The 57,315-nt window shown below is 66.7% G+C and carries 41 protein-coding genes and 1 tRNA gene; 28 read left to right on the top strand and 14 right to left on the bottom strand.

Annotated features, from left to right (window positions below; translation table 11 throughout):
* Positions 1-449: 449 nt before the first annotated feature.
* Together ABQJ54_RS16225 and ABQJ54_RS16220 are read left to right on the top strand one after the other, a co-directional pair.
* A complete protein-coding gene (locus ABQJ54_RS16225; RefSeq protein ID WP_367855347.1) occupies positions 450-7,667 on the top strand; it encodes a hypothetical protein in 7,218 nt (2,405 codons plus the stop codon).
* 45 nt (positions 7,668-7,712) lie between these two features.
* Positions 7,713-8,501 (top strand): OmpH/Skp family outer membrane protein, encoded by a 789-nt coding sequence (locus ABQJ54_RS16220; RefSeq protein WP_367855346.1) that lies wholly within the window; start codon positions 7,713-7,715, stop codon positions 8,499-8,501.
* 490 nt (positions 8,502-8,991) lie between these two features.
* Here ABQJ54_RS16220 and ABQJ54_RS16215 read toward each other — a convergent pair whose 3' ends face one another.
* On the bottom strand, positions 8,992-10,041 hold the full coding sequence (locus ABQJ54_RS16215; RefSeq protein WP_367855345.1) for a hypothetical protein: 1,050 nt from the start codon (positions 10,039-10,041) through the stop codon (positions 8,992-8,994).
* A gap of 331 nt (positions 10,042-10,372) precedes the next feature.
* On the opposite strand from ABQJ54_RS16215, the gene ABQJ54_RS16210 reads away from it, so the two are divergent.
* The gene (locus ABQJ54_RS16210) at positions 10,373-10,822 is read left to right on the top strand and encodes a CopD family protein (RefSeq protein ID WP_367855344.1); all 450 of its coding nucleotides are present in this window, start codon (positions 10,373-10,375) and stop codon (positions 10,820-10,822) included.
* A 106-nt stretch (positions 10,823-10,928) separates the two neighbouring features.
* On the opposite strand, the gene ABQJ54_RS16205 is transcribed toward ABQJ54_RS16210, so the two are convergent.
* The gene (locus ABQJ54_RS16205; protein WP_367855343.1) at positions 10,929-11,936 is read right to left on the bottom strand and encodes an NAD-dependent epimerase; all 1,008 of its coding nucleotides are present in this window, start codon (positions 11,934-11,936) and stop codon (positions 10,929-10,931) included.
* A gap of 306 nt (positions 11,937-12,242) precedes the next feature.
* Between ABQJ54_RS16205 and thrS the strand changes: the two genes are divergently transcribed.
* The 10 genes from thrS (at position 12,243) to ABQJ54_RS16155 (ending at position 20,646) form a co-directional block, all read left to right on the top strand.
* On the top strand, positions 12,243-14,144 hold the full coding sequence (gene thrS, locus ABQJ54_RS16200; protein WP_367855342.1) for a threonine--tRNA ligase: 1,902 nt from the start codon (positions 12,243-12,245) through the stop codon (positions 14,142-14,144).
* Positions 14,145-14,189: 45 nt separating this feature from the next.
* Entirely contained in the window at positions 14,190-14,717 is a 528-nt protein-coding gene (gene infC / locus ABQJ54_RS16195; RefSeq protein WP_367855365.1) for a translation initiation factor IF-3, read from the top strand.
* A 235-nt stretch (positions 14,718-14,952) separates the two neighbouring features.
* Positions 14,953-15,150: a 50S ribosomal protein L35 gene (gene rpmI, locus ABQJ54_RS16190; protein WP_019467379.1), complete on the top strand. Its 198-nt coding sequence runs from the start codon at positions 14,953-14,955 to the stop codon at positions 15,148-15,150.
* A 17-nt stretch (positions 15,151-15,167) separates the two neighbouring features.
* Entirely contained in the window at positions 15,168-15,527 is a 360-nt protein-coding gene (gene rplT, locus ABQJ54_RS16185; protein ID WP_128898432.1) for a 50S ribosomal protein L20, read from the top strand.
* A 305-nt stretch (positions 15,528-15,832) separates the two neighbouring features.
* On the top strand, positions 15,833-16,828 hold the full coding sequence (gene pheS, locus ABQJ54_RS16180) for a phenylalanine--tRNA ligase subunit alpha (RefSeq protein ID WP_367855341.1): 996 nt from the start codon (positions 15,833-15,835) through the stop codon (positions 16,826-16,828).
* A gap of 21 nt (positions 16,829-16,849) precedes the next feature.
* Positions 16,850-19,228 carry a phenylalanine--tRNA ligase subunit beta gene (gene pheT / locus ABQJ54_RS16175; protein ID WP_367855340.1) on the top strand — a complete coding sequence of 793 codons (2,379 nt, stop codon included), beginning with the start codon at positions 16,850-16,852 and terminating at the stop codon, positions 19,226-19,228.
* Position 19,229: 1 nt separating this feature from the next.
* Complete coding sequence (gene ihfA / locus ABQJ54_RS16170) at positions 19,230-19,529, top strand: integration host factor subunit alpha (RefSeq protein WP_077481444.1); 300 nt, start codon at positions 19,230-19,232, stop codon at positions 19,527-19,529.
* Positions 19,510-19,866 (top strand): MerR family transcriptional regulator, encoded by a 357-nt coding sequence (locus tag ABQJ54_RS16165; RefSeq protein WP_181301494.1) that lies wholly within the window; start codon positions 19,510-19,512, stop codon positions 19,864-19,866. Before ihfA ends, ABQJ54_RS16165 begins: the two co-directional genes overlap by 20 nt.
* Before the next feature lie 88 nt (positions 19,867-19,954).
* Positions 19,955-20,031, top strand: a tRNA-Pro gene (locus ABQJ54_RS16160).
* Positions 20,032-20,334: 303 nt separating this feature from the next.
* Positions 20,335-20,646 carry a hypothetical protein gene (locus ABQJ54_RS16155; RefSeq protein WP_367855339.1) on the top strand — a complete coding sequence of 104 codons (312 nt, stop codon included), beginning with the start codon at positions 20,335-20,337 and terminating at the stop codon, positions 20,644-20,646.
* 366 nt (positions 20,647-21,012) lie between these two features.
* Here the strand turns inward: ABQJ54_RS16155 and ABQJ54_RS16150 are convergent, their stop codons facing one another.
* On the bottom strand, positions 21,013-21,681 hold the full coding sequence (locus tag ABQJ54_RS16150) for a hypothetical protein (protein WP_367855338.1): 669 nt from the start codon (positions 21,679-21,681) through the stop codon (positions 21,013-21,015).
* Positions 21,682-21,771: 90 nt separating this feature from the next.
* Positions 21,772-24,549 (bottom strand): DUF5107 domain-containing protein, encoded by a 2,778-nt coding sequence (locus tag ABQJ54_RS16145; protein WP_367855337.1) that lies wholly within the window; start codon positions 24,547-24,549, stop codon positions 21,772-21,774.
* 463 nt (positions 24,550-25,012) lie between these two features.
* Here ABQJ54_RS16145 and ABQJ54_RS16140 point away from each other — a divergent pair, with 463 nt between their 5' ends.
* A complete protein-coding gene (locus ABQJ54_RS16140) occupies positions 25,013-25,750 on the top strand; it encodes a hypothetical protein (protein ID WP_367855336.1) in 738 nt (245 codons plus the stop codon).
* Positions 25,751-25,790: 40 nt separating this feature from the next.
* Here the strand turns inward: ABQJ54_RS16140 and pbpC are convergent, their stop codons facing one another.
* From pbpC to serA, 3 genes are all read right to left on the bottom strand, one after another.
* Positions 25,791-28,172: a penicillin-binding protein 1C gene (gene pbpC / locus ABQJ54_RS16135; RefSeq protein ID WP_437343366.1), complete on the bottom strand. Its 2,382-nt coding sequence runs from the start codon at positions 28,170-28,172 to the stop codon at positions 25,791-25,793.
* 53 nt (positions 28,173-28,225) lie between these two features.
* Positions 28,226-33,211 carry an alpha-2-macroglobulin family protein gene (locus ABQJ54_RS16130; RefSeq protein WP_367855334.1) on the bottom strand — a complete coding sequence of 1,662 codons (4,986 nt, stop codon included), beginning with the start codon at positions 33,209-33,211 and terminating at the stop codon, positions 28,226-28,228.
* A gap of 232 nt (positions 33,212-33,443) precedes the next feature.
* Positions 33,444-34,676, bottom strand: a complete 1,233-nt coding sequence (gene serA, locus ABQJ54_RS16125; protein ID WP_367855333.1) for a phosphoglycerate dehydrogenase — start codon at positions 34,674-34,676, stop codon at positions 33,444-33,446.
* Between the two features lie 110 nt (positions 34,677-34,786).
* On the opposite strand from serA, the gene ABQJ54_RS16120 reads away from it, so the two are divergent.
* The gene (locus tag ABQJ54_RS16120) at positions 34,787-36,175 is read left to right on the top strand and encodes a D-2-hydroxyglutarate dehydrogenase (protein ID WP_367855332.1); all 1,389 of its coding nucleotides are present in this window, start codon (positions 34,787-34,789) and stop codon (positions 36,173-36,175) included.
* A 12-nt stretch (positions 36,176-36,187) separates the two neighbouring features.
* Here ABQJ54_RS16120 and bla read toward each other — a convergent pair whose 3' ends face one another.
* Positions 36,188-37,201, bottom strand: a complete 1,014-nt coding sequence (bla, locus tag ABQJ54_RS16115) for a class A beta-lactamase (RefSeq protein WP_367855331.1) — start codon at positions 37,199-37,201, stop codon at positions 36,188-36,190.
* A 266-nt stretch (positions 37,202-37,467) separates the two neighbouring features.
* On the opposite strand from bla, the gene pip reads away from it, so the two are divergent.
* Positions 37,468-38,424, top strand: coding sequence for a prolyl aminopeptidase (gene pip / locus ABQJ54_RS16110; protein ID WP_367855330.1), 957 nt, complete (start codon positions 37,468-37,470; stop codon positions 38,422-38,424).
* Between the two features lie 66 nt (positions 38,425-38,490).
* On the opposite strand, the gene upp is transcribed toward pip, so the two are convergent.
* The 3 genes from upp to ABQJ54_RS16095 form a co-directional block, all read right to left on the bottom strand.
* Positions 38,491-39,123 (bottom strand): uracil phosphoribosyltransferase, encoded by a 633-nt coding sequence (gene upp, locus ABQJ54_RS16105; protein WP_367855329.1) that lies wholly within the window; start codon positions 39,121-39,123, stop codon positions 38,491-38,493.
* A 171-nt stretch (positions 39,124-39,294) separates the two neighbouring features.
* On the bottom strand, positions 39,295-39,645 hold the full coding sequence (locus ABQJ54_RS16100) for a PsiF family protein (RefSeq protein WP_367855328.1): 351 nt from the start codon (positions 39,643-39,645) through the stop codon (positions 39,295-39,297).
* A gap of 188 nt (positions 39,646-39,833) precedes the next feature.
* Positions 39,834-41,330: an aminotransferase class III-fold pyridoxal phosphate-dependent enzyme gene (locus ABQJ54_RS16095; protein WP_367855327.1), complete on the bottom strand. Its 1,497-nt coding sequence runs from the start codon at positions 41,328-41,330 to the stop codon at positions 39,834-39,836.
* 346 nt (positions 41,331-41,676) lie between these two features.
* Between ABQJ54_RS16095 and ABQJ54_RS16090 the strand changes: the two genes are divergently transcribed.
* From ABQJ54_RS16090 to ABQJ54_RS16070, 5 genes are read left to right on the top strand one after another with little or no spacing between them, the layout of a single operon-like run.
* Positions 41,677-42,585 carry an ABC transporter ATP-binding protein gene (locus tag ABQJ54_RS16090; RefSeq protein ID WP_367855326.1) on the top strand — a complete coding sequence of 303 codons (909 nt, stop codon included), beginning with the start codon at positions 41,677-41,679 and terminating at the stop codon, positions 42,583-42,585.
* Positions 42,585-43,379, top strand: coding sequence for an ABC transporter permease (locus ABQJ54_RS16085; protein ID WP_367855325.1), 795 nt, complete (start codon positions 42,585-42,587; stop codon positions 43,377-43,379). The genes ABQJ54_RS16090 and ABQJ54_RS16085 overlap by 1 nt, the downstream gene beginning before the upstream one ends.
* A gap of 19 nt (positions 43,380-43,398) precedes the next feature.
* The gene (locus ABQJ54_RS16080; protein WP_367855324.1) at positions 43,399-44,616 is read left to right on the top strand and encodes a sensor histidine kinase; all 1,218 of its coding nucleotides are present in this window, start codon (positions 43,399-43,401) and stop codon (positions 44,614-44,616) included.
* On the top strand, positions 44,613-45,821 hold the full coding sequence (locus tag ABQJ54_RS16075; RefSeq protein WP_367855323.1) for a sensor histidine kinase: 1,209 nt from the start codon (positions 44,613-44,615) through the stop codon (positions 45,819-45,821). The genes ABQJ54_RS16080 and ABQJ54_RS16075 overlap by 4 nt, the downstream gene beginning before the upstream one ends.
* Complete coding sequence (locus ABQJ54_RS16070) at positions 45,818-46,420, top strand: response regulator transcription factor (RefSeq protein WP_367855322.1); 603 nt, start codon at positions 45,818-45,820, stop codon at positions 46,418-46,420. The genes ABQJ54_RS16075 and ABQJ54_RS16070 overlap by 4 nt, the downstream gene beginning before the upstream one ends.
* Here ABQJ54_RS16070 and ABQJ54_RS16065 read toward each other — a convergent pair.
* Positions 46,417-46,968, bottom strand: a complete 552-nt coding sequence (locus ABQJ54_RS16065) for a PH domain-containing protein (RefSeq protein WP_367855321.1) — start codon at positions 46,966-46,968, stop codon at positions 46,417-46,419. The genes ABQJ54_RS16070 and ABQJ54_RS16065 overlap by 4 nt on opposite strands.
* A gap of 112 nt (positions 46,969-47,080) precedes the next feature.
* Between ABQJ54_RS16065 and queA the strand changes: the two genes are divergently transcribed.
* From queA to secF, 5 genes are all read left to right on the top strand, one after another.
* The gene (queA, locus tag ABQJ54_RS16060; protein WP_367855320.1) at positions 47,081-48,112 is read left to right on the top strand and encodes a tRNA preQ1(34) S-adenosylmethionine ribosyltransferase-isomerase QueA; all 1,032 of its coding nucleotides are present in this window, start codon (positions 47,081-47,083) and stop codon (positions 48,110-48,112) included.
* Positions 48,113-48,341: 229 nt separating this feature from the next.
* Positions 48,342-49,475 carry a tRNA guanosine(34) transglycosylase Tgt gene (gene tgt, locus ABQJ54_RS16055; RefSeq protein WP_367855319.1) on the top strand — a complete coding sequence of 378 codons (1,134 nt, stop codon included), beginning with the start codon at positions 48,342-48,344 and terminating at the stop codon, positions 49,473-49,475.
* Positions 49,476-49,686: 211 nt separating this feature from the next.
* Positions 49,687-50,013, top strand: a complete 327-nt coding sequence (gene yajC, locus ABQJ54_RS16050; protein ID WP_367855318.1) for a preprotein translocase subunit YajC — start codon at positions 49,687-49,689, stop codon at positions 50,011-50,013.
* A 165-nt stretch (positions 50,014-50,178) separates the two neighbouring features.
* Positions 50,179-52,065: a protein translocase subunit SecD gene (gene secD, locus ABQJ54_RS16045; protein WP_367855317.1), complete on the top strand. Its 1,887-nt coding sequence runs from the start codon at positions 50,179-50,181 to the stop codon at positions 52,063-52,065.
* A 15-nt stretch (positions 52,066-52,080) separates the two neighbouring features.
* The gene (secF, locus tag ABQJ54_RS16040) at positions 52,081-53,037 is read left to right on the top strand and encodes a protein translocase subunit SecF (RefSeq protein ID WP_367855316.1); all 957 of its coding nucleotides are present in this window, start codon (positions 52,081-52,083) and stop codon (positions 53,035-53,037) included.
* A 128-nt stretch (positions 53,038-53,165) separates the two neighbouring features.
* On the opposite strand, the gene ABQJ54_RS16035 is transcribed toward secF, so the two are convergent.
* On the bottom strand, positions 53,166-54,059 hold the full coding sequence (locus tag ABQJ54_RS16035) for a LysR family transcriptional regulator (RefSeq protein WP_367855315.1): 894 nt from the start codon (positions 54,057-54,059) through the stop codon (positions 53,166-53,168).
* A gap of 87 nt (positions 54,060-54,146) precedes the next feature.
* On the opposite strand from ABQJ54_RS16035, the gene ABQJ54_RS16030 reads away from it, so the two are divergent.
* Both ABQJ54_RS16030 and ABQJ54_RS16025 read left to right on the top strand, forming a co-directional pair.
* Positions 54,147-55,142 (top strand): aldo/keto reductase, encoded by a 996-nt coding sequence (locus ABQJ54_RS16030; protein ID WP_367855314.1) that lies wholly within the window; start codon positions 54,147-54,149, stop codon positions 55,140-55,142.
* Positions 55,143-55,327: 185 nt separating this feature from the next.
* The gene (locus ABQJ54_RS16025) at positions 55,328-56,449 is read left to right on the top strand and encodes a sterol desaturase family protein (RefSeq protein WP_367855313.1); all 1,122 of its coding nucleotides are present in this window, start codon (positions 55,328-55,330) and stop codon (positions 56,447-56,449) included.
* Here ABQJ54_RS16025 and murU read toward each other — a convergent pair.
* Positions 56,422-57,126 (bottom strand): N-acetylmuramate alpha-1-phosphate uridylyltransferase MurU, encoded by a 705-nt coding sequence (gene murU, locus ABQJ54_RS16020; protein WP_367855312.1) that lies wholly within the window; start codon positions 57,124-57,126, stop codon positions 56,422-56,424. The two genes, ABQJ54_RS16025 and murU, sit on opposite strands and share 28 nt — an antisense overlap.
* Positions 57,127-57,315: the final 189 nt, after the last annotated feature.

Here is a 57,315-nt window from a genome sequence, read left to right as displayed (position 1 = left end):
CTCGACCGATACATACGAAAACATGCCAAGCTGCTGGACGTCGGGGCTGCGCATCGGATCAGGCGGTCAGTGATTGAGAGCGTCTATGACCGCGGCGGCGCGCTGAGGTTTCTCGACAGCCTGCTAGTGCATCGGTCCTGTGCGGTGCGACCGGCGGCAATGGCGGCAATGGCGGTAACAGCAAGACTGGCTGGGCTGCCGGAGCAGGCGGAGCAGGCACCGCGGCCGCAGGCGCCTATGGCAATGCGGGCGGCACCGCCGGCACCAAGTACGGCAGCGGCTCGCCGGGGCAGGGTGCCAATGGCAGCGGCGGTGCCGGTGGCGCCGCCAACCTCTCTGGCGGCGCAGGAGCTGGCGGCTCGGCAGCCACTCATGGTTACGGTGGTGGCGGCGGCGGCGGCGGCTCATTCGATTTGTGGGGTGGTGGTGGTGGTGGTGGCGGCGGTGGCGTGGGCCAGATCGTCACCGGTGGCAGCTTCGCCAATTCTGGGATCACTTACGGCGGCAACGGCGGCAACGGCGGCAATGGGCCGACCTACGGCGGTAGCGCCGGCTTTAGTGGCGGTGGCGGTGGCGGGGGCGCCGGTGTTTACGCAACGGCGGGAAGCACGGTCACGAACGGTGATGGCACCGTCATAGTCGGTGGCTACGGAGGTAACGGTGGCGGCGGTTTCACCGCAGCGGATGGTGGCGGTGGCGGTGCGGGTATAGCCGGCTCGGGCTTTACGCTCATCAACAGCTATCTCATCGAGGGCGGCACCGGAGGTAACGGTGGCGGGCCACTGGGCAACAGTGGCCAAGGTGGTGCCGGTGGCGCTGGCGGCGCTGGCGTGGATGGCGCTTCGCTGACCATCACCAACATGGAATGGATCTTCGGCGGCGAGGGTGGTGCCGGCGGCACCAGCTACGGCGGGAGCGGCGGCGCCGGCGGGGCTGGCGGCGTCGGGGTGATGGCTACGGGTAATTCGAGCATCGTCAACAGCTATGTGATCGAGGGCGGCAGCGGCGGTCAGGGTGGCGCAGGTAGTTATCAAAACGGCAGTCCTGCTGCAGGCGGAGTGGGCGGCGCCGGCGGTGTGGGCGTCGCAGGTTCCGGTTTCACCTTGACCAACCAGAATGACGTCATGGGCGGCATCGGTGGCGCCGGAGGCACTGGTGGCGCCGGTGAGGCTGGCAATTACGCTGGCGCGGCCGGCGGTAGTGGCGGCAACGGCGGCGTCGGCCTAAACGGCACCTCGTTTACTTTGAACAATACTGCCGATGCCTGGATTCTAGGTGGCCAGGGTGGTGACGGTGGCGCGGGCGGTACTGGCGGCGATGGTGTTTATTTGGACAGTGTCACCAGCGCGGGAGCGGCGGGCGGTACTGGAGGGAGTGCCGGAGCTGGCGGTGCTGGTATCAGCGGCTCAAACCTCACCCTCACCAATGCCGCCATGGTCTACGGCGGGGATGGTGGTAATGGCGGCACTGGTGGCGCTGGGGGAGAGGGTGCATCACCTGTCGATGCCGGCGATGCCGGCAATGGTGGCGCTGGCGGCAATGGTGGATCGGGCGGTGCGGGTGGCGCAGGCGGCGCGGGCATCAATGGCAGCACGTTCACACTCACGAACACGGGTTCCGTTGTGGGCGGTATCGGTGGAGCCGGCGGGACTGGCGGGGCCGGCGGGGCCGGGGGTAGTGCGGGTAGCGGCGGTCCGACGTCGGTCGGCTATGCGGGCCAAGGTGGCGCGGGCGGCGCGGGTGGTACCGGCGGTACGGGTATTGCCGGTACGAATTTCACCATCACTAGCAACAGTATTGCCGGGCCGAATTACACCATCACCAGCAGCGGCACGGTCTATGGGGGCCGCGGTGGTAATGGCGGCGGCGGTGGCGCCGGCGCATCGACGGGCAGCTCCTATCAGGCGACCGGCGTGACTGGTGGCGCAGGTGGTCAAGCTGGCGCCGGCGGTGCAGGTGGCGCAGGTGTCGTCGCTTACGCATCGACATCCACCTTCAACAACGACGATCGCATCGGTGGCGGTGCTGGCGGCAATGGTGGTGCAGGCGGGGCGGGAGGTTATGGCGGCGGCGTTGGCGGCCCCGCTGGACCGGCCGGCGGCAATGGCGGTACAGGCGGTGATGGTGGTGCTGGTGGTGATGGTGGTGCCGGTGTTGTCGCCGCCAACGGGTTCACGCTCAACAATGCAAGCGGAGCGGTCGTTGTAGGGGGCCAAGGCGGCAATGGCGGATCGGGCGGTGCAGGTGGCGCCGGAGATGCGTCGTTGGGTGGCGCCGGTGCAATGGGTGATGGTGGTGCGGGTGGCACGGGTGGTGCGGGCGTCACCGGCTCAGGCTTCGTGGTGGTCAATGCCGGCGAGATTGACGGTGGTATTGGCGGCTACGGTGGTGCGGGCGACGTGCAGGGCAATGCCGGTCGCGGCGGAGCGGGTATCAGCGGCGCGGACTTTACGCTGACCAACTCGGGCACCGTCAGCGGAGGTACGGGCGGAGTCGGCGTGGTATCGACCGGCGGCTCAACTATCACCAATAGCGGCACCATTAGCGGTGGCGACATTTTGGGTGGCCCGTCGATCGATGCGATCGACCTGAGCGGCGGCGGCAACACGCTCGTGCTGGAAGCCGGCTCAACGATCAACGGCGATGTGGTCAGCAGCAGCGGTACGACCGACGGCGGCGACACGCTGGACCTGGGCGGTGACGCCAATGCCACGTTCAGCGGATCGATCGGCAGTGACGGGAGCGGCGCGCAATACCAGGGCTTTGCCAACTACGAAAAGACCGGCACCAGCACCTGGACCTTGGCTAGTGCATTGAATCTGGACGCGGCTTGGTCGGTGCGGGGCGGTGAGTTGGATCTGGCCGGTAGCGGTAGCGCGTTTACCGGCGGCTTCGTCATGTCGTCAGGAACCACCCTTGGGGTGGGCGCATCGATGTTGGTGGCCGGTGCGAACGGCGTCAATGGCAGCGATGGTGCGTACGGTGCCGCCGGTACCGCGGGTAGTGCCGGCGGCGCCGCGGTCAGCGGCACCGGCTTTACGCTGAACAACCAGAGCCAGGTCTTGGGCGGAAGCGGCGGCACGGGCGGCAATGGTGCGAATGGCGCCAGCGCAGGCGGCTATGGTCCGGGTTCGGGCTACACGACCCTACCGTCAGGCGGGGGCGGCGGCGCGGGCGGCGCCGGTGGCGTGGGTGGTACGGCGGTGACCGGATCGGGCATTACGCTTACCAATGGCGGCAGCATTACGGCTGGACAGGGTGGCCAGGGTGGTGCGGGCGGTGTCGGTGGTGCGGGCGGCAAATACCTGAGCATCCCCCCGCCCCTGATCGCGCTCGGCAGCAACGTGTCGGCGCCCGTGTCGGGTGGCAGCCTGACCGGGGGCAATGGTGGTGTCGGGGGAGCGGGAGGCATCGGCGGCCAGGGTGGCGTTGGCGTCTACGCCACCGGTACGAGCACGCTGGTCAACAATGCCAACATCACGGGCGGCCAGGGCGGCGCCGGCGGCCAGGGCGGGTATGGCGGCCAGGGTGGTCAGGTGGCGGCTCAATCCTCCGGTTACACCCTCAATGGCGGCGCGGGCGGTACTGGCGGTATGGGCGGCAACGGTGGCGCCGGCGGTGCGGGCGTGAGCGGTACATCCTTCACCCTTACGAACAACGGCGGCATCACGGGCGGCCAGGGCGGTGCCGGCGGTCAGGGCGGGTATGGTGGCTACGGCGGCGCAAGCGTGACGCTGCCGGGATCCGGCACCAACGTCGCCAACGGCGGCGCGGGTGGTACCGGTGGCGCGGGTGGCAGCGGTGGCGTGGGTGGTGCGGGCGTGAGTGGTGCGTCTTTCACCCTCACGAATAACAATAACGGTTCGATTGCGGGTGGCAACGGCGGTTACGGCGGTAACGGCGGTAACGGCGCTGGTTGGACGGAGTCGTCTCCGCCCTCTGGCGCGGGTGGCGATGGCGGCAGTGGTGGCGCGGGGGGCACCGGAGGCGCCGGTGGCGCGGGCGTAAACGGTACCAACTTCAGCCTTACCAACGCCGGTGGGATCTACGGCGGCTCGGGTGGCCATGGCGGCAACAGTGGTCATGGCGGCAACGGTGGCGAAGGCTATGCCGGCCGCTACGGCTATGGCAATGGCGGCAATGGCGGCAACAACGGCACGGGCGGTGCTGGTGGTGCGGGTGGCAATGGTGTCGAGGGCACTCACTTTACCTTGACCAATAATGGGCTGGTTAAAGGAGGCTATGGCGGCAATGGCGGCTATGGCGGCTATGGTCACGAGGCCGGTGAGGGCGGTGGCACAAATGCCGGCAACGTGGGCACTAGCGGCAACGGCGGCGCGGGTGGTGCCGGCGGTGCCGGCGGCACAGCGGTGAGCGGCAGCTATTTCACAGTGACCAACAATGGCTCCCTGGTCGGCGGTGGCGGCGGTACCGGCGGCTATGGCGGTTACCCTGGCGCTGGTTTTGCCTACTCGTCGACTAAAAGTGCCGCCGGCGGCAATGGTCTGGCTGGTGGCGCGGGCGGAGTGGGGGGCGCAGGCGTCACCGGCAGCAACTTCGTCCTCACCAACAACCAACTCATTGAGGGCGGTACCGGTGGCGCAGGCGGCAACGGCGGCGTGGGTGCACCGGGCGGCTACAACAAGAGCGGCACCGCGGGAAATGGCGGTGTGCCGGGTGCCGGTGGCGCAGGCGGTGCAGGTGGCAACGGCGTGGAAGGCAGCCAGTTCACCTTGACCAATTCATATCTGATATTGGGTGGCGCGGGCGGCGCGGGTGGTGCGGGTGGCTATGCGTGGCCCGCAGGAAGCACCAATGGCGGCGTCGCCGGCAACGGCTCCAATGGCCCGGTCGGCGGCGCTGGCGGCGCCGGCGGCACGGGGGTCGCGGTCAGCGGCACCGGTGCGACCAACGCCACCATCGTCAACTATGGCTCCAGCGTTATCGCCGGTGGCGAGGGCGGCGATGGTGGCCAAGGCGGCTACGGCGGCCAAGGCGGGCGGTCCTATGCCGCCTCGGGTACCCCGGGCAATGGCGGTAACGGCGGTGCGGGTGGCGCCGGCGGTGCAGGTGGCGCGGGCGTCACCGGCAACGGTTTCGTGCTCACCAACAGCGGGGGCGTTTACGGCAACAACGGCGGCAGCGGCGGCAACGGCGGCAACGGCGCCGCAGGCCAGGAAGGTGGCTCCGGCGCGAACGATACGTATGGCACGACAGGTCTCTCCGGTGCAGGTGGTGTGGGTGGTGCGGGCGGTGTGGGCGTCAGCGGCACCGGCTTCACCGTCACCAACGCTGGCATCATCGGCGGCGGCGCGGGCGGCCAAGGAGGTGCGGGCGGGATGTCGTATGGAGCCTCGGGGGTGGCTGGCAATGGCGGCGCCGGTGGCGCGGGCGGTGCAGGCGTCAGCGGTTCGGACTTCACCCTCGTCAACACCGGCACCGTATACGGCGGCAACGGCGGTGCGGGCGGCGCGGCGGGCGATAACTCCAACGACGGCGCCAGCGGTGTGGCCGGAGCCGGCGGTGCGGGTGGTGTCGGCGTGGTGTCGACCGGTGGCAGCACCATCATCAATGCCGGCACCATCGCAGGCGGTGTGAGCGCCGGCGGCGTACAGGCCGACGCGGTGGATCTCTCCGGCGGAGGCAACACATTGGTGGTCGAAGCCGGCTACGTGTTTACCGGCAATGTCGTCAGCACCAGCGGTAGCACCCATGGTGGCGATACATTCGCGCTCGGCGGCAGCACCAATGCCACCTTTAACCTGGACCAGGTCGGTGCGGTGGGTAGCGGTGCGGCGATCCAGGGCTTCAACCAGTTCGCCAAGATGGGCACCAGCACCTGGACGCTGAGCGGCACCGGCAACGCCAACCAGTCGTGGACGATCACCAACGGCACGCTGGTGGGCACCAGCACCAGCATCGTCGGCAACGTGACGTTCGCGCCGGTCAGCGGCGGCAGCGCCAACCTCACGTTCGATCAGTCGACCAACGATGTGTACAACGGCGTGATCAGCGGCGACGGCTCACTGACCAAGGACGGCAGCGGCACGCTCACGCTCACCAGTATTAACAGTTATACCGGTGCGACCACCATCAACGACGGTACCCTTCGGAGTGCGGTGGCTGGTGACGTCACTTACAGTGGCGCGATCAGCGGTGCCGGTGGCTTCACGCAGGCGGGTAGCGGTACGGTATTGCTCAACGGTGCGAATACTTACACCGGTGGCACCACAGTGGCGTCGGGCACGCTGGAAGTGGGCGATGCCTCGCACATCACCGCGTCACTGCAGAGCGACGTGACGGTGGACGCGGGCGGCACGCTGCGCGGCCACGGCACCATCGACGGCAATGTCGTCAGCGACGGCATGGTATGGCCGGGCGGTTCAGTCGGTGTGTTGACTATCAATGGCAACTACACGCAGAACGCGGATGCGAGCCTGCAGATCGACGTGACACCCACGCAGGCGTCGGAGCTGGCGGTGAGTGGCAACGCCAGCCTCGCCGGCACGCTCAATCTGATCTATGCGCCGGGTACCTACAACGCTGGCACCCTGACCTTGGTAAAGGCCAATGCGTTGAGCGGCGAGTTCGCCACCACCACGTCGAGCGGCTCGGTGCCCACGATCAACGATCCCAAGGTGACCTACAGTTCCACGGAAGCGGATCTGGTGATGGGTCCGGCCGTTGTCACGCCGCGTGACGGTGCCATTTACGCGGATCTGATGCGCAGCGCCAACCTGGTCGGGCAGCAATCCCTGGCCACCGTGCTCGGTGCCACGCTGCGTTCGGGCGATGCGGCTTGCAACGGCACGGACGCCGCGCACGCCAATACGGTGGCGTCGTCCTGCCACAGTGACCTGTGGATGCAGTACAGCGGCAGCAGCGATGCGCTGACGGGCAGCAACGGCCTCAACAGCAGCGTGTTCGGCTTGCAGGGCGGTTTCGACCATGCCGTGACGGAGGGGGTGCGCCTGGGCGTGGAAGCGGGCTACGACCGCATCAACGGCAACGACCGCAACGGTGGCAACGGCAGCATCGACAGCGTGCACGGCGGTGTGTATGCCGATGCCGATGCCGGTCCGGTGGTGCTGTCGGGCACGCTCGACGAGACGCACAGCAGCTATCAGGTGTATCGCCAGACCGGCATTGGCCACGGCGTGGCCGGCCCGGACGGCAACACCACGGCGGCGGCGGTGCAGGCTGCGTGGCCGCTCGTCGCGGCACAGTGGCAGGTGACGCCGGCAGTGGGCGCGTTGTACCAGCACCAGACGCTCGGCAGCTTCAGCGAGACGATACCGGGCAGCAACCCGCTGGCCGGCGCGTTCGCCCTGGACGGTGCGTCTGGCACGTACACCACCGTGCAGCCGTATGCGCAGGTGTCGTTCTCCCACGTGTTCGTGGCGCAAGGCATCCGCTACCTGCCGCAGTTCAACGTCGGCTATCGCTACGACACGCGTGGCAGCAACCCGGTGGTGCAGGCGAGCAGCCAGGATGGCACGATGTTCCTGCTGCCGGGCGCTGCGCTGGGTCGCGGCATGGCCACGGTGGGGGCGCGTATCACCGCACAGGCGGGCGCCTCGTGGAGCCTGTACCTGGATTACCAGGGCCAGTTCGCCAGCCATCTCAGCGACAACGCACTGAGCGTGGGCTTTGCCAAGGCATTCTAAGCGCGCAACACGGATCGCCCCAGCGAAAGCTGGGGCGATCGAGCCTTGCCCAAGACACCCCGGGATCCGGCGCCGTCAGGGCACCGCAGTGATCAGCACACGCTATGCGATGAGCGTGCGCTGCATGATGAGTTCGCCACTGGGTGCCTTGCCGTCATGCACGAAGCCCAGCTTAGGGTGTCGTGGAATCCTCAAACCCAATCACCGGATATCTCACCCATGAACATGCACCGCTCCCTGTTCGTCGCTGCACTAGCCGCTGCCACCGGCTTTTCTTTCGCTCCCGTGGCGCCGGCGCAGGCCTCCGCCGCTCCTGTGGCCAGCCATCCGCTGGGCGGCAAACCGGTGCCAGGCATATGCATGCTTTCGAGCGAGGCAGTGTTCACCGAATCCAAGGTGGGGCAGGCGTCGAGCGAGCGGCTGAAGCAGCTCGCGACGCAGCAGCAGTCGCTGCTGGAAGACCAGCGCAAGCCGCTGGATGCCGAGATCCAGGCCTTCCAGCAGAAGTCGTCTACGCTCACCGAGGCGCAGCGCGAGCAGCAAGGCAAGGCGCTGCAGCAGCGCATGCAGGCGTTCCAGGCACAGGTGAAACAGCTCGACCAGCGCATCCAGCTGACCCGCGGCAAGGTGATGCAGCAGATCGGCAAGCAGGCGCAGCCCCTCGTCGAGAGTTCCTACAATAGCCACGACTGCGGCTTGCTTCTGAATCGCGACGTGGTGCTTGGTGGCAACACCGCCAACGACCTCACCGGCGATGTGGTGCGCGGTCTGGACGCGAAGATCACCACGCTCAACTTCAACCTGGAGCCGCTGCCGAGCGGAACTGGCAAGTAAGCGCGCCGGACCCACGATGAACCGCACGGACACGGATGGGAACACCCGTGTTCGTCCTGTCCGGCATCAGCAACCCCGGGCCGCAGCATTGGCAAACCCTGTGAATAGAGTGAAGCCCTGCCTTCTGCAGGATGATCCAACGTGACTGGGACCACCCAATATATGCCGAGTGGGCGAAGGCGCTCGAACGGTGGATTCGACCGGTCGCCGCTGGTAGTCGTGCTGGCCGGTTGCTGACTGACCCCGGACTGACCCCGATATCCGGCACAAAGCCTGATCCCGTGCGGCCGGACACGAGCACAGGTGATCACATTAGGTCTTGATTTCCTTGATCTTTTTCGACCTTGACATGGTAGGGGTCACAAGTTCGATCCTTGTACCGCCCACCACCTTGAATCCGGCAACGGCGCGGCCTTCGGGCTCGCGCCGTTGTTGTTTCCGGCACCCGGTTGACCCCGGATTGATCCCGCGAGGCCAGGGAGCATCAGTCTCAGTCGTTGAAACCGTCGTCGCCCCGCATGATCGCAACGCCGTTGGTGCTGCCGCTGTCGATGGTGACGACGCTCTTCAGGGCGAAGTTGCCATCGCCGTCTACGTCGAAGATGGAGACGTGCGATGCCGACCCGGTGCCGTCAATCACCGCGGCGAGACTGTCGCGGTAGGTGATGTCGGTCGGAGCGCCATTGAACGACGCCACCACCGGCGCATCCTGCACGATCTTGTGGCCGTTCACGGAGTAACGGGACACGGAGTGGCTGGGCGAGTTCGAGGAGAACAGGAACGGCCCGTCGAGGGTGACCCAGCAAGGAGCCATCTGGGTGCCGGAGCCGGTGACCGTCAGCACCGCATCGTTGCGCACGAGGCTGATCTCGTTTGCATGCGCGATGGTGACATAGGCATCACTGCCGCGGGTGGCAAGCCCGAAGGGGGCGTTGACGTTGGCGGGGATGTTCGCCACCAGCCTAGTCGCGCCAGACACGCTGCCCTGGTCTGTCAGGTCGGCCGTTTCAATCGCATTGCTCTTTTCGCTGATGACCAGTTGCCCGCCGATGACACCCACCTGGGCGGCGGAGCCATCGGCAACGACCAACCGTGCCTTGCCGTCGGCGATGGAACTCACGCCATCCCGGTCGATCGGGTGCGATTCGATGTAGGTGGCGGTCAGGATGTAGAGATGGCCGTGGCCAAAGGCCACGCTGACCGGGTTGTTGAGGGCCGGGACGAGCTTCTCCAGTCGCAGCGGAGTGCCTGCTCCATCCTTCCGGAAGACCGAAACATTGCCCGATCCGAAATTGACCACGGCAAGGCGGTCGTGATTCTGCGCGATGCCGCCGGCATTGCCGGTGACTCCGCCGGATCCACCGGTCGGGGATTGCTCGACCAGCGCGCCGCGGGTGTTGTAGACAAGCAGTTCATTGTTGGCCGTGTTCGACGACGTAACCACCAGGTCGCCATCGTTCCAGTGGGCGCCAGGCTGCGCATTGACGGTTCCCGCAACCATCAATCCAAGCAGCGCCGATCCAAAAATTGCCTTTTTCATGGTCATTCCTCGATATGGGTAGGCAGGCGGCAACAGGCGTTGCCGCGACAAACCGCCATCAGCGACCGCACGTGTCGGTCGCTGGTTATTCGAATGGCCGGCTTTGCTGGTTACATTTCAGGCTTTCAGGAGCTGGTGACCGCAATGGCCCAGCGTGTGCCGCGTGTGCGTTTCGGGCATGCGGTGGCGGACGTCGGAGCGGGGCGATTGGGTGCGACCAAGGGGCACAAGCTCGATCCTTGCACTCCCCACCGGATACCATGCGACAGCGCGAACCTCGGTTCGCGCCGTTTCTTTCTGGGGCCAGCCGCCCCGCCGCCGGAGCGTCGCGATGGTCTACCTGTGGGTCAAGAGCTTCCACGTGCTGTTCGTGATCGCCTGGATGGCCACGGTGTTCTATCTGCCGCGCATCCTGGTGAACCTCGCCGAGGCCGGTGACGAGCCCGCGGTAAAGGCGCGACTGCTGCTGATGGGGCGGCGACTGTACAAGTTCGGCCACAACATGTTCGGCATGGCTTTCCTGTTCGGCTTGACGCTGTGGCAGGGCTGGCGGTTGTTCCCCGCGAAGCTGCCGAACGTGACCGCCGGCATGCACTGGATCGACGCCAAGCTGACCCTGGTGGCGTTGCTGCTGGCCTATTTCGTGTGGGCGGGCCGGATGATCAAACGCTGCGAGCGGGGCGGTGCGCTACCGTCGTCGAAGGCCCTGCGCTGGCTCAATGAGCTGCCGGTGCTGTTGCTGCTGGGCGTGATCTTCCTGGTGCTGGCCAAGCCGTTCTAGCTTCGGTCCATGTAGGAGCGCACCCTGTGCGCGAATGCTCTGGTGCATGATCGAAGCCAAAAGCCATCGCGCACAGGGTGCGCTCCTACAGGTGGTCGCGGGCTGGTCAACGCTTGAAATATTCCCGGTACCACGCCACGAAGCGCGCCACGCCATCCTCGATGGAGGTGTTCGGCGCGTAACCCACGTCGCGCCGCAGCGCCGACACGTCGGCCCAGGTGTCCGGCACGTCGCCGGGCTGCATCGGCAGCAGGTTCTTTTCCACCGTGCGGCCCAGGTGCTGCTCCAGCAGCTCGATGAAGCGCAGCAGTTGCACCGGCTGGTCGTTGCCGATGTTGTACACGCGCCAGGGCGCGTTCGAGGTGCCGGCGTTCGGGGCCTCGGCGTCGTAGGCCGGGTCGGGTGCGGCGGCGTGGTCGAGCGTGCGGATCACGCCTTCCACGATGTCGTCGACGTAGGTGAAGTCGCGGCTGTGGTTGCCGAAGTTGAACACGTCGATGGCTTCGCCACGGCTGATGCGGTCGGCGAACAGCATCGGCGACATGTCCGGTCGGCCCCACGGCCCGTACACGGTGAAGAAGCGCAGCCCGGTGGTGGGCAGGCCGTACAGGTGGCTGTAGCTGTGCGCCATCAGCTCGTTGGCCTTCTTGGTGGCGGCATAGAGGCTGACCGGGTGGTCCACCGCGTCTTCCACCGCGAACGGCAGCTTGCGGTTAGCGCCGTAGACCGAGCTGGACGACGCATACACCAGGTGCTCGACCTCGCCGTGGCGGCAGGCTTCCAGGATGTTGCCGAAGCCGACCAGGTTGCTCTGCACGTAGGCCTGCGGATTCTTCAGCGAATAGCGCACGCCGGCCTGCGCGGCCAGGTTCGTCACGCGCTGCGGCTTGAAGCCGGTGAAGGCGTCGTTCACCGCGGCGGCGTCGGCCAGGTCGGCGCGGCGATGGGTGTAGCCCGGGTGATGGGCGAAGCGGGCGAGGCGCGCTTCCTTCAGCGTCGGGTCGTAGTAGTCGTTGTGGTTGTCGATACCCAGCACTTCGTCGCCGCGCGCCAGCAGGCGTTCGGTCAGGGCGGCGCCGATGAAGCCGGCGGTGCCGGTGACGAGGATGCGCATGGGGGGAGTCCTTGAAAGATCGGTGCATTCTATCGCCGGCCGCCAATTGACAGCCTGCGATGGGCTAGACTAGCGTTTCCGCAGCAACCTCCAGAGACAAGGTGGCCCGCGCCAAAGCGTCGGCCGAGCGTGCGACATGGCAACTACCCGCAACCACGGCTGACGACCGCCCGCCTTGTGCTCCGCCAAGGCGCCTCGGCGCCTTTGTTTTGTCCGCCATCCAGGCGAACAACGGCAAAACTGGCCATCCATGGCCGGACTTTTCAAAGTAGCGACGTCCACCGCGACGACGCGGCAGGAATGAACATGATCGAGATCACCCTACCCGACGGCAGCAAGCGCCCGTTCGACCATCCCGTGTCCGTGCAGGACATGGCTGCCTCCATCGGCGCCGGTCTGGCCAAGGCCACCCTGGCCGGCAAGGTGGATGGCAAGCTGGTGGATGCCAGCTTCACCATCGACCACGACGCCAGCCTCGAGATCGTCACCGAGAAGAGCCCGGAGGCGCTGGAGATCCTGCGCCATTCCACCGCGCACCTGATGGGGCAGGCGGTGCAGCGGCTGTTCCCCGGCGCGCAGGTCACGATCGGTCCGGTGATCGACAACGGTTTCTACTACGACTTCGCCTACGAGCGCCCGTTCACGCCCGAGGACCTGCCGAAGATCGAGGCGGAGATGCACAAGATCGTGGCCGAGCAGCTGCCGGTGACGCGCAGCGTGAAGTCGCGCGACGAGGCGGTGGCGTTCTTCCGCGGCCTGGGCGAGAACTACAAGGCCGAGATCATCGAGTCGATTCCCTCCGGGGAGCAACTGTCGTTGTACTCGCAGGGCGAGTTCACCGATCTGTGCCGTGGCCCGCACGTGCCCAACACGGGCAAGCTGCGCGCGTTCAAGCTGATGAAGGTGGCTGGCGCCTACTGGCGCGGTGATTCCAACAACGCGATGCTCACGCGCATCTACGGCACGGCCTGGCTCAACGACAAGGACCTCAAGGCCTGGCTGCACCAGCTTGAGGAGGCCGAGAAGCGCGACCATCGCAAGATCGGCAAGGCGCTGGACCTGTTCCACCAGCAGGAGGAAGGCCCGGGCATGGTGTTCTGGCACCCGCGCGGCTGGGCGATCTGGCAGCAGGTGGAGCAGTACATGCGCGGCGTGTACCGCAAGAGCGGCTACCAGGAAGTACGCTGCCCGCAGGTGCTGGATGTCTCGCTGTGGAAGAAGTCCGGCCACTGGGACAACTACGCCGAGAACATGTTCTTCACCGAGTCGGAGAAGCACACCTATGCGCTGAAGCCGATGAACTGCCCCGGCCACGTGCAGATCTTCAACGCCGGCCTGCACAGCTACCGCGACCTGCCGATCCGCTACGGCGAGTTCGGCGGCTGCCATCGCAACGAGCCCTCCGGCGCGCTGCACGGCATCATGCGTGTGCGCGCGTTCACCCAGGACGACGGCCACGTGTTCTGCACGCCCGAGCAGATCGAGCCGGAGGTGACAGCCTTCCACCGGCAGGCGATGCAGGTCTACGCCGATTTCGGCTTCGACAACATCGCGCTGAAGATCGCGCTGCGCCCGGACAAGCGCATCGGCTCGGACGAGGTGTGGGACAAGGCCGAGGAAGCCTTGCGCGCCGCGTTGCGCGCGGCCGGCGTTGCCTGGGAGGAACTGCCGGGCGAGGGCGCGTTCTACGGCCCCAAGATCGAGTACCACATGAAGGATTCGATCGGCCGCGCCTGGCAGGTCGGCACCATGCAGGTGGACTTCATGATGCCCGAGCGCCTCGGCGCCGAGTACGTGGACGAAGGCTCGCAGCGCCGGCACCCGGTGATGCTGCATCGGGCCATCGTGGGTTCGATGGAGCGCTTCATCGGTATCCTGATCGAACACCACGCCGGCCTGCTGCCGGCCTGGCTGGCCCCGGTGCAGGCGATGGTGTTCAGTATTACCGACGCCCAGGCCGGATACGCCAGCGAGGTGGCGCAAGCCCTTGTCGACAAAGGCTTCCGGGTGGAGGCCGATTTGCGCAACGAGAAGGTCGGCTATAAAATCCGCGAGCATACGTTGCAGAAAATCCCTTATCTTCTGGTGGTCGGTGACCGCGAGAAGGAAGCGGGGACTGTTTCCGTGCGTACCCGTTCGGGCGAGGATCTGGGCAGCATGCCGCTGGCCGACTTCATCGGACGACTGCAGGCCGAGACGCAGCGCTGAAGGCGTTGTGCGGCCTAATCGAAACTTCTTCTGGAGGATAGTGGTATCGCCACCACCGACAACAAGGGCAATCGCCGTAACCTGGAAATCCGCGTTCCGCGCGTACGCGTGATCGGCGCCGATGCTGAGCAGCTGGGCATCCTCACCCGCGACGAGGCGCTGGCACTGGCGCAGGAAGCGGGGATGGACCTGGTCGAGATCCAGCCGAACGGCGATCCGCCGGTCTGCCGCATCATGGACTACGGCAAGTTCAAGTTCGAAGCCCAGAAGAAAGCCCAGGCGGCCAAGAAGAAGCAGAAGCAGGTCGAGATCAAGGAAGTGAAGTTCCGTCCGGTCACGGACGTGGGCGACTACCAGATCAAGCTGCGCAACATGCTTCGCTTCCTCGAGGAAGGCGACAAGGTCAAGGTCACCATCCGCTTCCGCGGCCGCGAGATGTCGCACCAGGATCTCGGCCAGAGTCTGGCCAAGCGCATCCAGGAGGACGTGGGCGAGAACGGCCAGGTCGAGTCCTTCCCGCGCCTGGAAGGCCGCCAGATGGTCATGATGATCGGCCCCAAGAAGAAGCAATGAAGCGGGCGGCGGCCTGCAGGCTGCCGTTTTGCAAGCGGGCTGACCTGGCTTGAAAGGGCGCGCCACAGGCTGGTGCTGGCGCCGTTTTCCCCGTACAATCGCCAGTTCGACCCGCCAGGAAGGGTCGTGCACCGATGTCGGCAGGATGGAAAGCGCGGCCTTGCGGTCGCCGCCGAATCAGTCAGAAGCCGGGCTGCTCTCGTGAAGGAGGGCGGCCCCATCAAGGAGCATCACCATGCCCAAGATCAAGACCAACCGGGCGGCGGCGAAGCGTTTTCGCAAGACCGCTTCCGGCAAGTTCAAGGCCGGTCACGCCTTCAAGTCGCACATCCTGACCAAGAAGTCGACCAAGCGTAAGCGCAACCTGCGCGCCACCAACCACGTCAAGGCGTGCGACACCAAGGGTGTGGCTCGCATGTTGCCGTATCTCTGAGACGGGAGGACTAGACCATGGCTCGTGTAAAGCGTGGCGTTACCGCCCGTCGTCGTCACAAGAAGATCATCGGCCGCGCGAAGGGCTACTACAACGCCCGCCGCAAGGTTTTCCGCGTAGCGAACCAGGCCGTCATCAAGGCCGGCCAGTACGCCTATATCGGTCGCAAGCAGAAGAAGCGCCAGTTCCGCGCCCTGTGGATCGTGCGCATCAATGCTGCCGCCCGCCAGTTCGGCCTGTCCTACAGCCGCCTGATCAACGGCCTGGCCAAGGCCGGCATCACGGTCGACCGCAAGGTGCTGGCCGACATCGCCGTGCACGACATCAAGGCGTTTGGCGCCATCGCGGAAAAGGCGAAGGCCAGCCTGGCGGCGTAATCTGTGCGCTCATCCTTGATCGCGAAGATCAAGAAGCGGCCATCCATGGCCGCACTCTCAAAAGGATGCGTGTAACGTCTACGGGGAGAAGGCCGGCGCCTTCTCCCCGTTTTTATTTAATGACGCCGCTTTTCGCGTTGGCCTCCTCTCCCCTCCGGGGAGAGGATTGAGGTGAGGGGTCGGGGTTTGCCTTGACCCTGATCGAAGCACGCTTCGACCCTGGCGTTGACGCAAGAGTGGCCCCTCACCCCAACCCTCTCCCCGGAGGGGAGAGGGAGCTGGAAGCCAAAGCGGAAATCGCACCGATGGACGATCTGGACAGCCGGGCAAGCCAAGCCCTGACCGATATCGAAAATGTCACCTCGCTGGACGCGCTCGAATCCCTGCGCGTGGGCCTGCTCGGCAAGAGCGGCATCGTCACCGCCGCGCTGAAGTCGCTGGGCGCGCTGGCGGCGGACGAGCGCAAGACGCGCGGCGCCGAAGTGAACCGCGTCAAGGAACGTCTCGCCGACGCGCTGGCCGCGCGCAAGGCGACGTTGGAGCAGGCCGCGCTGGATCGCCGGCTCGCCTCCGAGACCATCGACATCTCGCTGCCCGGCCGCGACGGCGAGCGCGGCGGCATCCACCCGATCACCCGCGCCCTGGAGCGCATCGCCGCGATCTTCGCGCGGCTGGGCTACCAGCGCGCCGACGGTCCGGAGATCGAGGACGACTGGCACAACTTCGAGGCGCTGAACTTCCCGCCGCACCATCCGGCGCGCGCCATGCACGACACCTTCTACTTCGGCGACGGCCGGCTGCTGCGCACGCACACCTCGCCGGTGCAGATCCGCGCGATGAAGGGTCGGCAGCCGCCGATCCGCATCATCGCGCCGGGCAAGGTCTACCGCAGCGACTCGGACCAGACCCACTCGCCGATGTTCCACCAGATCGAAGGCCTGCTGGTCGACGAAACCTCCAGCTTTGCCGATCTCAAGGGCACGCTGGCGGAGTTCATCCGCGCGTTCTTCGAGCGCGATTTCGAAATGCGCTTCCGCCCCAGCTACTTCCCCTTCACCGAGCCCTCGGCCGAGGTGGACATCCGCTGGGAGACTGCCGACGGTCAGTCGCGCTGGCTGGAAGTGCTGGGTTGCGGCATGGTGCACCCGAACGTGCTGGCGAACTGCGGCATCGATCCGGAACGCTATACCGGCTTTGCCTTCGGCCTCGGCGTGGAGCGCTTCGCGATGCTGCGCTACGGCGTCACCGATCTGCGCGCGTTCTTCGAGAACGACCTGCGCTTCCTCAAGCAGTTCGCGTAAACCGGGCAGGAATCGATACGCATGAAATTCTCCGAGAACTGGCTGCGCGAACTGGTCGATGTGCAGGCCGACCGCGCCCAGCTGGCCCATGCATTGACCATGGCCGGCCTGGAAGTGGAAGAGCTCACGCCGCTGGGCGAGGGCCTGGATGGCGTGGTGGTGGCCGAAATCGTCGGCGCCGAGAAGCATCCCGAGGCCGACCGCCTGCAGGTGTGCAAGGTCGACGCAGGGCAGGGCGAGCCGCTGCAGATCGTCTGCGGCGCGCCGAATGCGCGCATCGGCATCAAGGTGCCGCTGGCGACCGTGGGCGCCAAGCTGCCTGGCGGCATCGTCATCAAGGTAGCCAAGCTGCGTGGCGTGGAATCGTTCGGCATGCTGTGCTCGGCCAAGGAGCTGGGCATCGACGCCGATGCATCCGGTCTGCTGGAGCTGCCGGCCGACGCACCCGCTGGCCAACCGCTGGCTGCTTACCTTGGATTGCCCGATGCCAGCATCGAGCTGAAGCTCACGCCGAACCGCCCCGATTGCCTGGGCCTCTACGGACTCGCGCACGACGTGGCCGCGCTGTTCGGCAGCCACGTGAAGACCGGCGAGCAGCCGGCGGCGTTGGTGAGCAGCGAGGCGCGCCGCGGCATCCGCCTGGAGGCCGGCAAGGATGCGCCGCGTTACCTCGGCCGCATCATCGAGGGCATCGACCCCGCCGCGCGCACGCCGTTGTGGCTGGCCGAGCGCCTGCGCCGCGCGGGCCTGCGTCCGATCAGCGTGGTGGTGGATATCACCAACTACGTGATGCTGGAGCTGGGCCAGCCCATGCATGCGTTCGACAACGACAGGCTGGACGGCGACATCGTGGTGCGCCACGCACGCCCGGGCGAGACGCTGAAGCTGCTCGACGGCAGCGAGGCGACGCTGGATGAAGGCTTCGTGCTGATCGCCGACGAGCGCAAGCCGTTGGCCGTGGCCGGCGTGATGGGCGGCCTCGATTCGCGCGTCACCGACGCCACGCACAACATCTTCTTCGAGGCTGCGCACTTCGCGCCGGCGGCGATCATGGGCCGTGCGCGCAAGCTGGGCCTGCACACCGACGCTTCGCATCGCTTCGAACGCGGCGTCGATCCCGAGCTGCCGCGCCGCGCCCTGGAGCGCGCTACCGAACTGCTGCTGGCGATCGCCGGCGGCAAGGCGGGGCCGGTGCTGGTGGCGGAGAACCTGGCCGACCTGCCGCAGCCGGCGCCAGTGACGCTGCGTCGCGCGCGCCTCCGGCGCGTGCTGGGCGTGGACGTGGCCGATGCCGAGGTGGCGCGCATCTTCACCGCGCTGGGCATGCAGGTGGAGCCGCAGGCCGATGGCTGGCGGATCACCGCGCCCAGCAGCCGCTTCGACATCGAGCGCGAGGAAGACCTGGTCGAGGAAGTCGCGCGCATCTTCGGCTACGACAACATTCCCACCGCCACGCCTGCGGGGGCGCTGGCCTTGGCGGCCGAGCCGGAGGCGCGCATCGGCGAACTGGCGTTGCGCGAGCAGCTCGCCGCGCGCGGCTATTTCGAGGCGGTGAACCTGTCCTTCGTCTCCGCCGAACTGCTGGCGCGCTGGAGCCTTGCCGGCCAGGGCGTGCCGCTGGCGAACCCGTTGTCGGCCGATCTTGCGGTGATGCGCCCCTCGCTGCTGCCGGGCCTGGTCGAGGCGCTGCGCCACAACCGTGCGCGCCAGCAGGAGCGCGTGCGGTTGTTCGAAGTCGCCCGGGTGTTCGGGGCGGGCGATCCCCCGGTCGAGACGCCCAGCCTGGCCATCGTCGCCTGCGGCAATGCCCGTGCCGAGCAGTGGGGAGAACCGTCCCGCATGCTGGATTTCTTCGATCTAAAGGGCGACCTGGACGCGTTGCTGGCATGGGGCGGCGAGCCGCAGCGCTGGGCGGCGCATGCCGACGGCCTGCCGGCATGGCTGCATCCGGGGCGTGGTGCCCGCCTCTCGCGCGACGGTGAGACGGTGGGCTGGCTGGGTGCCCTGCATCCCCAACTGGCCAAGGCGCTGGACCTGGGGCCGGACGTGCACGTGCTGGAGCTGGCGCTGGAGCCGCTGCTGGCGCGCCGCCTGCCCAAGGCGCAACCGGTGGCCCGCTTCCCCTCGGTGCGCCGCGACATCGCCGTCGAGGTGCCGGAAAGCGTGGCTTGGTCGTGGATCGGCGAGGTCGTCCGCAGTAGCCTCGGCGAGGTGCTGAAGGAGTTGCGCCTGTTCGATCGCTACAGCGGCAAGGGGGTCGAAGCGGGCCGAAAAAGTCTCGCTATGGGCTTGATTTTGCAGGATGCTTCCCGCACCCTTACCGACAACGACGCAGACAGTTGCGTGCGGCAGGCTGTCGCCGCACTGGAACAGACATGCCAGGCTAAGTTGCGAGGATGAGATGGCGCTGACCAAGGCGGATATGGCCGAGCGGCTTTTCCTGGACGTAGGCCTCAACAAGCGTGAAGCCAAGGAGTTCGTGGACGCCTGTTTCGAGGTGGTTCGCGAGGCTCTGGAAAGGGGAGAACAGGTGAAACTGTCGGGTTTCGGCAATTTCGACCTGCGCGAAAAGAACCAGCGGCCGGGGCGCAACCCCAAGACCGGCGAGGAGATTCCGATCTCGGCGCGCCGGGTGGTGACGTTCCGGCCAGGGCAGAAACTCAAGGTGCGAGTCGAGGGCTATGCTGGACCAAGGGAATAACACCGAACTGCCGCCCATCCCGGCCAAGCGCTACTTCACCATCGGCGAAGTGGGCGAGTTGTGCGGGGTGAAGCCGCACGTGCTGCGCTACTGGGAGCAGGAATTCCCCGCGCTGAACCCGGTGAAGCGCCGCGGCAACCGCCGCTACTACCAGCGTCACGATGTGCTGATGATCCGCCAGATCCGCGCGCTGCTGTACGACGAGGGTTTCACCATCACCGGTGCCCGCGCACGGCTGGAAGGCCCGCAGGCGCGCGTCGAGGCGAGCATGTCGCACCAGATCGTGCACCAGGTACGGCTGGAGCTGGAAGAAGTCCTCGCCCTGCTGCGTCGCTGAGCGCATTCATCTGCTATAGTTCGCGCTTTCCGATCGCATGATCGCGAAGTGCAGAAGGCGGCCACGTTGCCGCCTTTCAAGTCCAAGTCGGGGCGTAGCGCAGCCTGGTAGCGCATTTGCCTGGGGGGCAAAGGGTCGTCGGTTCGAATCCGGCCGCCCCGACCATTCAGCGGTAGGCACTTCGTTTCGCGAGTGCCTGAGTCGTTGATCTGAAAATACGGCGTTTCTGGTGATCGCGCCAACTCCAAAACCCCACGTCTCTTTGCTACGTCGCGCTGCTACGTCAGGTCAATTACCGACTGCGAGGATGTGCGCGTGGAATACGATGTCTACGGCGCACCGGATGCCGGCTACGATGGCGGTGGTGGCGGCGGTTGCGACGACTAAGAGTCGTCGAGGAGGGGCTTACGGAGTGACGGGCTTGGTGTGCCGTGCTCTCCCTATTGCCTCGTGTCACCGGAGCGATGCATGAAGTTGAATCTTGGCTTTGATGCCAGCATCAGTCGAGGGCAGCGGATTTGGGCTGGAGTCCTCGTGCTGTTAGCCGTTGTTGCATTCTTGACACAGCGGCCTCCCGCGTCGCTATTTTCAGGTTGCGGGTGTCTTTTATATGCGTGGTCGCTGATGTGCTACCCGGCCCCTGGCTTTCGTTCTACGGTGAGCGACATGTATCAATCGGCCAGGCGCGGCACGTGGTTCACGCCGAAGTACGCACGGCTGGTCATGCTCCTGGCCGTCATATTGATGCTGGTTGGTATTTTCGTCCCATTTGGACACTGATACGCCCCGGCTAGTTGTGTACCAATTGGGTTGGTCACCACGTCAGGCCAAGTGCCTTTCCAGCGTCACGTTGCCGCCACGTGAGCGTTCCGCGGTTATCCAGCATCTTTCGTAGCGCTCATCCTTGTACTCGACGACTTCCGTGCTGCGAGTGTCCGAATGAGCTCTATCTGGCTCGCGCTCAAGCTGTTTATGGGGGCTCAGCGAGAGGACGCCAGCCTGCCGAAGTCCTCCAGCCGGTCCACCTCGGTCCCATCTCCTCTGTCTTGATGTCTACCCCAAGGGTGCCTCGCTTCCTGATGGTTACCCATTCCGACCGCTCAATAGCGGTAGACGGCTGAGTGCCTTGTTTCGCGGTATCACCGGCTAGCAGTGTGCTGCTATGGATCGCCACCGAGAGAACCAGTCACGCAACACTTTCATGGCCCGGTTTGTGCCACGCGAACGTGTCGGCCTGAACCTGGGGTCGATGTGTTCGATGCCATCAAACAGAGATGGCTGGCAGCGTTGCTTCTCGGCGGCGAGAGCAACGCGATTGCGCAGTGTCTTGGTGCAGCCTAGAAGCAGGTGGGCGGCCAGCCCCTTGAAGTCCCAGCTCCATTCGATCAGCAGCAACGTGTAGGCGGAGGCTTCCGAGTAGCTAGCTTGCACGGTTTCCAATTGCTGTTGGTGGTCCTCGGCCATGACTTGCCGTGTCAGGGGGTCTTCGGTCTCTGGCGCTGCCAGCTGGCTGGACAGCTTGGCGCCTGTGGTCAATTCGCCGGTGTCGTCGTCCCAGCCAGCATCGAGCTTGATGCTGTACTGCATAGTCTTGTCGGCATATCTCACGAACCTGGCGTACAGCCAACCAAGCAGGATGCTTTGGTCGGAAGCCAGTGTGAGATCGAGCATGCGGTTCATCTTTTCCTCGATCTCCATCGTGAGGAAGAAGGCCTCGGAGAGCAGCTCGTCCGCCTCCATTTCGCCGTTCGTGGCACGTGCGATGCGTCGCAGGTCTTTTCGCCGCTCCAGCCGAAACGTTTCGAATCCCTGCATAGGCTGCACATGCCGTGGTGGTCATGTCGAAGCATTGTGCTGAGAAGTGTGCTGGATTTATCAGGCGGGCATCACGTTCGGCCAGGCGGATTACGGATGCTGCCGCACTGGGACATCCGCCGGCTTGCCCTTCGATTCCGGCACCAGCGGCGCTGCGCCTTCTTTGCGCGGCAGGAAATGTTTGGCCAGCAAGGCATCGGCCTGATCGTCCTTGCCGTCTTCGCGCAATGCATTGACCAGAGCACGCACGAGATCGGTGGGCATGTCCGCATCCGCGGGGAATTTCTCCAGCATGGCGACGCGCTGGGCGGCGGGTTTGCCCATTTGCCGCATGGCCTTGTCCATGCCGGTGTAAAGCGCGGGGTTGGCCGGGTCGGTCTGGAAGCCGTGCTGGAACACGGTGGCCGCTTCCGAGGGTGACTGCCTGATCTCCAGCAGCGCGCGGCCGAGGCTGGCGTCGAGCGATGGGATATCGGGGTTGAGCGACGCGGCGCGGCGCCATTCCGCGATGGCCTGGTCGGTGATGCCCTTGGAGAACAGCAGCGTTCCCAGCAGGTAGTGCGCGGATGCGTCGGAAGGATTCCCCGCCAGCGCTGCGCGCAGAACCTGCAGCGTTTCGCGCCTTTCGGGAAACACGTAGCGTAACGGCATGCGCGCAGCAGCCTGGTAGTCGGCCAAGCCGGACTGGCCCATCTGCTCGCGGCAATATCCCCGGTAATAAGCAAGCAAGGGATACCGGCCGGGCGGCACGGTGCCCGGCTCGGCTTCGTCAGCCGGCGCGGCAGGATATTGGCGGGTGAGCAGCGCGAGCGAATCGGCATAGAGCCCCAGCCGGTTGTACTGGATCACCAGATCGATAATCCGGTTCGGATCGCTGGCGAGGTGCTTGTCGAACTGCGCATCCGGATGTCCCAGGATGGCTTGCTCGTTCCGCAGGAAACCGCTGGTGGGATAGGTGGCCAGTGCGGTGGCCACCAGCTGGCGTGCGCGATCGGTCGGGCCCAGGGCGCGCCGCACGGCGACCACGTCTTCGATGCAGCGCTGGGCAACCGTGTTGGCGGTATCCGGATGGCATACATGGGTCAGCACATCGTCGTGGGCCCGTGCGAAATCCTTGTCCTTGATGAGCAGCTCGGCCAGCAACACGCCTGCCGCCGCCCGGTAGGACGGATCGCGATAGGCGGCCTCGAATTCGAGGCGCGCCTCCTGCGGATGATCGAGGGCGGCTTCCGCGATGCCGCGGTAGTAACGCGTTTCCCCGTCCCAGGTGGCGCGGTCTTCGACTTGCTTCAGCAGGCGCGATGCTTCGTCGAAGCGGAACAGGTTCACGTCCAGCCGGCCCTGCGCCTTCAGCAGGGGCAGGCTGTCCGGGGATGCCGCGAGCGCTTGTGCATAGGTTTTCCGGGCGGCGATCAATTGGCCCTGCAGTTCTTCGTTCGTGCCGCGTTCGAGCAGGCCGTCGCTTGTATCGGGTGGTTGATAGGTGGTCTGCGGACCAGTATGGACCTCGTTGCGCGGGGTCCAGTCGTACTGGTCCTCCGTGTGCTTGAGAAGCACTTCGTGCTGGTCGCTTTCGAGGACGAAGGTGTACTTCTTCGCCGGAGAAAGGTCGTCGAGCGTGTGTCGCCAGGTCTTGGCCGGGTCGAGCGTTGCCGTTGCCTGGAAGACCGTGCTGGTTCCGTCGAGAACCCGGATGCTCGCATCGGGGAAGCGGCGGTTGGCATTGAAGGCCACCACCAGCGCTTCATGTCCCGTGGCATCGCGCTTCCGCGACATGAACACGACGCCATTCAGGTTGGCACGCGAGATGCCGCCGATCCCGTGCACCGGCATCCAGTATTCGGAAAAGTGGATGATCTGCTCGGGTTGCAGGAAGCCGTAGGTTTCCTGGTTGCGGAAAAGTCCGGCCTGCACTTCCGCATACGCGCTGTCGTTGTCGGAAAGCACGTGGCGCCACGCAAGACCATCCGCATTGGTGCCCCAGGTCCAGATCTTCTTTGCCGGCAGATCCGCGTAGTTGGCGTAGTGGACGACGCCGGCGTCCGTGTCCGGGTCGTAGATGCCCATGAAGGGCTCGCGGCTGCCGTAGATGAAGCGCGACACGGGGCCATCCTTGTGGTTGCCGACGATGCTGAGGTCCATGCCTTTCGCATTCACCGGCCACGTGTCGATGTCCTTGAAGCCATGGCTGGCCGTGAACTGCATGGGGTACCAGATCTTCGAATCGTCATGGACCTGCACGCCCGCGTTGTTCCACCAGTAGAACCGATGCCGCAGTTCGCTGGGGTTGGACAGCGTCACGCGTTCTTCCAGCACGGTGCTGCCCGGGCGCAGCACCAGCTGGACCGTCCACTCCATGCCGTAGACGCGATCGCGATTGCCGACCGTCACCGATGCGCTGCCGTCCGGATCCTGCGCGTAGGACCAGTCGACGGGTGAGAGGGAAACCCAGTTGTGCGACACCGGGAAGTTGAACTCGACGCCGAACGCCGACCACGCGCCGCGATAGCCGATCAGCGCCTTTTTCAATGTCGGATTGGCATAGAACATCGGCTTGCCGTTGATCTTGTCGACGCACGTGTAGATGTGCCCGCCAAGGTCCGGAAGGATCGTGCACTTCAGGTATTCGTTCTCGAGGAAAAGCGCGCGCCAGAGATGGTTGGTCTCCGTGTTGCGCACGTCTTCGCGCAGCGTGTAGGGGTAGCTGAAATTGGCGGTGCCGTAGACGTCGAACGGCGGATTCTCGTCGGGCGGACCTTCCTCCGATGCCGCAAGCGGCATCTGCCCCTGCCAGACGCGGACCTGTGCATGCAGGGAGAGCGGACCCAGCAGTAGCAGGATGCAGAGACTCAACCGTGAACGCGTCATGACCTTCACCCTGTCGTGTGTGGCTGGTTGTCGAAGCCCGCGCCTTGCGGCGTGATCCGTGCAGAGGCTGCCGAGCTCCTGGATCGACACGCCGCCCACGTCAGGGCATGCAACACCGATGCTGAGAAGCATGAGCGCACCCCCTCATGACTAACGTGCAATTCCCTTTGATTTCTTTTCCGTCGGCAGTTTTGCTGCGATCTTCAAGCTAAAAGAAAGTAAATCTATCATTTTCGAATATAAACGAAAGTCATGCGGTTGCAAGCAGCTTGATCCGCCAAGGCACGCGGCTCGTGCCACCGGCGTTGCGTCGGAGGGCAGGTTTGGCGAACTGCCGCTGCATGGATGCGTTGGCGCAGTGCGCGTCATCGGGAGTGTTTTTCGCCTTTCGCGGAAGGCGCAGGAAATTGCAGGACGGCCCGGCTAGGCTGCGGCATCGGGTCCATCCACGAGGAGATGCCGCATGCCGTCGAACAGCTGCCATCCGAATGCGCCACACGAGAAGCTCAAGGCACCCGACTGGTATGTCTCGGCGCTGATGATGGATCGCGCGCTGGATGCGATCCTGCGCCGTGTGAAGAAACTTGATCGCGAGCACGACATTCCCTACCTCGCCGGCTACAGCCAGGACGGCAAGACGATCTACATCGACCGCCACCTGCCGAAGAGCTTCACGTTCCGCGGCCGCACGATCGAGGTGGACCGCTTCCTGGTCCTGCACGAGGAAGTGGAGAAGACCCTGATCGACCAGTTGGGCCTGCACTACCTGCACGCGCACCAGATCGCCACCCGCGCCGAGGAGGCCGCAGTGAACGCGCAGCGCGTCACCTGGCAGGCCTACGACCGCTTCATGCAGAAATACGTGAAGTCCATCGGCGACGAGCGCCTACAGAAGGTGCCGGCCGACCTCGACCTGAAACCCTATCGCGACTACCACGACTACGAGCTGCTGCGGCAGATGGCGGCGCATATCGACGATGTGCCGGGGATGGGCGACAAGGCGAAGGCGGAGTTGAAAAGCTATGCGGCGGCCTTCCGCGAACAGCGGCGCGACGAACAGCGGCTCGCCCGGAAGACGGACGCATCGGCGGGTGTGCGTCGCGGGTCCGCGGCGAAAAAAGCGGCAGCCGGAACCGCCGGGCCCGCGAAGGCCGGCAAGCCGAAAACCAGGCGTCGCGGCATCGCCGCATCGTCCAGGTGACTCCTCCGGGGCGGCGCAAGCGGATCGAGGCCAGGCAGTCTCAGGGTTTGTCGACGTGCACGGAAAGATGGGCAAAAGCGCCGTTGCGGGTCAGTGCGGTGATCTGGTGATCGCCTGCCTGCGGCAAGGCCAGGCGCATGTCGGCGTGGCCGAGGCTGCTTCCCTGCAGGCGGCCGTCGAGCAGCCATTGCACTTCCCCCGCGATACCGAGCGCCTGCAGGGTCACGCGCAGTGGCGTGGTGCTGTTCGGCGCCTGCCGCAGCCGCGCGCCATCGCCGAGTCCGGCGATGCGGATGGAACTGGCGACGTCGAGCGAGTCCGGGGCGCAGCCGGAGGCGAGTGGCGGCAGGGCGGCATGCGCGGCATCGTCGGCGCTCAGCCACGGAGTCGCCAGAGCGGGCCAGCGGGCGATCTGGATCGCGTGCTGGCCCTTGCCATGGCAGGTGGCGCTCAGGCGGTGCCCGGTGGCGTCGACCCGTACGGTTACCAGGCCGGCCGACCAGGCCGTGAGATCGCGTTCGGCGAAGGTCGGCGGCAGTGCGCCGTCAAGGGTCCATGCGCTGCGTCGCTGGCGACACAGGGCCGGCGGCGTACTGGACGCGGCACCGCCCAGCGGCCAGCAGATGTCCACCTTGCGCACGCTGGCAGGTTGCGCGACGTAGACATGGTGGTCGGGCAACATGCCGACGACGTCGAACATCAGCGGCAGCGAGGTCACCGCGCCGTACTGGCCCGGGGACGGCGTGCCGTCGGGACGGCCGATCCACACGCCGACGGTCCAGCCATCGGCGACGCCGATGGCCCAGGCATCGCGGTAGCCGTAACTCGTGCCGGTTTTCCACGCCACTGCACCGTGCCGGTTGACCGTACCCTCCATCGGGGCGCCGTCGACATCGGCCGGGTTGGTCGCCAGGATGTCGCGGATGATCCATGCCGCGCCGGGTGAAAGCAGGCGGCGGGCTTGTCTGGGTTGTCCCGGCATGTAACGCGGCGCGCCTGCGATGCCGCCGTTGGCGAGCGCGGTGTAGGCGCCCACCAGATCTTCCAGCCGCGCCGAGGCGCCGCCCAGGATGATGGACAGGTTCGGTTGCGCGCCCTGCGGCAACTCCAGGTCGATGCCGCCATTCGCCAGTCGCGCCACGAAACGCTTAGGGCCCACGTGGTCGAGCACATCCACCGCCGGCACGTTGAGCGAACGCTGCAAGGCCTCGGCCACGCTGACCGGGCCACTGAACGTCTCATCGAAATCACCCGGCTTGTAGCCCCCGAAATCCTGCGGAGCGTCGACCAGCAGGCTTTGCGAGGTAATGAGACCATCGTCGAGCGCGAGCCCGTACAGGAAGGGCTTGAGCGTGGAGCCCGGCGAACGCGGTGCGCGCACCATGTCGACGTGACCCAGGCGCTGCACGCTGCCGAACTCGGCCGTACCCACGTAGACGCGCGCCGCCAGCGAGGCATTGTCGACCACCAGCACCGCGGCAGAGGTGCGGGGCGGCAGCCGTGCGAGATAGTTGCTGACGCGATCTTCCACCGCACGCTGCAGGTTCGCATCGATGGTCGTGACGATGCGCCTGGATTTCGGATGTAGCTGGTGCAGTCGCTCGGCCAGCAGCGCCGCTTCCAGGGGGGCGCGCAGCGAGCGCGCGACCACCGGTTCCATTTCCGCGTCGCGAACCACGGCCTCGCTCCACAAGCCTTCGTCGTGCATGCGCCTGAGCACCTTGTCGCGTGCACGCCTTGCTGCCTCGGGGTGCCGGTCGGGGCGCAGCAGGCTGGGCGATTGCGGCAGCACCGCCAGCAAGGCGGCTTCGGCATGCGAGAGCCGGCTGGCCGGCTTGCCCAGGTACGCCCACGACGCCGCCTCGACGCCCTGGATCGGCCCGCCGAAGGGCGCATGGTTGAGATAAAGATCGAGGATCTGTGCCTTGCTCAGATGCGCTTCGAGCTGGAGCGCGCGGAAAATCTGCACGAACTTGCCCGCGACCGTGTGCGGCATCGGCATGATGATGCGCGCCACCTGCATCGTCAGCGTCGAACCGCCGGACACGATGCGACCCTCGCGCAATGAAAGGGCCGCGCCGCGCGCCAGCGCATACGGATTGACGCCCGGAAGCCGGTAGAACCAGCGGTCCTCGTAGGTGAGCAGGGCAGAGAGATAAAGCGGCGACACCTTGCCTGCCGTGGTCGGGTAGCGCCACACGCCGTCGCTGTCGGCGAACGCGCGCAGCGGCATGCCGTCGCGCGCGAGCACCACGGTGCTGCCGGTATCGGGCGCCGGCAGCTTGAGGGGAAACAGGCGATCCAGTAGCACGGCCAGCAAAAGCAGCGCGGCCATACCTGCGGTCGCGATACGCAACCACCGGCGCAGTCGTGCGATGAAGGGTTTGGCTTGGTGGCCGGTCACGAGTGATGCGGGATCCATGTGGCTCATCGGCCGGAGGGACACGCGGGGGTGCCGCGCGCCCCTCCGGCGACTCAGGGTTCCACGACCTTGAGCGACGTGACCTGGATCGCACCGATGCCGCGCACGGCCGGCCGGTACATGTCCTCCACCAGCGGCGGTGGAACGGTGTACGTGCCCGGCGTCACCGCGCGTACCAGGTAGAACACGTGCGCCGGCTGGCCGCGGCGCAGCCGGAGGGCGGCATCGTAGCGATCGTCGCGGTACTCCTCGTGCACGATGTCGGCGGCGCCCGTGTGCTGGTCGAGGTTGATCCCGTCGACCACCACGCCCTGCCATTGCCGTGCGCCATCCAGGTTGAGGTTTTCCACTTCCAGGCCGCCGGGCAGCAGGTCGGTGACCATCGCATCGGGCATGTCCATGCGTGCTTCGATGGTCAACTCGACGATCAAGCTATCGCCCTCCTTGAGCGTGTCGCCGGTCCATGGCTTGCCGTCCGTGGTGAAGTAGCCGCGGCGCACGTCGACCTGGCTGGCATCGGCCGCGGGTGCTTTCGACGGGATGCCCGCGACATCGAACGTCGCGAACACGGTGGCCTTGCCGGCAGGCTGGATGGCCACGCCGCTGGCAAGCTCGGCGGGCGTCAGGTTGCGGGTCCACATGAATTTGTCCGCCGGCACCTGCTCGACCTTGCCGCCCACGTCCAGCGACGCGGCGAGCGGCGCGTTGCTCCCCGCGTCGAAGGCATGCGCCACGCGCGCGATGGCCACCTGCTCCTGCGTGCTGAGGTAGGACCACGACCAGTGGTAGTAAGGGATCTTCTGCTGGGTGGCGCGCACGTTGGCCGTGGCGTTGCGCGCCCAGTCGATGAGCTTGGCGTCGTAGGCGGCCTTGTTCATCCCGTAGCTGTGCGTGAGCGCCACCATCACGGCCAGGTCGCGCAACTCCGAGCCGTAGTCGCCCACGTACCAGGGGCGCTCCTTGTTCCATGCGAACGCTTCGTCGATGGCCTTCTGTGCGCGTTCGTTGTCGCCCATCAGTTTCAGCGCGATGCCCAGGTGCACGAGGGGCAAGGGCGCGACCAGCTTCTGGCGGTCGTTGTCGAAGATCGCGCGCAGCGTGCCCAGCGGCGCGCGGTTGACGCGTGCCAGCACGAAGCCGGAATAGGCCTCGTCCGCGATGCGCATGTGGTCGTGGTGTTCGTAGCCGTAATACGGATGGCCGCCGGCGAGCAGGTCGTCGCTGAGGCGTTGCAGCGCTTTCTGCAGCACGTCCTGCGGCACGGCGAAACCGGCATCGCGCGCGTCGAGCATGAAGTCGACCACGTAGGGCGTCATGAAGGTTTCGATCGGGCTGCTGCCGCCCCAGAAGCTGAAGTGCCCGTTGCTGGCCTGGAACGACGCGATGCGGGCGAGGGCGCTTTCCACCGCCGCCTGGCGCTGGGCATCGGTCAGGCCCGGCACGCCGAGCGCCTTGGCGGTCTTCTCATCCATGTAGAGCGCCGCATAGCCCTTGCTGGTGGTCTGCTCGATGCAGCCGTAGGGATACTCCAGGAGATGGCGCAGGGCGCTGTTGTAGGGCAGCGGCGGCAGCGTGCTGAGGGTGAGCTGGGTGCGCACCGTCGCCGGGATCAGCCCGGCCAGCGAGCCGTCGAGGCGCGCGGGTTTGCCGTCCTCGATGGCCATGGGCGTGGTACGAACGGTCTCCGGCCAGGCCGGGCGCACGGCGAATTCGAAGTGCCGGTCGACCTGGTAGTCGTTGAGCCGGGCATGGATGTCGAGCGTCGCCACGCCGGCGCCACCCTCGGCGGTCACCGGCATCAGCAGGGTCGTGCTGGCGCCATCCTTCAGCGGCACCTCGCGGGCGGCATCACTGACCTTGATCAGGTTGCCCGCCTTCACGCTGATCCTGGCCACGCCGTCCTTGCCGGACAGGTTCTTCAGGTCCACGCTGATTTCCGCCTTGTCGCCGGCGGCCATCACGCGCGGCGTGCTGGGTTCGACCACCAGCGGCGCGCGCACCGTGACGTTGCCGTCGGCGTTGCCGAAGCGCCGGTCGGTGTAGGCCAGCGCGGCGAGGCGCAGGCTGCCGTTGAAGTCCGGCACCTGGACGTGCAGCGTGGCCTTGCCCTGGGCGTCGAAGGCGACCGGGCCGGCGAACAGGTCGACGATCCGCACCTTCGGGTTCAGCCGTGCCGCATGCGGCAGGCCCTTGCCGCCCATGTCGCCGCCGTAGCGGAGCTTGCCGGTGGCGCCGTCCATCGCCTCGATCACGCGGCTGTAGAGGTCGTAGGCGTCGACGCCGAGCGCACGCTTGGCGAACATCCAGGCCCACGCATCCGGTACCGGGTAGTTGGTGATGTTGAGCACGCCCTGGTCGACCGCCGACAGCGTGACGTAGGCACGCTGTCCGGCGAGGCCCTGCGCCTGCGCGGTGACGTCCAGCGGGTTGCCCGGGCGCATCAGTGCCGGCGCTTCGAGCTTGAGCGGGATGCGCCGGTCGTTGCGGTCCATCGTGACGTGCTCGATGCCCATCGCGCGCGCCGGCGTGGTGTGCTCGGTGGCTTTGCCGCCGCGGAACACCAGCGCGACGACATACACGTCGTGACGCTCCCAGTCCCTGGTCACCGGGATCTCGAATGTGGCGCCCGCGGTGGCATTGATATCGCGGGTGTAGAGCAGGTGGTCCGATTCCACCAGCAGCACGCCGGGGCCGTCGTGCGGCGGCGTGACGGTGACCTTCATGGTGTCGCCGGCGCGGTAGCGCGCCTTGTCCAGCGCCAGCTTCACCTTGTCCGGTCGCGCCTCCTTGCCGAGGTTCTCGTCGTCCCAGCTGTAGCCGGCGAAGAACGGATAGACCGTGGTCAGCCGGGTGGCGGGATCGTAGACCTCCAGCCGATAGCCGCCCCATTCCACGGGGAAATCGACCTGGACGCGCTGGCCCGCGGCGACATCGACATCTTTTTCGTCGATCTCCTGCAACTGCACGTTGTCGTTGGACTTCCAGTTGTCCCCGTGTTCGTACAGCCAGTAGAAATCGCGGATCTCGCGCTGCAGCCGGACTTTCAGGTGCGAACCCGCCACCAGCTTGCCGTCCACGTTCGCGCGCAGGATCTCGAACGACGCCCGTCCCTCGCTTTCCGCGCCCTGGGCCGGATCGAACAGCGGACGGATGCCGACCAGTTCGGGGGCCGGCCAGTACACGCGATCGAGGATGCGCGTGACCGCGCGGCCGCCGGTTTCATACACACTGCCCGACAGCGTCATGGTCAGCGGCGCCACGGGCTTCACATCGTCCGGCAGGGCGATGTCCTGTTCGAGGTGGCCCTGGGCATCGAGCTTGGTGTCCACTACGTCGTTCGCGCTCTTGGGCAGGTCGACCAGCGGATTGCCGAAGAAGGTATCGGGCAGGTTCGCCAGCGGATGCACTTCGGGCTTCACCAGCAGCTTGGCGGTGAAGCGATTGCCGTCGGCAGGCGCGCCGTACAGGTAGCTGGAGTTCACCACCAGCTTGAACGGTTCGCCGGGGGCCAGCCGCGCCTGCGGGCTGGCCAGGTCCACCTTCATGCGTTCGGGTAGGAATTCCTCGACATGGAAGGGGAACGCCTGCACGGCCTCCTTGCTGCCCGGGTCCAGCCGGAATTCGAGCTGCCAGAGTCCGGTGGGCGCGTCCTCGGGAATGACCTGGCTGAGTTCGAAATAATTGAGGTCGCGGGGATCCAGCCGGGTGTCGACCAGGCTGCGCCCGTCCGGCTGCTTGAGCCGCACGAACAGCGCCTGCGGCTTCATCGGGTTGCCGTCGTAATCGCGCAGCAGGGCCGATGCGTGCAGCGTCTCGCCGGGGCGGTACAGGTCGCGCCCGGACCAGGCGAATACTTCGAACGGCCGCTGGGGGCGGCCGGTGACGTCGAAGTTGGAGACATCCAGCGCGGGGCGGTTGAACGGCAGCACCGAGACGTCCTTGCCGTGCCGGGCGATCAGCACGTCCGACGGTTCCACCTTGTAGGCGATCAGGGCGTTGCCATCGCCATCGGTGGTGGCCTTCAGTTTGGCCGTGCCATTGGCGTCGTCGATCTCCACGTCGACGCCGCTGACCGGCGTACCGTCTTCCAGGGACGCGACGTGGAGCAGCGCATTGTTGCGGTAGACGCGAAGGTGCAGGCCCAGGTCGCTGACGAAGAAGATCGCGGTGTCGTAGCCGCCCGCGAACGTGCCGCCCTGCTTGAGCACCGCCATGTACACGCCCGGCTGGGCAAGCTGCGGAATGTCCTGCACTGGGATGTAGGTGATGGTGCGTGCGTTTTCATCGCCGCCCAGGGTGTAGTGGTTGGCGTAGACCGAGTCGCCCATGTCGGTGATCGGACGTCGTACGCGATCGCCGTGCTCGCAGCGATCCCAACCGCTGATCTGATGATCGAGCTCGTAGTCGCCCCGGTGCTTGTTGGTGGGATAGGCGCAGAACAGGTCCGACAGTGCGTCATCGTGGACGCGGAAAAACTCGATGTCGGCGTCGTGTACGTTCACCGATACCAGCGGCAGGCCGCGCGAGCCGCGTGCCGGCAGCACGCTGCCCATCGAGGCGAAGCCCACGGCGGCCTGCAGGTTGCCGGAATAGACGTCGTGCTTGATCTCGCGCCCCAGCGTGCGCCCGTCGGCGGCCAGCAGTCCGGCGTGCAGGACCACGGCGTAGTGCTGGTTCGGCGACACGAACGGGAAGCTCAAGGTCTTGCCGTCGTCCTGCAGCACCCAACTGCCACTGACGACCTCGCCGTTGGGTCCGGTCACGGCAATCTGCTGGTCGAAGGACTGGGCGGAGGCCAGTGCGTTGCTGAAATGCAGCGCAATGGCGCTGCGCGTACCGGTCGACTGCGGACTGGCCGTGAGCAGCGCAAAGGGCCGCGCTTTTGCGGAATGGCTCGAAGTGCTTGCGGCGGGCGCACCCTGCAGTGCCGGCTTGCCCCCTTCGTGGTGCCCGCATGCGGCCAGCAGGCCGAGCATGAGCAGTACACCGATCCCCCCCATGCCGCTGCGCACGCAGCGGCCGATCGACAGACGCGCCATGGAACTCTCCCTGAGTCTGTCCAGGAGTGTCGCATGCATTTGTGGCGGCGCAGGGGCCGGGACGTGGCGACCCGATTCCAGCGGGCTTCGAGCAGGCTCCTGGGACCAGCGTGGTGTCTACGAGCAGCCGCCACCCGGTGCGGGTGACGGGAACAGGGCACTGGCCTGTCCCTGTGCCCTGCCTGTCAGCAGGGGCGCCCTGCCGACTCTGGCCGCGAAGCCATCCTCGCGCTCAATAGAGTACGCGCGTGCGCAGCGTCCCCGAAATGGCGGCAAGCTTGTCCTTCAACAGCGCGGCTTGCTGTTCGTCGGCAGAGACGTCGATCACCACGTAACCCACTTCCGCGTCGGTCTGCAGGAACTGCGCGTCGATGTTGATGTTGCCCGCGGAGAACAGTTCGTTGATGCGCGAAAGCACGCCGGGCACGTTCTTGTGGATGTGCAACAGGCGGCGGCTGCGCGGATGTTCGGGCAGCGACACCTCGGGGAAATTCACCGCCGACAGGGTGGAGCCGTTGTCGCTGTAGCGCACCAGCTTGCTCGCCACCTCGATGCCGATATTGTCCTGCGCCTCCAACGTGCTGCCGCCGATATGCGGGGTGAGGATCACGTTGTCCAGGCCCACCAGCGGCGACACGAAGGGATCGTCGTTGCCCTTGGGTTCGACCGGGAACACGTCCACCGCGGCGCCCGCCAGATGGCCTTCGCGCAGCGCCGCCGCCAGCGCCTCGATGTCGACCACGCTGCCGCGCGAGGCGTTGATCAGCAAGGCGCCCTTGCGCATCGCGGCAATTTCCCCGGCGCCGCACATCAGCTTCGTGGCCGGGGTTTCCGGCACGTGCAGGGTCACCACGTCGGATCGCTGCAGCAGGTCGGCGAGCCCGGCGGCGGCCTGTGCGTTGCCCAGCGCCAGTTTGGTTTCCACGTCGTGGAAGATCACCCGCATGCCCAGGCTCTCGGCGAGCACGCCCACCTGGGTACCGATGTGGCCGTAGCCGATCACGCCCAGCACCTTGCCGCGCGCCTCGTAGCTGCCGGCGGCGGACTTGCTCCAGCCGCCGCGGTGGCACTGCGCATTCCGCTGCGGTATGCCGCGCAGCAGCATGATCGCCTCGGCGATCACCAGCTCGGCCACGCTGCGCGTGTTGGAGTAGGGCGCGTTGAACACCGGGATGCCCAGCCGTTCGGCCTCGGGCAGCTCGACCTGGTTGGTGCCGATGCAGAAGCAGCCGGCCGCGATCAACCGCTTGGCGTGGCGCAGCACTCCGGCGGTGAGCTGGGTGCGCGAGCGCAGACCCACGAGATGGGCGTCGGCGATGCGCTCCAGCAGCTTCGCCTCGGGCAGCGACTTCTCGTGGTACTCGATGTTGCTGTAGCCGGCGCGCTCGAACACCTCCACCGCGGTGCGACTCACGCCCTCCAGCAGCAGCACCTTGATGTCTTGCCGTGGGAACGAGGTCTTCATGGCGGCTCCGGCGCGAGGGGAGCTGTTACTATGCCAGAATTGCGGCATCGCAGCACAGAAGTTTTGGACGTCTGAACGCATGCCCGCGTCATAACGCCACCGGAGCCACCATGAGCGTTGCCCTGGACGATCTCGCCCGCCACCTGCCCGGACTGCGCCTGCTTGCCGAGGCCGGTGATCTCGAGCACTACGGCCGCGACTGGACCCGGCGCTGGACGCCGGCGCCGCTGGCGATTGCCTTGCCGGCAAGCGTCGAGGAAGTGCAGGGCATCGTGCGCTGGGCCAACGAGCATGGCGTGGCCATCGTGCCCTCGGGCGGCCGCACCGGGCTTTCCGGCGGCGCGGTGGCGGCGAACGGCGAACTGGTGCTGAGCCTGGAGCGGATGAACCGCGTGCTGGGCTTCGACGCCGCCGACCGCACGTTGACCGTCCAGCCCGGCATGCCACTGGAGGCCGTGCAGGCGGCAGCGCGCGAGCACGGGCTGGTCTATCCGGTGGACTTCGCCGCGCGCGGCTCCTGTTCCATCGGCGGCAACATCGCCACCAATGCCGGCGGCATCCGGGTGATCCGCTACGGCAACACCCGCGATTGGATCGCCGGGCTCAAGGTGGTGACCGGCAACGGCGAACTGCTCGACCTCAACCGCGCGCTGGTGAAGAACTCCAGTGGCTACGATTTCCGCCAGCTGATGATAGGTTCGGAAGGCACGCTGGGCATCGTGGTGGAAGCCACACTCAGGCTTACCGATCCGCCGCCACCCGCGCAGACCATGCTGTTGGCCCTGCCGGACATGGATGCGGTGCTGGCCGTGTTCGGCTTGTTCCGCGCGAAGCTGGCGCTGCAGGCCTTCGAGTTCTTCACCGACGTGGCGCTGAAGCACGTGTTGGCGCACGGCGCGCAGCGCGCGCTGGACGGCGAACATCCGTACTACGTGGTCACCGAGTTCGACGCGCCGGACGAAGCCGCGCAGGACGCCGCGCTGGCCGTGCTCGGCGAAGGCATGGAGCAGGGCTGGATCGTCGACGGCACGATTGCGCAGAGCGAGGCGCAGGCCGCCGCGCTGTGGCGGCTGCGCGAAGGCATCACCGAGAGCCTGGCGCCGCACAAGCCGTACAAGAACGACGTGTCGGTGCGCATTGGCGCGGTGCCGGCCTTCCTGCATGCGATGCAGGCGCTGCTGGCGCGCGAGTACCCGCACATCGAGGTGGTGTGGTTCGGTCACATCGGCGACGGCAACCTGCACATCAACGTGCTGAAGCCCGCCGGCATGGTGGACGCGGATTTCATCGCGCAGTGCGAGCACGTCACCAAGTTGCTGGCCGCCACGCTGAAGGAACACGGCGGCAGCATCTCCGCCGAGCATGGTATCGGCCTGGTCAAGCGGCCTTACCTCGACAGCACGCGCAGCGCGGCGGAGATCGCCCTGATGCGCGGCGTGCGCAAGGTGTTCGACCCGAACGGCATCCTCAATCCGGGCAAGCTGTTCGAGGCGGAGTGAGCGTCAGGGATGTCAGGTGGCCGCGACGGTGCGCGCCAGGTCGGCGAACAGCGCCTCGCGCTGCGCTTTCGAGGCGGTTGAAGCCGTGAGGAAGGCGGCCACGATCACGCTGCGACCGTCGGGCCAGATCAGGATGCCGATGTCGTTGTAGGCGGCAGTGAGTCCGTCCAGCGTGTAGGACGTGCCGCATTTGTCCGCGAACTGCACGTCGCGGGGCAGGCCCTGCCGCATGCGGTTCGGTCGCGTCTGGGCCTGCAACAGCGCGAGCAAGGCATGCGTCGATGCCGGCGAAAGCAAGGCGCCGCGCTGCAACTGGCGCAGGAAGTCCGCGGCGGCATCCGGCGTGCTGCGGTTGCGCGGATCGGCGAGATAGGCGCGATAGCCGCGTTGCAGGCGCGACTCCTCGGCTTGAGCCGTCTCGTTTTCGGGCGGCTGCTGGCCGGGCGCCAGTTGTTCGAACACGCGGTCGACGCCGGCCTCGCCCGTGTCGACGCGCATACCGGCGATGCCATGCGCACGCAGGAAGGCGGTGACCTCCCGCGGTGGGACGAGCTTCAACAGGGCGTCGACGGCGGTGTTGTCGCTGTCGCTGACGGCCGCCGCGAGCAGTTGGCGCACGGTGAAGCTCATGCGCTCGCCATGGAAGTGCGCGCCGATGGATGGCACGGCCGAACCACCGACCACGTCGGCACGCGTCAGCGTGACGGTTTTCTCCATCGACAGCGCACCGCTGTCGATGCGCGCGAATACCGCTGCGGCCACCGGTGCCTTGAATACGCTCATCATCGGATAGGCGCGCCCTGCATTGACTTGCCAGCGCTCTCCGCTCTGCGGGTCGAGCACGACGATGCCAAGCACGCCGGGCTGGGCGCGTTTGGCCAGTGCTTCGAGCTTGTCCTGCAGCGCAGCGTGGCCTGCGTGGCCTGCGTGGGCATCCGGCAGCGGGGCTGCCAGGAGTGCCGCCGGTGGGATGAAGGCGAAGATCAGGACGAGCAGTCCCGGCAGACGGATGCGGGCGGTATGCATGTGCGCTCTGGGTCGAAGGGAAGAGGGCCAAATTTTCCATGCGGATGTGGCAAGGCGATAGCGCATGAATGGCTTGGCAAGGTCGCCGCTTCGGGCTGCCGTGCTAGCCTTTTCCGGTGTTTGCGAGCATTCGTGATCGCGGGAATCAAGCGGGCGGCCATCCAGGGCCGCATTCTGTTGGTACTTTTGCGATCATCCCTGATCGCGTGGATCAAACGGGCAGCCATCCATGGCTGCACTCTTCAATTTTCAAGCCGGGCACGACCATGACGCAGGAACGCCGCACGCTGTACCCCGAGATCGAGCCGTACGACCGTGGCACGCTCAAGGTCTCGGAACTGCACACGTTGTACTACGAGCAGTGCGGCAATCCGGACGGCAAGCCGGTGGTGTTCCTGCATGGCGGCCCCGGCGGCGGCACCAACCCGAAGTGCCGGCGCTTCTTCGATCCCGCGGTGTACCGCATCGTGCTGTTCGACCAGCGCGGCTGCGGCCAGTCCACGCCGCATGCGGAACTGCGCGAGAACACCACCTGGGACCTGGTGGCCGACATCGAGCGCGTGCGCGAGCACCTGGGCATCGCCTGCTGGCAGGTGTTCGGCGGCTCGTGGGGTTCCACGCTGGCGCTGGCCTACGCGCAGACGCACCCGGACAAGGTCACCGAACTCGTGTTGCGCGGCATCTTCATGCTGCGCCGTTGGGAGCTGGAGTGGTTCTATCAGAAGGGCTGCGACGCGCTGTACCCGGATGCCTGGGAAACCTATCTCGCGGCGATTCCCGAAGTGGAGCGCGGCGACCTGATGAGCGCCTACCACCGCCGCCTCACCAGCGACGACCCGGCGGTGCGCGTCGCGGCGGCGCGTGCGTGGTCGGTATGGGAGGGCTCCACCAGCTACCTGTACCAGGATGCGGCCAGCATCGGCGCGCACGACGAGGACGAATTCGCGCTGGCCTTCGCGCGCATCGAATGCCACTACTTCGTCAACGGCGGCTTCTTCGCGCACGACGACCAGTTGCTGCGCAACGTGGAGCGCATCCGCAAGATCCCGGCAGTGATCGTGCAGGGCCGCTATGACGTGGTCTGTCCGATCCGCAGCGCCTGGGACCTGCACCGTGCCTGGCCGGAGGCGGATCTGCGCATCGTGCAGGATGCTGGCCACTCGGCGTTCGAGCCGGGCAATGTGCACGAACTGATCGAAGCCACCGACCGCCTCGGGCGGTAAGGCGGGAAACGGGCGAAACGTGGTGGGTGATCGGGGGAAGAACCCGCTATCCCGGGCTCTTCCTGCTCACGGCATCTTCGTGCCGAAGATCTTGTCGCCGGCATCGCCCAGGCCGGGCAGGATGTAGCCGTGCTCGTTGAGCCGTTCGTCGATCGCGGCGGTGTAGATCTCGATGTCGGGGTGCGCGGCTTCGATGCGCTTCAGGCCTTCCGGCGCGGCAACCAGGAACAGGCCCTTGATGCGGCGGCAGCCGGCGGCCTTGAGCATGTCCACGGTGGCGATCAGGGTGCCGGCGGTGGCCAGCATCGGGTCGACGATCATGGCGATGCGCTCGTCCATGCGGCCGGTGAGTTTCTCGTAGTAGGCGATGGGCTTGAGCGTCTGTTCGTCGCGCTGCAGCCCCACCACGCTGACCTTGGCGGCGGGGATCAGGTCGAGCACGCCGGGCAGCATGCCGATGCCGGCGCGCAGGATAGGCACGATGGTGACCTTGGCTCCCTTGATGCGCTGCACGACGAGCGGACCGGCCCAGCCGTCGATGTGTTCCTCGACGGTTTCCAGATCCTGGGTCGCCTCGTAGGTAAGCAGGGCGGCGACTTCGGAGGCCAGTTCGCGGAATTCCTTGGTGCTGATGCCGGCCCGGCGCATCAGGCCGAGCTTGTGCTGGATCAGGGGGTGGCGGACTTCGACGATTTTCATCGGCCAAGCATAGCGGCTGCGGATGCTCGTAGGAGCGCACCCTGTGCGCGATGGCTCTGGCGCCTGATCGAAGCCAAGAGCCATCGCGCACAGGGTGCGCTCCTACGCAGAAAAGGGTTTCGAAAAGCAGGCGCCGCCTTGCGGCGGCGCCCGGCATGCCGCGACCGGACTTCAGTGCGCGGCGTCGCCGCCCTTGAGGCAGCCGCTCATGAAGGTCTTGCGGTCGGTGCCCTTGAGCGCCTTGGTCTTGGCCTCGGCGCTGCAGCTCTTCATCTTCTCCTGCTGGGTGGCCTTGGCGCCCGGCATCGCCGCGGCGGCGCTCTTGCCCTTGAGGCAGTCGCTCATGAAGGTCTTGCGCTCGTCGCCCTTCTTGCCGGTGGCCTGGTGGCTGCAGTCGGCCATGCGTTGCTGCTGCGGGGTGAGCTCTTTCTTGGCGGCCGCCTGCGGCGTGGCAGCGAACGCGGCGGTGGTGGCGAGGGCCAGCACGGCGCTGGCGACGAGCAGGCTGAAACGCATGGTCATGATGCTTCCTCCCGTGGTGACCGGCGGCTGCCGGCGGGCGCCAGTCTATCGCCGGGGAAGGAGCATCGTCGCTGAACAATGCGCAGGCTGTCGTAGGCGCGACGCCAGCATCGGCGTCGGCCATGGGGCAGGGCGAACGAAGGCGCCTGCCGGGTACGTGTCCGGCTTCGGCAGGCGCGGGGGCGGTGTCAGGCCGCCTTGCTCTCGCTCTTGCGCGGACCTTCCAGCAGGGCGTGGCGCACATGCGCGACCACCAGGTCCACCTCGGCGCTGGTGACGTTGAAGTGCGGGGTGAAGCGCAGCGAGTTGACGCCGCCGTGGATCACGCCGATGCCGCGCTCGCGCAGGTATTCCTCGATGGAGCCGGCGCCGTAGCACTTGAACTGCGGGGCGAGCTCGCAGGAGAACAGCAGGCCGGTGCCCTGCACCTTGGTGATCAGGCCGCCCAGCTCGTCCTTCAGCGTGTTGAGCTTGTCCACGAACTCCTTGCCGCGGGCGCGGATGTTGGTACGCACGATGTCGCTGAGCTCGCCCAGCGTGGCCAGCGCCACGTCTAGCGCGCGTGGGTTCGCGGTCATGGTGTTGCCGTAGATGCCCTTGCGGTACAGGCCGGCGACGCGCTCGCTGACTGCCAGCACCGAGAGCGGGTACTGGCCGGCGTTGAGCGCCTTGGAGAAGGTCTCCATGTCCGGCGCGGGCAGTTTCTCGAAGCCGGGGTAGTCGGTGAGCGAGAGCACGCCATGGGCGCGCAGGCCGGCCTGGATCGAGTCGACCAGGAACAGCGAGCCGTGCGCCTCGGTGAGCCGGCGCGCGGCGGCGTAGAACTCCGGCGTCACCGCGCGGCCGGGATCGCCTTCGCCCATCACCGGTTCCAGGAACATCGCCTCGACGAACCAGCCGTGCTTGTCGGCATCGGCGAACGCGGCTTCCAGCTGGGCCACGTTGTAGGGCTCGACCACCAGCACGCTGTCCTCGTGGCGGTAGCTGGCGAGATGCTGCTGGTAGGCCTTGCGCGAGGAATCCGAATACAGCGCCGGCTTCTCGGTGCGGCCATGGAAGGCGCCCTTCACCACCAGGCGCTTGATCGTGCGCCCGGCGTAGCGGCCGCCGGCATCGGTCATCAGCTTGGCGTTGACGTCGGCGATGCGGCAGGCCAGCGATACCGACTCCGAGCCGGAGTTGAGGCACAGGTAGCGCGCATACGGGTTGCTGCCGCGATTGCGGCCCAGTTCCTTGTTCAGGGCCTGGGTGAAACGCAGTTGCGCCACGCTGGGCGTCATCACGTTCGCCATCACCTGGTCGCGCGCCAGCGCGGCGTCGATCGCCGGGTGGTTGTGGCCGAAGCCCAGCATGCCGTAGCCGCCATTGTCGTGCAGCACCGCGCCCTTCAGGGTGACGATCCACGGCCCGCGCGCGGCAGCCGGCAGGTAGGGGTTGATCGCGTCGTCGGGGTAGAAGTTGACGAAGCCGGCCTGCGCCTGCGCCAGCTGCTCGGCCTCGTCCAGCTTCAGGAAGTCGCCCAGCCCGGTGCGCAGTTCGCGATGGCGCACCACGGCGGCGGCCACGGCCTCGCCAAGCATGACGTCGACCGCGGCCATGCGCTCGATGCTGGCATCGTCCAGGCCGGTGGTGCGCGGCTTGCCGCCGAATTCGCGCAGTTCGCGCAGCTGTTCGATCAAACCCATGGCTTTACTCCTCAAAGATCCGTCGGCGCCTCGCACCCAGCGCGAAGCAGGCCGACGTGTTGTGCGTGGGGGAGCCAGGCTCCCGTGGCGCATGGCCCGGTTCGACGGGGTGGGGCGCGCGTCCACGAACACTGAGGATAACCCGGGGGGCGGGGTGCCCGGTACCCCCTGACGGTGCCATGGCGATGGGTGCGGGTCGTGTCCGGCCTTTCCCGATCAAGTACTTGAGTGCGGTTCCTGGCGTCCGCGCAGCGGAGGTGACGCCTGTCACCCGCGATGGTTGACGGCGGCGACTGGGGCCGGTGCCAAGCGGCACCTAGGCTGCGGGGCAGGAGGAGAGACCACCATGAACGACACCACGGTTGCCCGACTTGTCACCGCCATGAAGCGCTATGGCCCGCTTACCGCGCTGGACGGCGTGGACCTCACCGTGCGGCGCGGCGAACTGCTGGCCCTGCTTGGCCCCAACGGCGCCGGCAAGAGCACCAGCATCAGCCTGCTGCTGGGGTTGATCCGTCCCGACGCAGGCCGTGTCGAACTGTTCGGGCTCGACCCGCAGCGCATCGAGGCACGCCGCCGTATCGGTGTGATGCTGCAGTCGGCCAACCTGCCGGCCACGCTGCGCGTGGGCGAACTGCTGCGCCTGATCATGAGCTACTACCCGAATCCGCGCGGTTTTGACGAAACCGCCGCACTGGCCGGCGTCACCGACCTGCTGCTGCGGCCCTACGGCAAGCTTTCCGGCGGCCAGCAGCGGCGCGTGCAGTTTGCGCTGGCGCTGTGCGGCCGGCCCGAGCTGCTGTTCCTCGACGAACCTACCGTGGGCATGGACATCGACGCGCGGCAGAAGCTGTGGGCGGCGATGCGCACGCTGGTCGCCGAAGGCTGCGCCGTGGTGCTCACCACGCATTACCTGGAGGAGGCCGAGGCGCTGGCACAACGCGTGGTGGTGCTCGGCCAGGGGCATGTGCTCAGCGAGGGCAGCGTGGACGACCTGCGCAAGCGCGTGGCGCTCACCCGCATCCGCTGCGTAAGCGACCTCGATGCGGAGGCGGTCGCTGCATGGCCGGACGTGACGTCCGCCACGCGCGAGGACGGCCATCTGCGCATCGCCACCGCCAAGACCGAGGCGGTGGTGCGCCGGCTGCTCGACGCCGATCCCGCCTTGTGCGAACTGGAGGTGCAGCGCGCCGGCCTGGCCGAAGCGTTCACCGAACTCACCCGTGAAACCGCCGCCGAGCAGGAGGCCGCCTGATGAACGCCGTTGCCGTTGTCGCCGCATCGCCGGCCACTGTCCCCGCCATGCCGCCGCGCCGCGTGCTCGGCGCCTACCTCGCCGAGGCGCGCAGCGAATGCCTGCGCTACCTGCGCGCACCAAGCTTCATGCTGCCGATCCTGCTGTTTCCGGGCCTGTTCTACCTGGTGTTCGGCGTGCTGATGGGCAAGTCCGAAGGCGCCGATGCGGCGCGTTACCTGTTGGCCAGCTACGGCGTCTTCGGCGTCATGAGCCCGGGCCTGTTCGGTTTCGGCGTGTCGCTGGCGCTGGAGCGCGAGGGCGGCCTGCTGACCTGGAAACGCGCGTTGCCGATGCCGCCGGGTGCCTATCTGCTGGGCAAGATGCTGATGGCGATGGGCGCCGCCGCGGTGGTGGTGCTGATGTTGCTGGCGATGGCGACGGGCCTGGCCCACGTGGTGCTGACGCCGCTGCAAGCCGTCGCGCTGCTCGTCACCGGCATGCTCGGCGTGCTGCCGTTCTGCGCGCTGGGCATGCTGGTGGGCACGCTGATCAAGGGGCAGGGCGCGCCCGGCATGCTGCAGCTGGTCTACCTGCCGATGTCCTTCCTGTCCGGCCTGTGGTTCCCGCTGTCGATGCTGCCGAAATCCCTGCAGCAATTCGCGCCGGTGTGGCCGAGCTACCACCTCGACCGCATCGCGCTGGCCGCGGTGGGCATCGCGCATGACGCGGCTCTGCCCCATGTGCTGGTGCTGGCCGGGTTCGGCGCGGTGTTTTTCGCGCTGGCGGTGCGGCGGCTGCGCCGGGTCGGTTGACTCGCAGTAGCATGCCGGCATGAACGATACGAGCGCGTATTCCACTGGCAATCGATGGACCGTCTGGTTGCAGCCAGCGCCGGACTCCTCGGCGGCGGCGATGCGCGCCGGAGGCCATTCCTCATGGGCCTATGCGTGGAATCTGCTGTGGTCGTTCTGGGTGTTCCTCGGACCACTTTTCCAGCCGGTGGGGGCGGGTTTCTGGTGGTCGCTGGCGCTGGGCTACCCGATCTTCCTGTTGATCTTCCTGCTCTCGCATGTGCGGCCCGCCATCGAGGCGAACGGTTACGTCGGCGCGCTCGTGATATTGACCGCGTTGTCGATGCCGTGGAACCCCGCAGGGTGGACGTACGCGGTGTTCGCCTGCGCGCTGGTGCCGTACCAGGGGCTGTGGCTCACCAGCGCGATCAAGATGGCGATCATCCAGGCGCTGCTGGTGCTCGAGGGCATCTTCCTGCACTGGCCCTGGTACGCCTTTCTGATCCTGGTGGGCGTATGCACCAGCACAGGTGTCGGCGCGCTGGCGGGGCGCATCAACTGGGACAAGAACACCCGGCTGCGCATGTCGCACGAGCAGATCCGCCAGCTCGCCGCTACCGCCGAGCGCGAACGCATCGGCCGCGACCTGCACGACCTGCTGGGCCACACGCTGTCGCTGATCACGATGAAGCTGGAGCTGTCGCGCAAGCTGCTGGACCGCGACCCGGCCACCGCGCGGCGCGAACTGGCCGAAGCCGAGGAGGTGGCGCGCCATGCGCTGGCGGAGGTGCGTTCGGCGGTCACCGGCATCCGCGCCGCGGGCTTCGCGGCCGAGCTGGCCTCGGCGGCGCTGCTGCTGCGTACGTCCGGCGTGCAGTTCGACCAGCATCTGCAGGCGGCCAACCTGCCCGAGCCGGTCGAGTGCAGCCTGGCACTGGTGCTGCGCGAGGCGGCGACGAACATCGCGCGGCACGCCCACGCGACGCGGGCACGGGTGTCGCTCACCCGCACCGGCGACGGCGTGCGGCTGAGCATCGAGGACAACGGCCGCGGCGGCGTCCGTGCGGCCGGCAACGGCCTCAGCGGCATGCAGGAACGCGTGCAGGCGCTGGGCGGCAGCCTGCGACTGGATTCGCCGCCGGGCGGCGGCACGCGGCTGGACATCGACGTGCCGCTGGCGGCGCAGGCCGTCGCGCGTGACGTCGGCCTGCCGCGCGTCGAGGCGCTGGCTCCCGCCCAGGCCCGGCACGTCACATGATCCCGGCATCCGCCGCCCGCTGGCTGGCTCCCGCGCCGGACTCCGGCGTGGCCGACGACATCCGCTGCGGCAAGTCGCCGTGGGCCGACAGCATCCACCTGCTGTGGTCGGTGTGGATTTTCATCACGCCCTTGTTCGACCACGGTGTCAAGGGCTACACCTTGACCTGGCTGCTGTGCACGCTCGGCTCCTACCCGGTGTTCCTGCTGCTGTTCGCCAAGATCCAGCTGGCACCGCGGCGAACGGTGCACTGGTATGCCTGGGCCATGGCGGGGCTGTGTTTCGCACTGCTGCGCTGGTACCCGAGCGGCCTGAGCTACTTCATGTACGCCTGCGTGATGCTGAATCACTGCCGGATGCGTTTGCGTACCCAGTTGGCCCATCTGGTGCTGCTCAACGCGATGCTGCTGGGGCTGGTCTGGTGGATCGGCTACCCGGTCTCCATCCTGGTGATCATGCCGGCGTCGGTGATGGTGGTCAGCGTGGTCGCGCTGGTCGAGCGCATCAACAAGGAAAAGGACGCCGCGTTGCGCCTGTCGCAGGAGGAGATACGCCGGCTGGCGGTACTCGCCGAGCGCGAGCGCATCGGCCGCGACCTGCACGACCTGCTGGGCCACACGCTGTCGCTGGTGACGCTGAAGTCCGAACTGGCGCGCAAGCTGGCGCTGGCCGACCCGTCACGCGCGCAGCGCGAAATGGAAGAGGTGGAACGGGTGTCGCGCCATGCGCTGGCCGAGGTGCGCGCCGCGGTCACCGGCATGCGGCGCAGCGATCTGGCGGCGGAGCTGGTTTCGGCAAGGCTGATGCTGGAAGCCTCGAACATCGTGTTCGAGGCCGGCGCGCCGGCCGTGCTCGACCTGCCGGCGGAAGCCGAGGCGTCGCTGGCGCTGGTGCTGCGCGAGGCGGTCACCAACATCCATCGCCACGCGCATGCCGCGGCGGCGAGCGTGATTTTCTCCTGCGAAGCGGAAAGGTTCCACATGCGCATCAGCGACAACGGACGCGGCGGCCTCGCCGCCCACGGCAACGGCATCAGCGGCATGCGCGAACGCGTGCGCGCGATGGGCGGCACGCTGGCCATAGCCTCGCCGGCGCGACGCGGTACCACGCTCGATATCGCAGTGCCCTTGCGCGCGGCATCGAAACCCGCGGCCGTGGATACGCGTCCGGTGCCGACGCTGGCGGGCCAGGGGAGCGCCGCATGATCCGCGTGCTGCTGGCCGAGGACCAGGCGATGGTGCGCGGCGCGCTGTCGGCGCTGCTGAATCTCGAATCCGACATCGAGGTGCTGGGTTCGGCCTGCGACGGCGAAGCGGCCTGGCGCGAGCTGCAACGGTTGAAGCCCGACGTGCTGGTCACCGACATCGAGATGCCCGGCCTTACCGGGCTGGAACTGGCGCAGCGCATCCAGCGGCACGAGCTGCCGATCAAGGTGATCATCGTCACCACCTTCGCGCGTCCCGGTTTCCTGCGCCGCGCGCTGGATGCAGGCGTGTCCGGCTATCTGCTCAAGGACGCGCCGGCAGAGAACCTCGCCGAGGCGCTGCGCACCGTGCATCGCGGTGGCCGCGCGATCGATCCGCAGCTTGCTCTGGAGGCGTGGTCGGAGGCCGACCCGCTGAACGATCGCGAGCGCCAGGTGCTGCGGCTGGCCGGCGAAGGCCATTCCGCGGGCGACATCGCCACCCAGCTCAACCTCTCGCACGGCACCGTGCGCAACTACCTGTCCGAGGCGATCGGCAAGCTCGGCGTGGCGAACCGCATCGAGGCTTATCGCCTCGCCAGGCAGAAGGGCTGGCTCTAACGACTCTGCCGCCAGCGCGGCAGCGGCTTGCCCTGCTTTCGCAGCGAAGCGGGCGTTTGCAGCGCACGCACGAAACCGGCCGGGTCGGCCGGCGACAGCACCACGGTACAGGCGGACCCGTGCAACACCACGGCACACTGCCAGTCGGTGACGAAGGCGCGGTAGCGCCCCAGCTTCGCGTTGCGGAACCAGCCCGAGAACGAGAACAGGCCGCCGTTGCCGAACAGGCGGATCGAGCCGGCGCCGGCCTCGGGATCGGTGGCGGCCTCGCGCAGCTCGCCCAGCACCACCCGGGTCGTCCAGAACAGGCGGCGCACAAACAAGGCGTTGTCACGCAACTCGTAGCCGCGCACCACGCAGAGCACGGCGGCCAGCAGGATCAGCCATGGCAGGGCGAACACCACCTTGTGCAACAGCGGCGGCGCATGCGCGTGGGCCGGCACGACGAACGCGAGCAGCAGGGATATGCCCAGCAGAAGCAGGGTGACGACGATCGAGATGCCCTTGAGAAAGCCACTCCAGGGCGCGGCGGGGTAGTGCAGGTCCATGTCGGGATTCTGGCTTCTGCCCGCGGCGGCGACAAGGCGGACGCCAAGGTGTCCGGGCTTGCGCGATAATGCGCCGCTGCCCGTTGCATTCGTCCCGCTGCCGAGCCTTTCCTTGAAGAAGTCCGATTTCGATTTCAACCTGCCGCACGAACTGATCGCCCAGGTGCCGTTGCCCGAGCGTTCGGCCAGCCGCCTGCTGCTGCTGGATGTGGCCGCCGGCAGCCGCGAGGACCGGATGTTCCGCGAGCTGCCCGGTTTCCTGCGGCCCGGCGATCTGCTGGTGTTCAACGACACCCGCGTGCTGCCGGCGCGCCTGTACGGGCGTAAGGAGAGTGGCGGCGCGGTGGAGATCCTGATCGAGCGCGTCACCGGCGCGCACGAGGCCACCGTGCAGCTCGGCGTGAGCAAGAAGCCGAAGGAGGGCGCGCGGATCGAGCTGGCCGATGGCAGCCATACGGTGGTGCTGGGACGCGACGAGAGCTTCTTCCGCCTGCGCTTCGAGGCACCCGAGCCACTGGAGAGATTGCTGCTCAAGCTGGGCGAGATGCCGCTGCCGCCGTACATCGAGCGCCATGCCGACGCCGCCGACATGGAGCGCTACCAGACCGTCTACGCACGCGAGCCTGGCGCGGTGGCCGCGCCCACCGCCGGCTTGCATTTCGACGAGTCGCTGCTGGCCGCGTTGCGCGAGCGCGGAGTGAATTTCGGCTACGTGACGCTGCACGTGGGCGCAGGCACCTTCCAGCCGGTGCGGGTGGAGGACATCAGCGGGCACCACATGCACAGCGAGTGGCTGAACGTGGGGGCTGGTCTGGTCGAGCAGATCCACCGCACGCGCGCCGCCGGCGGCCGGGTGATCGCGGTGGGCACCACCGTGGTGCGCGCACTGGAGAGCGCCACGGTGGATGGCCAGCTGCACCCGTTCGCGGGCGAGACGCGGATCTTCATCTTCCCCGGTTACCGCATCACCAGCATCGACGGCCTGATCACCAACTTCCACCTGCCGCAATCGACCCTGCTGATGCTGGTGTCGGCGCTGGCCGGGCGCGAATTCATGCTGGATGCCTACCGGCATGCGGTGGGGCAGCGTTATCGCTTCTTCTCGTATGGGGATGCGATGTTGATCCTGCCGCAGGGTGGCTGAGCTTTATCTCCTTGCGGGATGCATTTTTGCTCGGACTTCCTCTCCCCTATGGGGAGAGGATTGAGGTGAGGGGCGGGGCTCGCGGAGGTATTTCATCTGAGAGCTTGTCGCAAGATTGGCCCCTCACCCCGGCCCTCTTCCTCGTTCCTCAAAGCAGGGCCATCCATGGCCCTTCCCCGCGTCCCGGAGGGGAGAGGGGGCAATCGAGGCGACCTGCGATAATGGCGGAATGACTTCCCTGAAATTCGACCTTCTCGCCACCGACGGCGCCGCCCGCCGCGGCCGCCTCAGCTTCCCCCGCGGTACGGTGGAAACGCCGGCTTTCATGCCGGTGGGCACCTACGGCTCGGTGAAGGCGATGACGCCGCGCGACGTGCGCGAAACGGGCGCCGAGATCATCCTCGGCAACACCTTCCATCTGTTCCTGCGGCCCGGGCTGGAGATCGTGGAGAAGTTCGGCGGGCTGCATCGCTTCATCGGCTGGGACCGGCCCATACTCACCGACTCGGGCGGCTTCCAGGTGTTCTCGCTGGCGCACCGGCGCAAGCTCAGCGAGGAGGGCGTGACCTTCGCCTCGCCGGTGGACGGCTCCAAGGTGTTCCTGTCGCCGGAAGTGTCGATGAAGATCCAACGCGTGCTGGATTCGGACATCGCGATGATCTTCGACGAGTGCACGCCGTACCCGGCCACCGAGAAGGTCGCGTCCGATTCGATGGAGCTGAGCCTGCGCTGGGCCGAGCGTTCGCGCCGGGCATTCGACGACCTGAAGAATCCCAACAACCTGTTCGGCATCGTGCAGGGCAGCGTGTACGAACCGTTGCGTCGGCGCTCGGCGGAGCGACTGGTGGAGATCGGCTTCGACGGTTACGCGGTGGGCGGCCTGGCCGTGGGTGAGCCGGAAGAGGCGCGCAACCACACGCTGGATTTCACCGTGGGCCTGCTGCCGCAGGACCGGCCACGCTATTTGATGGGCGTGGGCCGGCCCGAGGACATCGTGGCGGCGGTGTGCCGCGGCATCGACATGTTCGACTGCGTGATGCCCACCCGCAACGCGCGCAACGGCTTCCTGTTCACCGACGAGGGCACGCTGCGCATCCGCAACGCGAAGTACGCCGCCGACACCCGGGTGATCGAGGAGGGTTGCGACTGCCATGCCTGCGCCAACGGCTTCAGCCGTGCCTACCTGCGCCACCTGGACCGCTGCAACGAGATCCTCGGCAGCCAGCTCGCCACCATGCACAACCTGCGTCACTACCAGCGCCTGATGGCGGGCCTGCGCGAGGCGATCGCGGCCGGACGCCTGCAGGATTTCGTGGCCGCTTTCCATGCGCGCCGGCATGGGACGGGGGCGGAGACCCCGTAGGAGCGGCGTAGGAGCGGCGTAGGAGCGGCTTCAGCCGCGATTCCAAGCACGCCAGTCGCGGCTGAAGCCGCTCCTACGGAAGCAAGCAACCTGCGTTCCCTCAGGTGCCTCGGCACCGTGCGGTGGATGGGAACGCATGGCATAATCCATGGTCTTTTATCGGGCGTTCAGCAGAAATCCCTGTTGGCGCCATTACTTGCGAGACGAACCGATGAGTCTTCCGATGTCTATCACGCTGGCCCAGGCCGCTGCGCCGCAGGGCGGCGGCATTTCCATGATCATCATGATGGTCGTGCTGTTCGGCCTGATGTACTTCATGATGATCCGCCCGCAGATGAAGCGGCAGAAGGAGCATCGCGCCATGGTCTCCGCCTTGGCCAAGGGCGACGAGGTGGTGACCAACGGCGGCCTTGCCGGTCGCGTGGAGGAGGTGGGCGAGACCTTCATCACGATCGAGATCGCACCGAACGTGAAGGTGAAGCTGCAGAAGGGTGCGGTGTCGCAGGTGCTGCCCAAGGGCTCGCTGAAATCATCCTGAAAGGCCCGGAGTATGTCCGGGGGGTGCGGCTTTTACGAATAGTGCGGCCATGGATGGCCGCTTCTTGATTCCGGCGATCACGGAAGAGCGCAAAACCTTTTCAGTACGGCCACGGAGGGTCGGCTGGCTGACGTTTGCAACACGGATGGCTGCAAAGGATTACCGATGAGCGATTTTCCACGCTGGAAGTACGCGCTGGTCGTATTGGCGATGCTGTTCGGCATCCTCTACGCGCTGCCCAACGCTTTCACGCCGCTGTCGGCGGTGCAGGTCACCGCCACCAACCAGGGGGCCGCGCCGGTCGACGATGCGCTGCGCCAGAAGGTGGCCGATGCGCTGTCCAAGGCCCACGTGGTGGCGACGGATGTGGAAGTGCAGGGTGACCACCTGCTCGCCACCTTCGCCAATGCCGACCTGCAGAAGAGCGGCGCCGACACGATCAGCGCCTTGCTCGGCGACAGCTACACCGTGGCGTTCAAGCTGCAGTCCACGGTGCCGGGCTGGCTGACCGCCATCCATGCGAACTCGATGCCGCTAGGCCTGGATCTGCAGGGTGGTGTGCACTTCCTGATGCAGGTGGACCAGAGCGGCGTGCTCGACAAGCTGGAGAACAGCTATGCCGACGACATCCGCAGCCAACTGCGCGACAAGAACATCCGCTATGAGTCGGTGAGCCGCAGCACGGTGGCCGGGCAGGGCATCGTGGTGGTGCTGCGTTCGTCGGCCGACCGCTCCAGCGCGGCCGACCTGATCGCCGGCAACTCGCCCGATCTCGCAGTGACCGATGGTCCCAGTACCGGCGATCGCTACATGTTGTACGCCGCGATCAAGCCGACCAAGTTGCGCGACCTCTCGCTGGGCACGATCAAGCAGAACCTCGCCACGCTGCGCAACCGCATCAACGCGCTGGGCGTATCCGAACCGCTGATCCAGCAGCAGGGCGAAGACCACATCGTGGTCGAGCTGGCGGGTGTGCAGGATCCCGCCGGGGCGAAGAAGCTGATCGGCGCCACAGCCACGCTGGAATACCGTCCCGGTATCGGCTACCCCGGCGATCCACGCGCAGTGGAAGCCGCGCAGAGCGGCAGCATTCCGCCGGATGCCAACCTCTACTACTACGCTGGCACACATGCGCCGGTACTGGTGGGCAAGCGCGCCATCGTCACCGGTGACCAGTTGGTGGACGCCAGCTCCGGCGTCGACCCAACCAATGGCACGCCCTCGGTGAACGTGACGTTGAACGCTTCCGGCGCGGCGAAGATGCAGGAGTTCACCAACGCCAACGTCGGCAAGCCGATGGCGGTGCTGCTGATCAATACCGTATATGAGACCAGCACGGTCAACGGCAAGGAAGTGCGCACGCCCAAGACCACCACCGAGGTGATCAACGACGCACAGATCCAGAGCCCGTTCGGCAAGGTATTCTCCACCAATGGCCTGGGCAGCCCCAAGGAAGCTTCCGACCTGGCGCTGCTGCTGAAGAGCGGTGCGCTGGCCGCGCCGATGGACATCGTCGAACAGTACGTGATCGGCCCCAGCCTCGGCCAGCAGAACATCAAGAAGGGCTTCGATTCGGTGATGCTCGGCCTGCTGCTGGTGCTGGTGTGCGCGGCGATCTACTACAAGCTGTTCGGCCTGGTCGCCGACATCGCGTTGTTCTTCAACCTGCTGATCCTGGTGGCGGTGATGTCGATGATCGGGGTGACCCTGACCATGCCTGGCATCGCGGGTATCGTGCTGACCCTGGGCATGGCGATCGACGCGAACGTGCTGATCTGCGAACGCGTGCGCGAGGAACTGCGTAACGGCTCGACGCCGCATGCGGCGATCCACGCTGGCTACGACAAGGCCTGGGCCACGATTCTCGACGCCAACGTCACCCACCTGATCGCCGCGCTGGCGCTGATGACGATGGGTACCGGCGCGATCCGCGGCTTCGGCGTCACGCTGGGCATCGGCATCCTGACCTCGATGTTCACCTCGGTGGTGATGACGCACGCGTTCACCGCGCTGATTCACGGCCGCCGCAAGCTCAAGACGCTGTCTGTGTAAGGGCGGGATCCAATCATGGAAATTTTCAACCACAACAGCAACATCCATTTCCTGCGCATCCGCGTCTACAGTGTCGCGGTGGCCGTCGTGCTGGTGATTGCCTCCATCGCGCTGCTCGCCACCAAGGGCCTGACCTATGGCCTGGACTTCACCGGCGGCGTCTCGCTGGTGGTGGACTACGCGCAGCCGGTGCAGACCAACGACGCACGCGACGCGCTGGAGAAGGGCGGCCTCGAAAACCCGGTGGTGCAGAGCGTGGGTGGCAGCCACGAGGTGTCCATCCGTCTGCAGCCCACCAAGGCGATGCTGGACGCCAAGGGCCAGGTGGACCTGGACAAGGTGGCCAGCTTGGTGATGCAGCCGCTGAAGGCCGCTCGCGCCGATGCCTCGCTGAAGAGCCGTTCCTCGGTCAGCGCCGAAGTCGGTGCGGAGCTGAAGAACGACGGCATGGTGGCCGCGGTGTTCGTGATGCTCGGCATCATGGCCTATCTGTGGATCCGCTTCGAACGCCGCTTCGCGATCGCCGCGGTGCTCACCGAAATCCACGACACGCTGGTGACGCTGGGCATCCTGGTGCTGACGGGGCGCGAGTTCGACATGACTGTGCTGGCCTCGGTGCTGGCGGTGATCGGCTACTCGATCAACGACAAGGTGGTGGTGTTCGACCGCATCCGCGAGCTGTTCCGCCTCGCGCGCAAGGCCGAGCCGGAGGAGATCCTCAACCGCTCGATCAACAGCACGCTGTCGCGAACCATCATCACCTCGCTGTTCACCGGCATCACCATGGCCGCGCTGTTCTTCTTCGGCGGTACGGCGGTGCACGGCTTCGCGATCACCATGCTGATCGGCATCGTGGTGGGCACGCTCTCCTCGATCTTCGTGGCCAGCCCGATCCTGCTGTGGCTGGGCGTGTCGAAGAAGGACCTGATGCCGGTGACCAGGGAAAACCCGGAGCTCGCCCGCAGACCATGAGCCCGCATCGCCCGCTCTGCGGGCGATCCCGATTACTCTCCCCCGCTCGCGGGAGAGATGCCCGGAGGGCAGAGAGGGGCTCTTCGTCGGCAGGTCGAAGATGATCCGCAACCAGATGCGCGTACCGATCAGCCCGCGTACCGCAGCGCATCGCGGAACAGCGTGAAAGCCGCTGAAGCTTGGCGCCGGCTGGGGTAGTAGAGGTGGTATCCCGGGAATGGCGGGCACCAATCCGCCAGCACGCGGATCAACCGCCCCTCCGCCACCAGCACCTGCACCTGATCCTCGGGCAGGTAGGCCAGTCCCAGCCCGGCTAGCGCGGCGTCCAGGCGCATGGCGATGTTGTTGAAGACCAACTGGCCCTCGACGCGCGCTTTCAGTTGCTCGCCCTTCTTCTCGAACTCCCACGGGAAGATGCCGCCATGGGTCGGCAGGCGGATGGTGATGCAGTTGTGCCGGATCAGGTCGCGCGGGTTTTTCGGGCGTGGGTGCCGGGCGAAGTATCCCGGGGAGCCGACCACGGCCATCCGGATCTCGGGGCCGATGCGCACCGCGATCATGTCCTTGGCCACCTGCTCGCCCAGCCGCACGCCGGCGTCGTAGCCCTCGGCCACGATGTCGGTGAGACCGTAGTCCACGATGACCTCGATGTGCAGGTCGGGGTGCTCCGGCAGCAGCTTCGCGAGCGCGGGTTGCAGCACCGTGGTCGCCGCATGTTCGCCCGCCGTGATGCGCAGCCGGCCGGCGGGCTTGTCGCGGAATTCGCCGAGCAGGGCCAGCTCGGTGTCGATTTCCTCGAATCGGGGCGCGACCACCTGCAGCAGGCGCTGGCCTGCCTCCGTGGGGGCAACGCTGCGGGTCGTGCGCGCCAGCAGCCTGACACCCAGCCGTTCCTCCAGTTGGCGCATGGCCCGGCTGAGCGCGGGCTGCGACATGCCGAGTTTCGCGGCCGCACGGGTGAAGCTGCGCTCTCGTGCCACGACTGAGAAGATCGCGAGCTGGTCGTAGCTCTCGGTCGACATTTATCCGCTCCGGTTATCAACCCTTTCCGATTATGCCATCTAGTGTCAGCAATCCTCCGGGCCTAGATTGTCTGTCCGGAGGACATCATGAAGACACGCACACTCGGCAACACCCAACTGGAAGTCTCGGCGCTCGGCCTTGGCTGCATGAGCATGAGTTCGGGCTATGGCCCCGCTGCCGACAGGCACGCGATGATCAAGCTGATCCGCGCGGCCCACGACCGCGGCGTCACCCTGTTCGATACGGCTGAAGCGTACGGGCCGTTCGCCAACGAGGAATTGCTCGGCGAGGCGCTTGCCCCGATCCGCGACAAAGTGGTCGTCGCGACCAAGTTCGGTTTCGATATCGACCTGCGCACCGGCGCGCGCAGCGGCGGCACCGACAGTCGTCCCGAACACATCAGGGTAGTGGTCGAGGCCAGCCTCAAGCGCCAGCGCACCGACCGCATCGACCTGCTGTACCAGCACCGCGTCGATCCCGACGTGCCGATCGAAGACGTCGCCGGCGCGGTCAAGGAACTGATCGCTGCAGGCAAGGTGAAGCACTTCGGCCTATCGGAGGCGGGCATCCAGACGATCCGCCGCGCCCACGCCGTGCAAGCGGTGACGGCCGTGCAGAGCGAATACTCGCTGTTCTGGCGCGGACCGGAAGCGGAGTTGTTGCCGCTGCTGGAAGAGCTTGGCATCGGCTTCGTGCCGTTCAGTCCGCTGGGCGCCGGATTCCTGACCGGCAAGATCGACGAGAACACCCGGTTCGACCCGACCGATTTCCGCAACAGCGTGCCGCGCTTCTCGCCCGAGGCGCGCAAGGCGAATGTCGCCCTGGTGGACCTGCTCAAGGCGGTCGCTGGGCGCAAGCATGCGACGCCCGCGCAGGTCGCTCTGGCCTGGCTGCTCGCGCAGAGGCCGTGGATCGTGCCGATCCCGGGGACGACCAGGTTGCACCGTCTCGAAGAGAACCTGGGAGCGGTCGGGCTGGAGCTGACTGCGGGCGATCTCGTCCGGATCGACGCGGCCGCATCGAAGATCGAGATCCAGGGCGAACGCCTGCCGGAAGCCGCGCTGAAGATGACTGGGCGTTGAGCGAAAAGCCGGCAGTCGGGGGCGCACCGAAGAGGGCCGCCGCACTGGCGGGGATGCCCCGGTTCGGGTCGTCCGCATTTTTGCGCGACGCGACGACGCGCCCGTGAAATCTTGTGGCAGAAAAGGGTTCAGCGGCGCTGCGCCATCGTATGCGCGAGCCTGTGGTTCATGCGTTCCCCATCCCCATGCACGCCATCTCCGGTCTCTGGACGGTTGCGGTCAACTGGCTGACGCTCCATGTGGTCGTGCCGGTGCTGGCCGTGCTGCACCTCACGCATTTCGTCGTCGATCCGCCGCGCGAGATCGCCGAGTACTTCCTGCTCACCGCGGTGGAGGTGGCGGTCATCGCCTGCGTGTTCCGGCCGATGGAGAGCCTGTGGCCGGTGGAGCATTGGCCCGATCGCCGCGCCACGGCGATCGACCGCGCCTACACCCTGCTCAAGCTGTTTGGCGTGCTGCCGCTGTTCACCTACCTGGTGCTGTCGCCCTTCACCCAGTGGATCGGCGGCGCGGGCGCCAGCGACGATGCGGCCGGGTTGCTCAGCGTGCAGGGCATGCTGCCGTGGCTGGGGCATCATCCGGTACTGCTGTTCCTGGTCTATTACGCGATCTACGACCTGGTGTACTACGGCATCCATCGCCTGCAGCACTCGATCCCGTGGTGGTGGGCATTGCACAGCCTGCACCACAGCCAGCGCCAGCTGAACTGCTGGACGAACGACCGCGACCACTACCTCGACGACCTGCTGGAGGCGCTGATCGTGGCGGCGGCCGCGCTGCTGATCGGCGTGTCGCCTACCGACTACGCGCTGCTGGTGATCAGCGGCAACCTGCTGCAGAACCTCGACCATGCCAACGTGCGGCTGCGTTTCGGTCCGGTGCTGGAGAAGCTGCTGGTGGACCCGCGTTACCATCGCCTGCACCACATGCGGGTGGATCCCGAACGGCCGAACCTGCATTACTGCAACTTCGCCTTCATCTTCCCGATCTGGGACATCCTGTTCGGCACCGCGCTGTTCGGCGAGCCGGCGCGCGCCACCGGCGTGGGCGACCCGATGGTGGACGCGGACAATCGCCATGGCCTCGTGGGCCAGCAGCTGTACGTGCTGCGTCGCTTCTGGGGCGCGTTCCGCCGCCGCGCGGGCTGGCGCTGGGGCGACGTGGCCTTCGACGAAAGCCATGCGCCGGTGTCGGTGCGCGACTTCGACCTGCATCAGCTGGAGGCCAGCCAGATTCCCTTGACGCATGCCGAAGGACGGGTGCCGGCCGCCGCCGTGGCTCAGTCGGAGAGTTCGGCATCCAGCTGAGCCAGGCGCTCCGGCGTGCCCACGTCGGTCCAGCGGCCGCGATGCAGCGAACCGCCCAGCGCGTTGCGCGCCATCGCCGCCTCCAGCAACGGCCGCAGCTTGAAGCGCGGCGGTTTCGCCTCGACGCCCGGGACATCGCCCACCGCGGCGCGCCAGCCATCCAGCAATTCGCGACGAAACACGCCGATGCCGCTGTAGGTGAGCCGCGGCGCGCCATCGGCATGCAGCAGGCCTTGCGCATCCAGCCGGAAATCGCCGCCGGGATGGTGCGCGGGGTTGTCCACCATCAGCAGATGGGCAAGGCCATCCGGTTCGGCGGGCAGGGTGGCGAAATTGGCATCGCACCACACGTCGCCGCTGATCGCGAGCACCGGCTCCGGCCCCAGCAGCGGCAAGGCGTTCAGCAGGCCGCCGCCGGTTTCCAGCGGGGGCGTGCCTTCGTACACGTAACGGATGCGCAGGCCCCAGCGCGAACCATCGCCCAGCGCCTCGGGAAACTGTTCGGCGAGATGCGAGGTGTTGATCGCTACGTAGTTCACGCCGATCGCGGCGAGCTTCTCCAGGTGCCACACGATCAGCGGCTTGCCGCCCACGCTCAGCAGCGGCTTCGGCGTGTGTTCGGTGAGCGGGCGCATGCGCTCGCCCAGGCCCGCGGCGAAGATCAGTGCATGCCTCATGGTCTACTCCTGCGCCGATGATCTTCTGTCGTCATCCCGGCGAAAGCCCGCTGCCACCCGGATTCGCGCAAACGCTGGCTGGTGAGCCCCTCTCCCTTTGGGAGAGGGTGCCGACCTGCAGGTGCGGAAGCACCTGCGGAACGGCGGAGCCGGCCCCGACAGGGGTGAGTGCCATGGATGGCGCGAATC

This window comes from Rhodanobacter lycopersici, from assembly GCF_040812335.1.
In the GTDB taxonomy this organism is placed as follows: Bacteria; Pseudomonadota; Gammaproteobacteria; order Xanthomonadales; family Rhodanobacteraceae; genus Rhodanobacter_A; species Rhodanobacter_A lycopersici.
Note: the sequence above shows the minus strand (reverse complement) of the source record. Positions and strands in the feature narration are given on the sequence as shown.

Coding starts and splice junctions, on each gene's coding strand:
- secF (WP_367855316.1), top strand. CDS start 52,081: ATGGAAATTTTCAACCACAACAGCAACATCCATTTCCTGCGCATCCGC.
- ABQJ54_RS16075 (WP_367855323.1), top strand. CDS start 44,613: ATGATCCCGGCATCCGCCGCCCGCTGGCTGGCTCCCGCGCCGGACTCC.
- pip (WP_367855330.1), top strand. CDS start 37,468: ATGACGCAGGAACGCCGCACGCTGTACCCCGAGATCGAGCCGTACGAC.
- pbpC (WP_437343366.1), bottom strand. CDS start 28,172: ATGGATCCCGCATCACTCGTGACCGGCCACCAAGCCAAACCCTTCATC.
- ABQJ54_RS16155 (WP_367855339.1), top strand. CDS start 20,335: ATGAAGTTGAATCTTGGCTTTGATGCCAGCATCAGTCGAGGGCAGCGG.
- ABQJ54_RS16085 (WP_367855325.1), top strand. CDS start 42,585: ATGAACGCCGTTGCCGTTGTCGCCGCATCGCCGGCCACTGTCCCCGCC.
- ABQJ54_RS16140 (WP_367855336.1), top strand. CDS start 25,013: ATGCCGTCGAACAGCTGCCATCCGAATGCGCCACACGAGAAGCTCAAG.
- ABQJ54_RS16090 (WP_367855326.1), top strand. CDS start 41,677: ATGAACGACACCACGGTTGCCCGACTTGTCACCGCCATGAAGCGCTAT.
- ABQJ54_RS16150 (WP_367855338.1), bottom strand. CDS start 21,681: ATGCAGGGATTCGAAACGTTTCGGCTGGAGCGGCGAAAAGACCTGCGA.
- ABQJ54_RS16065 (WP_367855321.1), bottom strand. CDS start 46,968: ATGGACCTGCACTACCCCGCCGCGCCCTGGAGTGGCTTTCTCAAGGGC.
- ABQJ54_RS16095 (WP_367855327.1), bottom strand. CDS start 41,330: ATGGGTTTGATCGAACAGCTGCGCGAACTGCGCGAATTCGGCGGCAAG.
- thrS (WP_367855342.1), top strand. CDS start 12,243: ATGATCGAGATCACCCTACCCGACGGCAGCAAGCGCCCGTTCGACCAT.
- secD (WP_367855317.1), top strand. CDS start 50,179: ATGAGCGATTTTCCACGCTGGAAGTACGCGCTGGTCGTATTGGCGATG.
- yajC (WP_367855318.1), top strand. CDS start 49,687: ATGAGTCTTCCGATGTCTATCACGCTGGCCCAGGCCGCTGCGCCGCAG.
- rplT (WP_128898432.1), top strand. CDS start 15,168: ATGGCTCGTGTAAAGCGTGGCGTTACCGCCCGTCGTCGTCACAAGAAG.
- ABQJ54_RS16100 (WP_367855328.1), bottom strand. CDS start 39,645: ATGACCATGCGTTTCAGCCTGCTCGTCGCCAGCGCCGTGCTGGCCCTC.
- ABQJ54_RS16165 (WP_181301494.1), top strand. CDS start 19,510: ATGCTGGACCAAGGGAATAACACCGAACTGCCGCCCATCCCGGCCAAG.
- ABQJ54_RS16025 (WP_367855313.1), top strand. CDS start 55,328: ATGCACGCCATCTCCGGTCTCTGGACGGTTGCGGTCAACTGGCTGACG.
- ihfA (WP_077481444.1), top strand. CDS start 19,230: ATGGCGCTGACCAAGGCGGATATGGCCGAGCGGCTTTTCCTGGACGTA.
- ABQJ54_RS16030 (WP_367855314.1), top strand. CDS start 54,147: ATGAAGACACGCACACTCGGCAACACCCAACTGGAAGTCTCGGCGCTC.
- ABQJ54_RS16070 (WP_367855322.1), top strand. CDS start 45,818: ATGATCCGCGTGCTGCTGGCCGAGGACCAGGCGATGGTGCGCGGCGCG.
- ABQJ54_RS16120 (WP_367855332.1), top strand. CDS start 34,787: ATGAGCGTTGCCCTGGACGATCTCGCCCGCCACCTGCCCGGACTGCGC.
- upp (WP_367855329.1), bottom strand. CDS start 39,123: ATGAAAATCGTCGAAGTCCGCCACCCCCTGATCCAGCACAAGCTCGGC.
- ABQJ54_RS16130 (WP_367855334.1), bottom strand. CDS start 33,211: ATGGCGCGTCTGTCGATCGGCCGCTGCGTGCGCAGCGGCATGGGGGGG.
- pheT (WP_367855340.1), top strand. CDS start 16,850: ATGAAATTCTCCGAGAACTGGCTGCGCGAACTGGTCGATGTGCAGGCC.
- ABQJ54_RS16210 (WP_367855344.1), top strand. CDS start 10,373: ATGGTCTACCTGTGGGTCAAGAGCTTCCACGTGCTGTTCGTGATCGCC.
- ABQJ54_RS16205 (WP_367855343.1), bottom strand. CDS start 11,936: ATGCGCATCCTCGTCACCGGCACCGCCGGCTTCATCGGCGCCGCCCTG.
- pheS (WP_367855341.1), top strand. CDS start 15,833: ATGGACGATCTGGACAGCCGGGCAAGCCAAGCCCTGACCGATATCGAA.
- tgt (WP_367855319.1), top strand. CDS start 48,342: ATGACTTCCCTGAAATTCGACCTTCTCGCCACCGACGGCGCCGCCCGC.
- rpmI (WP_019467379.1), top strand. CDS start 14,953: ATGCCCAAGATCAAGACCAACCGGGCGGCGGCGAAGCGTTTTCGCAAG.
- serA (WP_367855333.1), bottom strand. CDS start 34,676: ATGAAGACCTCGTTCCCACGGCAAGACATCAAGGTGCTGCTGCTGGAG.
- ABQJ54_RS16035 (WP_367855315.1), bottom strand. CDS start 54,059: ATGTCGACCGAGAGCTACGACCAGCTCGCGATCTTCTCAGTCGTGGCA.
- murU (WP_367855312.1), bottom strand. CDS start 57,126: ATGAGGCATGCACTGATCTTCGCCGCGGGCCTGGGCGAGCGCATGCGC.
- bla (WP_367855331.1), bottom strand. CDS start 37,201: ATGCATACCGCCCGCATCCGTCTGCCGGGACTGCTCGTCCTGATCTTC.
- ABQJ54_RS16215 (WP_367855345.1), bottom strand. CDS start 10,041: ATGAAAAAGGCAATTTTTGGATCGGCGCTGCTTGGATTGATGGTTGCG.
- ABQJ54_RS16080 (WP_367855324.1), top strand. CDS start 43,399: ATGAACGATACGAGCGCGTATTCCACTGGCAATCGATGGACCGTCTGG.
- ABQJ54_RS16145 (WP_367855337.1), bottom strand. CDS start 24,549: ATGACGCGTTCACGGTTGAGTCTCTGCATCCTGCTACTGCTGGGTCCG.